This is a genomic window from Lentzea sp. NBRC 105346 (assembly GCF_030269605.1).
GTDB lineage: Bacteria > Actinomycetota > Actinomycetes > Mycobacteriales > Pseudonocardiaceae > Lentzea.
Genome location: NZ_BSTQ01000003.1, coordinates 459,102 through 516,772 on the forward strand (window position 1 = coordinate 459,102; position 57,671 = coordinate 516,772).

At 69.6% G+C, this 57,671-nt stretch carries 51 protein-coding genes (2 of these 51 cut by a window edge); 13 read left to right on the forward strand and 38 right to left on the reverse strand.

Annotated elements, in window-relative coordinates:
* Together rsmH and mraZ are read right to left on the reverse strand one after the other, a co-directional pair.
* Positions 1-930: the 5' portion of a 16S rRNA (cytosine(1402)-N(4))-methyltransferase RsmH gene (gene rsmH / locus QSK35_RS09600; RefSeq protein ID WP_285744346.1), read on the reverse strand. Its footprint begins 24 nt before the window's first position; only the first 930 of its 954 coding nucleotides appear in the window; its start codon is at positions 928-930; its stop codon lies beyond the left edge, outside the window.
* A gap of 152 nt (positions 931-1,082) precedes the next feature.
* The gene (gene mraZ / locus QSK35_RS09605; protein WP_285744348.1) at positions 1,083-1,514 is read right to left on the reverse strand and encodes a division/cell wall cluster transcriptional repressor MraZ; all 432 of its coding nucleotides are present in this window, start codon (positions 1,512-1,514) and stop codon (positions 1,083-1,085) included.
* Positions 1,515-1,916: 402 nt separating this feature from the next.
* Here mraZ and QSK35_RS09610 point away from each other — a divergent pair, with 402 nt between their 5' ends.
* From QSK35_RS09610 to QSK35_RS09620, 3 genes are all read left to right on the forward strand, one after another.
* Complete coding sequence (locus QSK35_RS09610; RefSeq protein ID WP_502881631.1) at positions 1,917-2,960, forward strand: AAA family ATPase; 1,044 nt, start codon at positions 1,917-1,919, stop codon at positions 2,958-2,960.
* Positions 2,961-4,226 (forward strand): DUF58 domain-containing protein, encoded by a 1,266-nt coding sequence (locus QSK35_RS09615; RefSeq protein WP_285744350.1) that lies wholly within the window; start codon positions 2,961-2,963, stop codon positions 4,224-4,226. It begins immediately after the preceding gene.
* A 368-nt stretch (positions 4,227-4,594) separates the two neighbouring features.
* Positions 4,595-7,030: a transglutaminase TgpA family protein gene (locus tag QSK35_RS09620; RefSeq protein ID WP_285744352.1), complete on the forward strand. Its 2,436-nt coding sequence runs from the start codon at positions 4,595-4,597 to the stop codon at positions 7,028-7,030.
* 51 nt (positions 7,031-7,081) lie between these two features.
* Here the strand turns inward: QSK35_RS09620 and QSK35_RS09625 are convergent, their stop codons facing one another.
* From QSK35_RS09625 to QSK35_RS09650, 6 genes are all read right to left on the reverse strand, one after another.
* On the reverse strand, positions 7,082-7,474 hold the full coding sequence (locus tag QSK35_RS09625; protein ID WP_285744354.1) for an SCO2097 family morphological protein: 393 nt from the start codon (positions 7,472-7,474) through the stop codon (positions 7,082-7,084).
* 1,148 nt (positions 7,475-8,622) lie between these two features.
* On the reverse strand, positions 8,623-9,216 hold the full coding sequence (locus QSK35_RS09630; protein ID WP_285744356.1) for a hypothetical protein: 594 nt from the start codon (positions 9,214-9,216) through the stop codon (positions 8,623-8,625).
* A gap of 172 nt (positions 9,217-9,388) precedes the next feature.
* The gene (locus QSK35_RS09635) at positions 9,389-9,682 is read right to left on the reverse strand and encodes a hypothetical protein (protein ID WP_285744357.1); all 294 of its coding nucleotides are present in this window, start codon (positions 9,680-9,682) and stop codon (positions 9,389-9,391) included.
* A gap of 72 nt (positions 9,683-9,754) precedes the next feature.
* On the reverse strand, positions 9,755-10,402 hold the full coding sequence (locus QSK35_RS09640; RefSeq protein ID WP_285744359.1) for a Crp/Fnr family transcriptional regulator: 648 nt from the start codon (positions 10,400-10,402) through the stop codon (positions 9,755-9,757).
* 54 nt (positions 10,403-10,456) lie between these two features.
* On the reverse strand, positions 10,457-11,731 hold the full coding sequence (locus QSK35_RS09645; RefSeq protein WP_285744493.1) for a DNA polymerase IV: 1,275 nt from the start codon (positions 11,729-11,731) through the stop codon (positions 10,457-10,459).
* Between the two features lie 37 nt (positions 11,732-11,768).
* Positions 11,769-12,869 (reverse strand): amidohydrolase family protein, encoded by a 1,101-nt coding sequence (locus tag QSK35_RS09650; RefSeq protein ID WP_285744361.1) that lies wholly within the window; start codon positions 12,867-12,869, stop codon positions 11,769-11,771.
* A 12-nt stretch (positions 12,870-12,881) separates the two neighbouring features.
* Here QSK35_RS09650 and QSK35_RS09655 point away from each other — a divergent pair, with 12 nt between their 5' ends.
* A complete protein-coding gene (locus QSK35_RS09655; protein WP_285744363.1) occupies positions 12,882-14,201 on the forward strand; it encodes a type I glutamate--ammonia ligase in 1,320 nt (439 codons plus the stop codon).
* Here QSK35_RS09655 and QSK35_RS09660 read toward each other — a convergent pair.
* The 5 genes from QSK35_RS09660 to QSK35_RS09680 form a co-directional block, all read right to left on the reverse strand.
* Entirely contained in the window at positions 14,198-14,890 is a 693-nt protein-coding gene (locus QSK35_RS09660; protein WP_502881637.1) for a sigma-70 family RNA polymerase sigma factor, read from the reverse strand. The genes QSK35_RS09655 and QSK35_RS09660 overlap by 4 nt on opposite strands.
* Positions 14,891-15,341: 451 nt before the next feature.
* Positions 15,342-15,917 carry a sigma-70 family RNA polymerase sigma factor gene (locus QSK35_RS09665; RefSeq protein ID WP_285744364.1) on the reverse strand — a complete coding sequence of 192 codons (576 nt, stop codon included), beginning with the start codon at positions 15,915-15,917 and terminating at the stop codon, positions 15,342-15,344.
* A 97-nt stretch (positions 15,918-16,014) separates the two neighbouring features.
* Positions 16,015-16,731 (reverse strand): class I SAM-dependent methyltransferase, encoded by a 717-nt coding sequence (locus QSK35_RS09670; protein WP_285744366.1) that lies wholly within the window; start codon positions 16,729-16,731, stop codon positions 16,015-16,017.
* A complete protein-coding gene (locus QSK35_RS09675) occupies positions 16,728-17,360 on the reverse strand; it encodes a hypothetical protein (protein WP_285744368.1) in 633 nt (210 codons plus the stop codon). The genes QSK35_RS09670 and QSK35_RS09675 overlap by 4 nt, the downstream gene beginning before the upstream one ends.
* 223 nt (positions 17,361-17,583) lie before the next feature.
* Positions 17,584-18,303 (reverse strand): class I SAM-dependent methyltransferase, encoded by a 720-nt coding sequence (locus QSK35_RS09680; RefSeq protein ID WP_285744370.1) that lies wholly within the window; start codon positions 18,301-18,303, stop codon positions 17,584-17,586.
* A gap of 34 nt (positions 18,304-18,337) precedes the next feature.
* On the opposite strand from QSK35_RS09680, the gene QSK35_RS09685 reads away from it, so the two are divergent.
* The 4 genes from QSK35_RS09685 to QSK35_RS09700 are packed head-to-tail and all read left to right on the forward strand — an operon-like array spanning position 18,338 to position 22,277.
* Positions 18,338-19,186: a ParA family protein gene (locus tag QSK35_RS09685; protein WP_285744372.1), complete on the forward strand. Its 849-nt coding sequence runs from the start codon at positions 18,338-18,340 to the stop codon at positions 19,184-19,186.
* The gene (locus QSK35_RS09690; protein ID WP_285744374.1) at positions 19,173-19,946 is read left to right on the forward strand and encodes an Fpg/Nei family DNA glycosylase; all 774 of its coding nucleotides are present in this window, start codon (positions 19,173-19,175) and stop codon (positions 19,944-19,946) included. The genes QSK35_RS09685 and QSK35_RS09690 overlap by 14 nt, the downstream gene beginning before the upstream one ends.
* Positions 19,943-21,253, forward strand: a complete 1,311-nt coding sequence (locus QSK35_RS09695; protein WP_285744375.1) for a cytochrome P450 family protein — start codon at positions 19,943-19,945, stop codon at positions 21,251-21,253. The genes QSK35_RS09690 and QSK35_RS09695 overlap by 4 nt, the downstream gene beginning before the upstream one ends.
* Before the next feature lie 10 nt (positions 21,254-21,263).
* Positions 21,264-22,277, forward strand: a complete 1,014-nt coding sequence (locus QSK35_RS09700) for a quinone-dependent dihydroorotate dehydrogenase (protein WP_285744377.1) — start codon at positions 21,264-21,266, stop codon at positions 22,275-22,277.
* Here QSK35_RS09700 and QSK35_RS09705 read toward each other — a convergent pair.
* The 10 genes from QSK35_RS09705 to QSK35_RS09750 form a co-directional block, all read right to left on the reverse strand.
* Entirely contained in the window at positions 22,261-23,487 is a 1,227-nt protein-coding gene (locus tag QSK35_RS09705; RefSeq protein ID WP_285744379.1) for a glycosyltransferase family 2 protein, read from the reverse strand. The genes QSK35_RS09700 and QSK35_RS09705 overlap by 17 nt on opposite strands.
* A gap of 184 nt (positions 23,488-23,671) precedes the next feature.
* Positions 23,672-24,913 (reverse strand): uracil-xanthine permease family protein, encoded by a 1,242-nt coding sequence (locus tag QSK35_RS09710; RefSeq protein WP_352243555.1) that lies wholly within the window; start codon positions 24,911-24,913, stop codon positions 23,672-23,674.
* 182 nt (positions 24,914-25,095) lie between these two features.
* Positions 25,096-25,899 carry a phage shock envelope stress response protein PspM gene (pspM, locus tag QSK35_RS09715; RefSeq protein ID WP_285744497.1) on the reverse strand — a complete coding sequence of 268 codons (804 nt, stop codon included), beginning with the start codon at positions 25,897-25,899 and terminating at the stop codon, positions 25,096-25,098.
* 17 nt (positions 25,900-25,916) lie between these two features.
* Entirely contained in the window at positions 25,917-26,756 is an 840-nt protein-coding gene (locus tag QSK35_RS09720) for a PspA/IM30 family protein (RefSeq protein ID WP_285744382.1), read from the reverse strand.
* Between the two features lie 870 nt (positions 26,757-27,626).
* The gene (locus QSK35_RS09725; RefSeq protein ID WP_285744384.1) at positions 27,627-28,037 is read right to left on the reverse strand and encodes a helix-turn-helix domain-containing protein; all 411 of its coding nucleotides are present in this window, start codon (positions 28,035-28,037) and stop codon (positions 27,627-27,629) included.
* A gap of 105 nt (positions 28,038-28,142) precedes the next feature.
* Complete coding sequence (locus QSK35_RS09730; protein ID WP_285744386.1) at positions 28,143-28,616, reverse strand: CinA family protein; 474 nt, start codon at positions 28,614-28,616, stop codon at positions 28,143-28,145.
* Positions 28,613-29,176, reverse strand: a complete 564-nt coding sequence (pgsA, locus tag QSK35_RS09735) for a CDP-diacylglycerol--glycerol-3-phosphate 3-phosphatidyltransferase (RefSeq protein ID WP_285744388.1) — start codon at positions 29,174-29,176, stop codon at positions 28,613-28,615. The genes QSK35_RS09730 and pgsA overlap by 4 nt, the downstream gene beginning before the upstream one ends.
* Positions 29,173-30,573: a 30S ribosomal protein S12 methylthiotransferase RimO gene (gene rimO / locus QSK35_RS09740; protein WP_285744390.1), complete on the reverse strand. Its 1,401-nt coding sequence runs from the start codon at positions 30,571-30,573 to the stop codon at positions 29,173-29,175. The genes pgsA and rimO overlap by 4 nt, the downstream gene beginning before the upstream one ends.
* A gap of 39 nt (positions 30,574-30,612) precedes the next feature.
* Positions 30,613-31,218, reverse strand: coding sequence for an RloB family protein (locus tag QSK35_RS09745; RefSeq protein WP_352243558.1), 606 nt, complete (start codon positions 31,216-31,218; stop codon positions 30,613-30,615).
* Complete coding sequence (locus QSK35_RS09750) at positions 31,148-32,494, reverse strand: AAA family ATPase (protein WP_285744394.1); 1,347 nt, start codon at positions 32,492-32,494, stop codon at positions 31,148-31,150. Before QSK35_RS09750 ends, QSK35_RS09745 begins: the two co-directional genes overlap by 71 nt.
* 145 nt (positions 32,495-32,639) lie before the next feature.
* On the opposite strand from QSK35_RS09750, the gene QSK35_RS09755 reads away from it, so the two are divergent.
* The 3 genes from QSK35_RS09755 to QSK35_RS09765 all read left to right on the forward strand — a co-directional run bounded on the left by QSK35_RS09755 (position 32,640) and on the right by QSK35_RS09765 (position 34,637).
* Entirely contained in the window at positions 32,640-33,137 is a 498-nt protein-coding gene (locus QSK35_RS09755) for an amino-acid N-acetyltransferase (protein WP_285744396.1), read from the forward strand.
* A gap of 55 nt (positions 33,138-33,192) precedes the next feature.
* Positions 33,193-34,023, forward strand: coding sequence for a MerR family transcriptional regulator (locus tag QSK35_RS09760; protein WP_285744398.1), 831 nt, complete (start codon positions 33,193-33,195; stop codon positions 34,021-34,023).
* Between the two features lie 149 nt (positions 34,024-34,172).
* On the forward strand, positions 34,173-34,637 hold the full coding sequence (locus QSK35_RS09765; protein WP_285744400.1) for a phospholipase: 465 nt from the start codon (positions 34,173-34,175) through the stop codon (positions 34,635-34,637).
* A gap of 59 nt (positions 34,638-34,696) precedes the next feature.
* On the opposite strand, the gene QSK35_RS09770 is transcribed toward QSK35_RS09765, so the two are convergent.
* From QSK35_RS09770 to QSK35_RS09810, 9 genes are all read right to left on the reverse strand, one after another.
* Positions 34,697-35,728, reverse strand: a complete 1,032-nt coding sequence (locus QSK35_RS09770; protein ID WP_285744401.1) for a ketoacyl-ACP synthase III family protein — start codon at positions 35,726-35,728, stop codon at positions 34,697-34,699.
* Positions 35,725-36,345, reverse strand: coding sequence for a nucleoside/nucleotide kinase family protein (locus QSK35_RS09775; RefSeq protein WP_285744403.1), 621 nt, complete (start codon positions 36,343-36,345; stop codon positions 35,725-35,727). The genes QSK35_RS09770 and QSK35_RS09775 overlap by 4 nt, the downstream gene beginning before the upstream one ends.
* On the reverse strand, positions 36,342-37,484 hold the full coding sequence (locus tag QSK35_RS09780; protein WP_285744405.1) for a nucleotidyltransferase domain-containing protein: 1,143 nt from the start codon (positions 37,482-37,484) through the stop codon (positions 36,342-36,344). Before QSK35_RS09780 ends, QSK35_RS09775 begins: the two co-directional genes overlap by 4 nt.
* On the reverse strand, positions 37,478-38,590 hold the full coding sequence (locus tag QSK35_RS09785; RefSeq protein ID WP_285744407.1) for a cytochrome P450: 1,113 nt from the start codon (positions 38,588-38,590) through the stop codon (positions 37,478-37,480). The genes QSK35_RS09780 and QSK35_RS09785 overlap by 7 nt, the downstream gene beginning before the upstream one ends.
* The gene (locus tag QSK35_RS09790) at positions 38,583-41,111 is read right to left on the reverse strand and encodes a PEP/pyruvate-binding domain-containing protein (protein ID WP_285744409.1); all 2,529 of its coding nucleotides are present in this window, start codon (positions 41,109-41,111) and stop codon (positions 38,583-38,585) included. The genes QSK35_RS09785 and QSK35_RS09790 overlap by 8 nt, the downstream gene beginning before the upstream one ends.
* A 3-nt stretch (positions 41,112-41,114) precedes the next feature.
* On the reverse strand, positions 41,115-41,732 hold the full coding sequence (locus tag QSK35_RS09795) for a methyltransferase family protein (RefSeq protein ID WP_285744411.1): 618 nt from the start codon (positions 41,730-41,732) through the stop codon (positions 41,115-41,117).
* Positions 41,729-42,499, reverse strand: coding sequence for an AfsA-related hotdog domain-containing protein (locus QSK35_RS09800; protein ID WP_502881632.1), 771 nt, complete (start codon positions 42,497-42,499; stop codon positions 41,729-41,731). Before QSK35_RS09800 ends, QSK35_RS09795 begins: the two co-directional genes overlap by 4 nt.
* 216 nt (positions 42,500-42,715) lie before the next feature.
* A complete protein-coding gene (locus QSK35_RS09805) occupies positions 42,716-43,303 on the reverse strand; it encodes a nitroreductase family protein (protein ID WP_285744415.1) in 588 nt (195 codons plus the stop codon).
* Positions 43,293-45,671, reverse strand: a complete 2,379-nt coding sequence (locus QSK35_RS09810; RefSeq protein WP_285744416.1) for a DNA translocase FtsK — start codon at positions 45,669-45,671, stop codon at positions 43,293-43,295. The genes QSK35_RS09805 and QSK35_RS09810 overlap by 11 nt, the downstream gene beginning before the upstream one ends.
* 64 nt (positions 45,672-45,735) lie before the next feature.
* On the opposite strand from QSK35_RS09810, the gene QSK35_RS09815 reads away from it, so the two are divergent.
* Entirely contained in the window at positions 45,736-46,563 is an 828-nt protein-coding gene (locus QSK35_RS09815) for a lysophospholipid acyltransferase family protein (RefSeq protein ID WP_502881633.1), read from the forward strand.
* On the opposite strand, the gene QSK35_RS09820 is transcribed toward QSK35_RS09815, so the two are convergent.
* The 4 genes from QSK35_RS09820 to QSK35_RS09835 are packed head-to-tail and all read right to left on the reverse strand — an operon-like array spanning position 46,460 to position 51,821.
* Entirely contained in the window at positions 46,460-47,140 is a 681-nt protein-coding gene (locus tag QSK35_RS09820) for a hypothetical protein (RefSeq protein ID WP_285744418.1), read from the reverse strand. The two genes, QSK35_RS09815 and QSK35_RS09820, sit on opposite strands and share 104 nt — an antisense overlap.
* A gap of 58 nt (positions 47,141-47,198) precedes the next feature.
* Positions 47,199-48,233, reverse strand: coding sequence for an amidohydrolase family protein (locus QSK35_RS09825; protein ID WP_285744420.1), 1,035 nt, complete (start codon positions 48,231-48,233; stop codon positions 47,199-47,201).
* A gap of 4 nt (positions 48,234-48,237) precedes the next feature.
* Positions 48,238-49,059 carry a class I SAM-dependent methyltransferase gene (locus tag QSK35_RS09830; protein WP_285744422.1) on the reverse strand — a complete coding sequence of 274 codons (822 nt, stop codon included), beginning with the start codon at positions 49,057-49,059 and terminating at the stop codon, positions 48,238-48,240.
* The gene (locus tag QSK35_RS09835) at positions 49,056-51,821 is read right to left on the reverse strand and encodes an AfsR/SARP family transcriptional regulator (protein WP_285744424.1); all 2,766 of its coding nucleotides are present in this window, start codon (positions 51,819-51,821) and stop codon (positions 49,056-49,058) included. Before QSK35_RS09835 ends, QSK35_RS09830 begins: the two co-directional genes overlap by 4 nt.
* A gap of 192 nt (positions 51,822-52,013) precedes the next feature.
* On the opposite strand from QSK35_RS09835, the gene QSK35_RS09840 reads away from it, so the two are divergent.
* Positions 52,014-52,631, forward strand: a complete 618-nt coding sequence (locus QSK35_RS09840; RefSeq protein ID WP_285744426.1) for a class I SAM-dependent methyltransferase — start codon at positions 52,014-52,016, stop codon at positions 52,629-52,631.
* A 64-nt stretch (positions 52,632-52,695) separates the two neighbouring features.
* Here QSK35_RS09840 and QSK35_RS09845 read toward each other — a convergent pair whose 3' ends face one another.
* The gene (locus tag QSK35_RS09845) at positions 52,696-56,973 is read right to left on the reverse strand and encodes an OmpL47-type beta-barrel domain-containing protein (RefSeq protein ID WP_285744428.1); all 4,278 of its coding nucleotides are present in this window, start codon (positions 56,971-56,973) and stop codon (positions 52,696-52,698) included.
* 176 nt (positions 56,974-57,149) lie between these two features.
* Positions 57,150-57,671: the 3' portion of a F0F1 ATP synthase subunit A gene (atpB, locus tag QSK35_RS09850; protein ID WP_285744430.1), read on the reverse strand. 246 nt of this gene lie beyond the right edge of the window; 522 of the gene's 768 nt are visible here — the last part of the coding sequence; its start codon lies beyond the right edge, outside the window; it ends in the stop codon at positions 57,150-57,152.

Below are 57,671 nucleotides of genomic sequence, written 5' to 3' on the forward strand. Positions count from 1 at the left end.
CGCTGCCCTGAGCCGCACCGGGGCGGCCCGCGGGTTCTCCTCGATCTCCTGCTCGGTCGCGAGTTCCGCGCCCCTGGTGAGCAGCTTCAGTTCGGGTCCGTGGCCCGGCAGTTCGACCGGCAGACCGGCCGGCGTGCGCGACGTCGCGAGCTTCGCGATCGCCTGCTTCACCATCCGGTCCTCAAGGGACTGATAGGACTCGACGACGATCCGCCCGCCCATGCCCAGCACTCCGAGCGCGGCGGGCAGCGCCTGCCGCAGCGACTCCAGTTCGCCGTTGACCTCGATGCGCAGCGCCTGGAACGTCCGCTTGGCCGGGTGGCCACCGGTGCGCCGGGTCGCCGCGGGAACGTTGTCGTACAACAACTGCACGAGCCGGCCGCTGTTGGTGAACGGCTCGCGCGCGCGTTCGCGGACGATGGCGCCCACGATCTTCTTCGCGAACCGCTCCTCGCCATAGTCGCGCAGGATCCGGATCAGGTCGCCGGGTGCGTAGGTGTTGAGCACATCCGCGGCCGTCATGCCGGTGCCAGCGCTCATCCGCATGTCCAGCGGCGCGTCCTTTGAGTACGCGAAGCCGCGCTCCTCCGCGTCCAGCTGGAGCGAGGACACGCCGAGGTCCATCAGCACGCCGTCCACCTTGGACAATCCGAGATCGTTGACGGCGTCGGCGATCCGGTCGTAGGTGACGTTGACGAGGTGGACCCGTTCACCGTGGACACTCAGCCGCTCGCGGGCCAGCTCGATGGCCTGCGGGTCACGGTCGAGCCCGATGAGGGTGAGCTGGGGGTGCGCGCGCAGCAGGGCGTCGGAATGGCCACCGAGGCCGAGCGTGGCGTCGACGAGGACGGCGGGCTTGCCGGTCAGCGCCGGGGCGAACAACTCCAGGACGCGGTCCAGCAGCACGGGCACGTGCTGCGGTCGCTCCATTGCAGGTTCCTCTCCCCGAAACGCTCATCGGGTGGCGTCAGGTCCCCGCCCGCCCGTCGAACCTGGCGCCGGGGAAGGTGCGCCAGGGCCGATAGTCGAGCGGACCGAGGCCTCACGGCACCCGAATCGCGTTCTCCCACTCACCCCGTGTGTCAGAAGACGCCCGGTATGACCTCCTCCCGAGCCTCCGCGTAGGAGTCCTCGTGCTCGTCGAGGTAGGTCTGCCAGGCCTGCGCGTCCCAGATCTCCAGCCTGGTGAACGCACCGACGACCACGCACTCCTTGGTCAACCCGGCATACCGGCGCAACTCCGGTGCGATCAGGACGCGACCCTGACCGTCCGGACGCTGCTCGTCCGTGCCCGCGAACAGGTAGCGCTGGTAGGCGCGAACCGCGTCGTTCGTGAACGGCGCCTCCGCGACCTTCCTCGCCATCTGCTCGAACTCCGCTCGCGGGAACACGTACAGGCAGTGGTCCTGGCCCTTGGTGACCATCAGACCTCCCGCCAGTTCGTCCCGGAACTTCGCAGGCAGTGTCAGCCGGCCTTTGTCGTCCAAGCGTGGGTGATGAGTGCCGAGGAACATCGGCCTTCACCTCCCAGCCGGGCGACGGACCGGCAGTGGAACCCCCGTAGCCCCACCGGCCGCCACAGTACCCCACTTTTCACCACAGTCAACGCTGAAACGGGTGTACACGCAGGGAGTCGTGACCCGTTTGTGCTGGTAGCCGTGGTGGTGTGTCGTGGGGGGATGGTGGGGGAGCACGTGCGGCATCACCTTCGCAGGTGAGTCGCAGCACGGCGTTTGCCACTCGGATGGCCTAGCAAATCGCCCCAAAACCAGTCTTTGAGACGGAAAGGTGGGGGAACCTGGAGTGGAGGGTTTGAACCTCTGGTTGACCGGAGGTGTAGGGCTCTTAGCCTCGGTTTGACACACTGCGTGAAACGCTCACACGTCCGTGTTCCGGACGCGGCTGCTGGAGGTCGAGTGACAAGCGCGAACAGCCACGCGCCGGTCGATCAGGTGCTGGGTGAACTGCACGGCTGCGTACAGCGAATCGCGGCCAACGTCGAGCGCGTGCTCGTCGGCAAACCCGACGTGGTGCGCCTAGCGCTGGTCACCCTGCTCGCTGAAGGCCATCTGCTCGTCGAGGACGTGCCGGGTGTCGGCAAGACGTCCCTCGCGAAGGCGCTCGCGCGGTCGATCGACTGCACGGTGAGCCGGGTTCAGTTCACCCCGGACCTCTTGCCGAGCGACATCACGGGTTCTTCGATCTACAACCGGCAGGAGAACGACTTCGAGTTCCGGCCGGGCCCGGTGTTCGCGAACATCGTGGTCGGCGACGAGATCAACCGTGCCTCTCCGAAGACGCAGTCCGCGTTGCTGGAGTGCATGGAGGAGCACCAGGTCACGGTCGACGCCAACACCTACCCGCTGGGTTCGCCGTTCATGGTGATCGCGACGCAGAACCCGGTGGAGATGGAGGGCACCTACGCGCTGCCGGAGGCGCAGCGCGACCGCTTCACCGCGCGCGTGTCGATCGGTTACCCGGACCCGCAGGCCGAGCTGGCGATGGTCGACGAGCACGCGGGCCACAACCCGCTGGACGACCTGCGCCCGGTGTCCGACGCCGCGCAGGTGCTGAAGCTGATCGAGACCGTGCGCCGCGTGCACCTCTCCCCCGACGTGCGCCGCTACGCCGTGGAGCTGGTCTCCGCGACGCGCCGCCTGCCGGAGCTGCGCCTGGGCGCCTCGCCGCGCGCGACGCTGCACCTGGTGCGCGCCGCCCGTGCCCAGGCCGCGCTGGCGGGCCGCGACTTCGTGGTGCCGGACGACATCCACGCCGTCGCGATCCCGGTGCTGGCGCACCGCCTGGTGCTGACCGCGGAGGCGCAGGCCGCCCGCCGGTCCGCCGCCGAGCTCATCCGCGCGCTGCTGCAACGGGTCCCGGTGCCGCAGGCCGCGATGGACCCGAGCGCGCAGTTCGTCCGCAACCTGGGCATCAACAACAACGCAGGGACGCCTCGCTAAATGCGCACCGCACTGTCCGGCCTGACGACCCGCGGCCGCTGCCTGCTCGCCGCGGGGTTCGCCGCCGGTCTGTGCGCGGTGGCGTTGAACGAACGCGATCTCCTGCGCGTAGCCGCCTTTGTGATCGCCCTGCCGCTACTGGCGGCCTGGCTCGCGACGCGAGCGCGGGTCGGCCTGCACGCCGCGCGCTTCCTGTCGCCGTCCCGCGTCCCCGTAGGCGCGGCGACCGAGGTGCGCCTGGACCTGCGCTCGACGGGCCGCCTGCCGACCGGCGGCCTTCTGTTGGAGGACAACGTCCCCTACGCCCTGGGCTCGCGCCCGCGGTTCCTGGTGGAGCGCCTGCCGCGCTACCACCCGACGGCGCTGCGCTACCCGCTGAAGCCGGTGATGCGCGGCATCCAGCAGGTGGGTCCGCTGATGGCCCGGATCACCGACCCCTTCGGCCTGGCAGAGTTCGACCGCGAACTGGCCGGCCGTTCCAAGTTGGTCGTGGTGCCGCGGGTGGTTCCGTTGCTGGGCCTTCCAGGTGGTTCCGGCATGGGTGCCGGCGACGACGGCTCGGTGCGCCTGCGTTCGGGCCAGGGCGAGGACGACGCCGTCGTGCGGCAGTACCGCCAGGGCGACGACCTGCGCAAGGTCCACTGGCGCTCCACCGCGCGCCGCGACGAACTGATGGTCCGGGTCGAGGAACGCCCGTGGCGCGGCGGCACCACCGTCCTGCTGGACCACCGCCTGGTGGCGCACCGCGGCAACGGCCCTTCGGCGTCCCTGGAGTGGGCGATCTCGTTCGCCGCGTCGGTGTGTCTGCACCTGCACCGGTTCGGGCACCAGGTGCGTCTGGTGGCGGAGGACGGCCGGGTGCTGGCCGGTGGTCAGGCCGATGGCGGGCACTCCGACCACGTGGTGCTGGACTCCTTGGCGGCCCTGCAGCCTTCGCATCGCCGTGAGCTGGCCGGTGGCCTGGATCCCGGTGCCGGTCAGGAGGTCATCGCCGTACTCGGCGGCATCACTCCGGCCGCTGTCGAGGACCTCATCCGGTTCCGGCCGCGCGGTATGCGCAGCCTCGCCGTCTTGTTGGATGTCAACGCCTGGGCTTCCGCTTCGGAGGACAAGGCACCCGATCCCGCCGATGCGCACCGGCTGCTGTCTTCGGCCGGGTGGGGCGTTGCTTTGGCGCGGCCTCAGTCGCCGATGCCTCAGGTGTGGCGGGAGCTCTGTGCCTCTTCGGTCAACCGGGGGCCGGTCGTGCGGGCGGACGTGACCTGATCATGAGCGCGCCGGAATTGTCAGACCTCTCTGGGAGAATTGAATTCGGGGGTCCCCCGGCGCGGGGGACGCTCGCTTCAGCGTTGTCAGGGCCAGCTTCGGCCGGTGAACGGCCCGCTGGCGTCTGCGCTCGCCCGAAATTGTCGGTACCGACTGGCAGACTTAAAGAAGGGGGTCCCCCTCGGCGGGGGACGCCCGCGCAAGCGTTGGCACACCCTTCCCGAACTCCGTGCCGTGAACGGCCCGTTGACACCTCGCGGCCCACGGAAATGTCGGTGCCGAATGGCAAAATGAAAATCGGGGGTCCCCCGGCGCGGGGGATGCCTGCGCGAGCGCGCTGGTCCGTGGGCGCGCTGGGGGTGAGCTGAATGTCTGCGCGGCCCGGTATCGAGTGGTCGGCGTCGGCGACGCCGTGGATCGCGGCGCTGGCGGTGCTGTGCTCGTCGACTGCCCTCTCCGGCGTGATCGAAGGCGGCCTGTGGCTGGTGCACATCGCCGTCGCGATCGCGGTGGTGACGGGCACCGGCGCGCTGCTGCGGTCGACCCGGCTGCCCGCGCCCGTCGTGTCGCTGATGCAGGTCATGGCGTTGCTGTGCCTGCTCGTCACGATCTTCACCCGCACCGGCATCCTCGCCGTGCTGCCCGGTCCCGAGTCACTCTCCGACCTCGGCACGGTGCTCAGCGACTCGGTCGGCCAGGTGCAGACCGGCGTCCCGCCCGTCCAGGCGACGCCCGCGATCCGCTGCCTGGTGATGCTGGCGATCGGCCTGGTGACAGTTCTCGTCGACACGCTGGCGGTCGCCGCCGCCGCGCCCGCGGCGTCCGGCCTGGTGCTGCTGTGCGTGTTCGCGGTGCCGGCCTCGCTGGCCGAGGAGATGCTGCCGTTCTGGACGTTCGTGTTCGGCGCGGCCGCGTTCGCGTTGCTGCTCGCCGTCGACGGGCAGCATCGGCACGAGGCGTGGCGCGGCCGGCTGGGCAGTGGGGCTTCGAGCGGATCCGGGTCGTCGGCGACGGCCGTCGCGAGCATCGCGATGGTGATCGCGTTGATCGTCGGTGCGGGGTTCACGCTCGTCGGCACCGTCGGGCGGCTGCCGGGGTCCGGCAACGGGGTCGGCGGCAGCGGCAACAGCGGGCTGGGCATCAACGCGATGACGAGCCTGCGCGGCATGTTGAACCAGGGCAAGACGCGCGACCTGTTCCGCGTGCGCGGGTTGCCCGAGGCGACGTACATGCGTGCGACGACGCTCGACAAGTACGTGGCCAACAAGGGCTGGGAGCGCGGCGGCGACCCGTCCGGCACACCCGCGCAGGGTGAGCTGGCGCGCCCGCCCGGTGATCGCGGTGAGGGCAAGACGTCCCGCGTCGAGGTGGATCCCGTCGGCTGGCGCGACTTCTGGCTGCCGATCTACGGCTCGCCGCGACGCCTCGACACTCCGGACGATCAGTACCTCTACGACCCCGGCCGCGGCATCGTGTTCGCCCAGAACCAGCGCAAGCCCGAGCCGTACCAGCTCGAGACCGTGCTCGACACCCCGACGGCCGACCAGCTGCGGCGTGCGTCCGGTGACGTGCCGGTCGACCAGTCGTACTTCGTCGTCGACGGGGTCGAGGACCGGGTCGCGCAGCTCGCCCGCGCGCTGACCAAGGACGCCACGAACCAGTTCGACCGCGCGGTGAAGTTGTACGAGTACTTCACCGGCCCGACCAGCGACTTCAAGTACAAGCTGGAGACCAAGGGCGACCTGACGTCCGACGCGCTGTCGGACTTCCTGTTCAACGGCAAGGTCGGCTACTGCGAGCAGTACGCGTCAGCGATGGCCGTGCTGGCCCGCCAGGTCGGCATGCCCGCGCGCGTCGCGCTCGGGTTCACCGCGGGCTACGTCGACGGCGACCAGCGCGTGATCACCAGCGAGGACGCCCACGCGTGGGTCGAGATCTTCTTCGCGGGCTACGGCTGGGTCACCTTCGACCCCACGCCGATCGACGACGGCCGCGGCGTCACCCCGCCGTACCTGCGCGAATCCGGCGCGCCCGACGAGAAGGACCCGACGGCCAACTCGTCGTCGACCACCACGACCACGACGACGGCCCCGACGTCGACCAGCGGCTCGGCCGTCCTCGGTCAGGGTCAGCAGGACCAGACGGACCCGGTCCACAAGACCCCGCCCTGGCACTACGTCGCGCTGTCGGTCGCACTGGGTCTCGCCGTGCTGCTGACCGCGCTGATGATGCTGGCCCTGTTCGGAGTGCTCGGTGCCGGACTGGCGGGCATCCCTTGGGCCCGCAAGTTGATCCTGCCGATCGTCATCGGCCTGTGGGCGTTGGCCGCGGCATTGACCGCCGCGCTGGTCTCGTGGTGGCTCGCGATCCTGCTCGTGCTGGTCGGCGCGCTGCTGGCACCGATGACCGTCCGCGGCGTGCGGCGCCACAACCACCTGCACACGATCGCGGCCCTGGGCGCCGGCGCCGCCACCGCCGCGTGGCAGGAGCTGCTGGCCGAGTCGATCGACCGCGGGGTGCGGATCCCGTCGTCCGAAACGATCCGCACGGCGTCCCGCCGCCTGGCGCGCGAGCACAACCTCGACGAGGACGGCCGCAACGGCCTGCGCACCGTGATCGGCGCCATCGAACGCTCCTGGTACAGCGCGCACCCAGGGACCGACCCGAACCTGCCCGGCGCGGTCGCGGCGGTCCGGGCGAGCATGGCCCGCAACGCGAAGCTGTCGCTGCGCGCCCACCTGTTCCCGCGCTCGGTGCTGCACCCGGCGCCGCGCCCGGTGATCGACGAACCGGTTCCGGTCTAAACGCCGCTGGGCCCGTCCCCTGATCGGGACGGGCCCAGCTGTTTCGCGGCTTTACTCCTCGTCGAAACGACGGCGGAAGCGCTCCTCCATACGTTCGGAGAACGAGCTGCGGCTGCGGGACGGCCGGCCGTCCTCCGCTGTCTCCTCAGCAACCTGGTCGCCGCGACGAAGCGTCGTCAGGGTGACCAGCACGCCGAAGAACATCAGCAGGAATCCAACGACGCTCACCACGGGAATGCCCACGATGGCGAGCTTCGGCAACATCACACCAGTGACGAGCAGCGCCACACCAAGCACGAACAACGCGATGCCCTGGATGCGGCGACGCCGGGACGGCCTCCGCAACTTGGCGCCACGCACGGTGGATGCGAACTTCGGGTCTTCGGCGTAGAGCGCGCGCTCGATCTGGTCGAGCAGTCGCTGCTCGTGCTCGGAGAGTGGCATGGCTCCTCCTCCGGCACAGCGGTCGCGGGCGCCGGGTGTTCACGGTTGCCGCCGATCCCGGCGGACGGCCCACCCTGGGGACGTCACCATCCAGGATACGATCCACGCGGCCTGGCGACTACCCAGTCAGCCTTCTCATACGGTCGGTTCTGTCACCATCATCCTCCTGGGGCAGTGGTGAGGCCTCCGTGAGGCTGTCTTGCGCCGGTGCTCACGGCGTGTTTCCGCCGCTGTCTCACGTGGGCGCGGGCTGATCTTTCGGTCGGTCACGGACCGTAGAGGACGATTCCACTCCACGCGGCCAGACCGCGCCAGGTGGGGCGTGGGTGATGGGGCCGGTGGCGGGTTCGGCGCGCGCGGATGTCAGGTGGGGTACGCCAAGGCGGGCAGATCGGAGAAGCCCGGCGGGGTGCGGGAGCCGGACCGGGAGCCAAGGGCCGCGCGCGGAAGTCAGGCAGAGGGAACGCGAGCGGAGCGCGGAAGCCGGACGGGGCGGGGCGCGAGCGCAGGCACCGCGCGGAAGCCACACCGAGTTCACGAACGCAGGCTGAGCGTGGAAGTCCGACGGGTGCGGGCAAGCCAGGCGGGCCGCGGACGCCGCCTTCGCGCGCGCGAAGGCGGAAGGGCGAAACCGGGTGTGCCACGAAGCTGGGCGCGCGCGGGCGGAGCCGGGAGAAGCGGGGCGGGAGGGTGCGCCAAGCCTGCAGGACGGAGAAGCCGGCGGGGCATGGGAAGGCCGGCGGGGCAAAGCGAAACGCAGGCGGAACCGGGAAGCAGCGTGGGCCGCGGAAGCCGGTGCGCGCGAGGCGAAGGCGGAAGTGGCGGGAGAAGGCGAGCGGGGCAGGAGAGGGCGAGCGGGGCAGGAGAGGGCGAGGGGCGGGCGGGGGCGCGTAAAGCGCACAGGGCGAAGAAGCCCGGCCGGACGGAAGCAGGGCGGGACGCGCGACCACTGAACGGCGAAGGCAAAGCGGTGCGCCAGGTGTTGAGCGGTGGGCCGAGTGCGCAACACGCCGGGGCTGAATGGGGAACACGCGAGACGTCGAGGGGTCGAGCGAAGGCCGGGCCGCGTGCGGCGGCGGGCGGGGTGCTAACACCGAATGGCTGGGAGCTCATTGGCGGGCGGCGGGTGCGCGGGGCGGTGGGTGGGGTCATTGGGACATCGCTGGCTGGTGCAGTCCGGACAGGACTTGGCGGGGCACGGTTGTGCCGCGCTTCGGCGCCGCGTCCAGCTCCGCGTGCAGGGTGAGTGGGTCCACGAAGGAGGAGACCTCGCTCAGCACCGCGCGGATGTCTGCCATGGATCGCATGTGGCGCACGGTGTCGACGGCCGCGCGCGCCAGCGGAGCGGTGATGGCTCCGTCGCGCATCACGGGAGCCGGTAGGCGGCTCGTTCGCTCGACGTGCACGGCGGCGCAGCCGGCGGTACTCCGCAATGGCGCGAGGATGTGGACCGGGCCGGTGGCCGGTGAGGCGCGCATGCCGTGCAGCTGCAGGGCGTCGACGCCGGTGACAATCGCGCCACGGCCCGCGTAGCGCAGGGCCGCGTGAATCCGCTGGCGTCTGGTGGGCGGAGCCTTGCCCAGCAACACGATTCCGGGCATCAGGTGCTGCCACCCGCCCCCGGGATCACAGCGGCGAGCGATCAGGGAGCTCGTCAGTCCGATGTGGATGAGATCGGAGATCAGGGCGATGCGGTAGGCGAACAGGTCTGCGAGGGCTTCCAGGTCGATGGGGTGGCGCATGGGTTCAGCTTGCCGCGAGGGGAAGGGCCACAAGCCGGAGAACCGCGAAGCTGTGGATAACCGGGGGGCTGTGGATAAGTCGCCCCCAAAACCACCACGAGAGCGCGGGAATGTCGGTGGGGTGTGGTATGCGGCGTGGTCACGACCCCTCGACCCGACCACGCCGCATACCTCACAGGCGGACCAGGGCGGACGTGTAGCCGACGGAGTCGGGCTCGTCCTCGGTCAGAGCGAGCGCACGCAGTTCCCGGCCGCGGGCGCGGACGTTCTGCCAGGACTCGTAGACGTACATCAGGCCGGCGGACAGCCCGATGGCGGCGGCGACGGCGAGCACGCCGGAGGCGTTGATCAGGACGACGGTGGCGACCACCGCCCACAGCACGACGACGGTGAACAGGACCGTGGCCACGACCTGCTCGGTGTACTTGCGGCGGGCACGGAGGATCTCTTCGCGCGACAGCGACATGGCGACTCCTCTGGGACGAGAACCTAAACAGGAGTCAAGCCAAGAAGCGGAAATACATCTGCGTCAGATGACTCAGAGCAGGCGCAGTTCGTCCTCGCGCAGGATCGTGATGTGGTTGCGCCGCGTCTCGATGATTCCGCGCTCGCGCAGCACCTTCAAGACCCGGACCAGGGTCTCCCGCGAAATTCCCGCGATGCCGGCCAGCTCGCGCTGCGTCAACGGCACGGAGGCGATCAGGTCGTGGGACGCACCGAGAACGTCGCGGTGCGCCACGTCCAGCAACACAGCGGCGACACGGTGCAGCGCCGGACCGGAGCGGAGTTCCTGCTGGTTGCCCGCGGCACGGCTGCGCGACACCACGATCTGCAGCATCGCCCACGCGATCCGGGGGCGGGTCTGGCCCAGCGCCGCCAGCCGCGCACCGGAGATCAGCAAACCGGAAACGTTGTCGAGCGCGGTCAGCGTGGCGCTGCGCGGACGGCCGTCCACGGCGGCCATCTCACCGAGGATCTCCCCTGCCCCGCGCACGGCCCACACGGTCTCCTCGCCGGCCGCGGACACCGTGCTGACCCGCACCAGACCGCTGAACACCACCATGATGCTCTGCGTCGGGTCGCCCTGGTGACAGATCACCGCACCCGGCGCGAACTCGACCATCACGCCCGCGCGGAGCATGGCGGCCCGGTCCGCGGCCCCGATGAGCCCCCAGAACGTGTCCATGGCCCCAGCGTGCCCGCAGCGAGTACGACACCGCACTGCGCCAAAAAGGCGAGATCACTCGGGCTTGGGCTCGAACTCCCCGGACCGGTCGGGGGCCGCGGCCAGCAGCGACGCGGGCCGCACCGCCAGCGAACCGAAACGCGAGCGCGCCTGGTCCGCGGCCTGCTCGGCCTCCCGCCAGCCGCGCTCCGGCGCGTCCAGCAGCAGTTGTTCCGAGCCCTCCGCGCCGACCAACTGCTCGACCCGCACCCCGATCAACCGCACGGCACCCGGCGGCACCTGCGTGTCCAGCAGCTCCGCCGCGGTCCGGTACACCTCCTGCGTCACGTCGGTCGGCACGCGCAACGTCCGCGATCGCGTGATCGTCGTGAAGTCCGAGAACCGCACCTTGATCGACACGGTTCGGCCGCGCAAACCCTTGGCGCGCAACGAGGACGCCGACCGCTCGGCCAGCCGGAGCAGCTCACGCCGCAACAACGAACGGTCGTAGTGGTCGACCTCGAACGTCTCCTCGGCGCCGATCGACTTCTCCCGGTGCTCGGGCACCACCTTGCGGTCGTCGTGCCCCTGCGCCAACGAGAAAAGGTGCTCGGCCAGCGCCACACCGATCATCCGCCGCAGCCTCGGCAACGGGGTGGCCGCCACGTCCGCGACGGTCTCCAGACCCGCATGCGCAAGCCGTTCCGCCGTCTTCGCCCCGACGCCCCACAACGCCGACACCGGCAACGGGTGCAGGAAGTCGAGCACCGCGTCGCGCGGCACCACCATCATCCCGTCCGGCTTGCACATCCCGGACGCCAGCTTCGCCAGGAACTTCGTCGGCCCCACGCCCACCGAGCACGTGACGCCCTGCAACTCGAACACCCGCTGCCGGATCAGCTGACCCACCCCGCCGGACGTGAGCCCCAGCCGCCGCAACGCTCCCCCGACGTCCAGGAACGCCTCGTCCAGCGACAGCGGCTCGACCAGCGGCGTGACGTCACGAAAGATCGCCATGACCGCACGCGACACCTCGGTGTACAGCGGGAACTGCGGCGGCAGGTACACCGCGTGCGGCGCCAGCCTGCGCGCGTGCGCCGTCGGCATCGCGGACCGCACGCCGTACTCGCGGGCGAGGTAGTTCGCCGAGCAGACCACCCCGCGGCCGCCGACCCCGCCCACGACGACCGGAACGGACTCAAGCTCGGGGCGTTCGCGGATCTCGACCGACGCGTAGAAGGCGTCCATGTCGACGTGCAGCATCGGGCAACCGGTGTCGTCGGGCCACGACCCGTCGCGCGCCAGGAAACGGTCGCGCAGCCCGCGCGGCAGGTTCGCGCTGCGCCCCACGACCACCCCCGAAAGCTAGAACACCCGTTCGAACATCCTACAGGCCGTAGACGCGCCGGGCGTTCTCCGACGCGATCAGCCGCGCGATGCGCACGGCGTCGCGCTCGGTGAACGCGTCGTGCTTGAGCCCGAACGAGAGGAAGTCCGACAGCGCGTGCCGGAACAACAACGCGCCCAGGTAGTACAGCTCCGCCAGCCCGAACGCGTCGGACGAGAAGAGGAACTTCCCGAACGGCACGATCTCCAGCGCCTCCTTGAACACGCGCGTCGCCTGGTGGCCCAGCGCGTGCGTCGCCAGCCCGAGATCGCAGTACACGTGCGGGAACACCTGCGCGAGATACCCCGCGTTGCGGTGGAACGGGTAGTTGTGCAGCAACATGATCGGCACGCCGCGCGACTCGGTGGCACGCAGGAAGTCGGTCAGCAGCAACGGATCGCAGCGGTGCAGGTCCGCGTCCGAGTCGCCGTACCCGACGTGGAACTGCACCGGCAGCCCGCGTTCGATCGCCTCCCACACCAGGAACCGCGTCAACACCTCCGAGGCGCACCGCGAGCCGGACCACTCGTGCACCGCGCGCGCAACGTCCTCATCGGACGGACGCTCACCGCGCAGGGCGAGCCCGATCCGGTACGCCGCAACGGACTTCGCCCCCACGGCCGAAGAGGCGTGCAACCGGGAACGCACTTCGTCCGCGAACTCCCGCGGCCCCGTACCGGCCGCCTTCACCGCCTCGGCCAGCGTCTCCAGCCGCACGATCTCGAACGCGTCCGCGCCGTCGGCCAGCGCGCGCAGCTCGTCGTGCGCGAGCAGCCGGTCCGGCTGGAAGCCGCCGTCGACGAGGTAGGTCTGGATCCCGGTCGCGGTCAGGAACGTCCGGGACACCTCGGTGATGTGCAGCGAGTTCCGCCGTTCGAGGTACGCCTCCGGCGTGGCGTGCCGGGGCAGGTCCAGCAGCGGCGCGCACCACTTGCGCACCGCGAGCCCGATGGACGAGTCGAACAGCGTCGTCCCGGGAGCGGCCGAGGAGGCCTCGGTGAGCAGCGACTCGAACTCGGCGCGGTCGCTGTCCGTCCGCAACACGCCATGGCAGTGGTGGTCGACCAGACCGAGTTCGGCGACGAACGGCAGGATGCCCATACCGTAAGCATCATGGACTCTGCGGAACGGGACCAGCTCTTCGATCGGGCGACGGAGCTGTTCGACGGTTTGAACGCCCGCGACGTCGCCGCGATCGCGCTCACGTGGGTGGACAACAGCGGGATCACCAGGGTGAAGTCGGTGCCGCTGCGCCGGTTCGCGCACGCGGCCGCCTGGGGTGTCGGCGCGTCACCGGTGTTCGACGTCTTCCTCTTCGACGACTGGATCATCACCGGGCGCCACGCGGGTGGACCGGTCGGCGACCTGCGCCTGCACCCCGACCTCGACCGGCTCACCGTGCTCGCCGGCCAGCCCGGCTGGGCGTGGGCGCCGGCGGACCGGCACGAGCAGGACGGCACGCCGTACGCGATGGACCAGCGCGGCGCCGCGAAACGGGCGGTCGCGCGGCTCGCGGAGCTCGGGTTCGCCGCCAAGGCGGGGTTCGAGATCGAGTGGGTCGTCGGCCGGCCGGGCACCGACGACTTCGTGCCCGCCTGCCAGGGCCCGGCCTACGGGCACACGCGGCAGGTCGAGCTGTCCGACTACTGCGCGGACCTGCTGCGCGCGCTGGACCAGCAGGACATCGCCGTGCTGCAGCTGCACCCCGAATACGCCGCGGGCCAGTTCGAACTGTCGACCGAGCCGGAGGACGCGGTCGGCGCCGCGGACACGGCCGTGCTCGTGAAGGAGACGATCCGGGCCGTCAGCGCGCGGCACGGGATGCGCGCGTCCTTCTCCCCCAAGGTCGTCGTCGGCGGCGTCGGCAACGGCGGGCACCTGCACGTCAGCTTGTGGCGCGGCGAGACCAACCTGTTCGTGGACATGGCGCCGGAGGCGTCGGCGTTCAGCGCCGGCGTGCTCGCGCACCTGCCGGGGTTGTGCGCGATCGGGTGCCCGTCGCTGGCGAGCTACCTGCGGCTCGTGCCGTCGCACTGGGCGGGCGCGTACTCGGCGTGGGGCACGGAGAACCGTGAGACCGGGCTGCGGATGATCGAGGGACCGGGCGCGAACCTCGAGGTGAAGTGCTTCGACCTCACGGCGAACCCCTATCTGGTGATCGCGGGCGTGCTCGGCGCCGGGATGGCCGGGCTCGCGGAGTCCCTGACACTGCCGGACCCTGTCACGGTCGATCCGGTGACGCTTGAAGGTGTGCCGCGGCTGCCGACCACGCTCGTGGACGCGGTCGAGGAGTTCGAGAAGGACGCCGTGCTGGTCGAGACGTTCGGGGCGGAGCTGGCGGCGACGATCGCGGACGTGCGGCGCGGCGAGATCGAGCGGTACAAGGACGCCAGCCCGCAGGGCATCGCCAACGTCACCCGCTGGCGCCACTAACCGGCCAGCTTGCGGCGCAACGTCGTGAGGGCGCGGTGCTGGGCCACCCGCACCGCGCCCGCCGTCGACCCGACCGCCTCGGCCGTCTCCTCCGCGGACAGCCCCACGACGACCCGCAGCACGAGAATCTCGCGTTGCTTGTCCGGCAACAGCTTCAGCAGCTTGCTCATCTCGGCGGACAACTCCCCCTGCAACGCCCGCTGCTCCGGCCCCGCCTCCGTGACCGGACTCTCCGGCAGCTCCCACATCGACTCGGTCCGGTTGCGTGCGGCTGCTCGGTGCGCATCGGCCACCTTGTGCGCCGCGATCCCGTACACGAACGCCAGGAACGGGCGGCCCTGCTCGCGATAGGACGGCAGCGCCGACAGCACGGCGAGGCACACCTCCTGGGCCACATCGTCGGCCGTCTGCACCGAGCGGCCGATGCGGGCGCGGCAGTAGCGGACGATCAACGGCCGGATGCTCGCCAGCAGCCGTTCCACGGCCCTGCGGTCGCCCTCCACCGCAGCCCGGACCTGCTCGGCCACCTGTTCCGGGCGAACCGGCCTGAGCGGCACGGGATCGCCGGGCGACGCGGCGCGTTGCACCAGGGCGTCGAGGTCGGGTCCCCGCGCCTCCCGCGCCAGCGCCGCGACGGTGTCGTCGCCCAGCGACGACTCGCCGAGCAGCGCTTCCGAATCGGCGTCCATGGACGACATCCAAGTGCTCCGGCGGTCAATTCGCGCGCTGTCGGGCGCGCGGAGGAATTTCGTGATCTCCGCGGGCCGCTCTTCTTCCGGCAACGCCCACACGCAGCACTCGGCGAAGTACTCCGCCGCGGTCGGCTCACCCTTCCAGGCGCCGAACCGCTCGTATGCGGCCCACACGACCTCGGCAGGAACCACAGACGTCTCACGGTCCTCCAGCGTCCGCGTGACGAGGGCAAGGCCGTAGCCGAGCAGCCGGGCGAGGTATCCCCGCTCACCGGCACGCAGACGCTGGACGACGACGGCGTCCGCGCGAAGCCGGTCGGCTGAGTCGTCCATGACCAATGGGTCCCCGTGTAGTAGCGGCCGTTACACCTACCGCCTACTTACCTATGTCGTTTGGGGCCAGTATCAAAACGTCGGAGACCGATCTAGTTTCGATAGCAAACATCTTTCACCCGATCGTGGCGTGCTGGGGGGCGAGTTCCTTGCGCAAACGGCCTAGTGCGCGGTGCTGAGCGACCCGGACTGCACCGGGCGTCGAGCCGATCATCTCGGCGGTCTCCTCGGCGGAGAGTCCCAGCACCACCCGGAGCACCAGGATTTCGCGCTGCTTCGCCGGCAACACACCCAGCAGCCGGCTCATCTCCTCGGCGCTCTCCAGGCGCAGGGCGCTCTGCTCCGGCCCCGGCTCGAGCTCCGGACCGTCCGGCACCTCGTCGACCGGCTCGGCCCGGTTGCGCGCGGCGGCGCGGTGCGAGTCGGCGACCTTGTGCGCCGCGATGCCGTAGACGAACGCGAGGAACGGCCGGCCCTGCTCGCGGTAGTTCGGCAACGAGGTCAGCACCGCCATGCAGACCTCCTGGGCGACGTCGTCCGCGGAGCTGTACGACCGCTCGAACCGACCTACCCGCGCGCGGCAGTACCGCACGATCAACGGCCTGATCAGCATCAAAAGCCGCTCGATCGACCGGCGATCACCCTGCACCGCCTGCGCGACCAGTGCGTCGGATAAATCGGTGTGCTCCATGCGCCGCTTCCCCTACGTCGGTGTGCTCGCTTGTGTGACGTGCGGCACCGGCGTTCTTATGCGGAAAGTAGGAAGTAGTTCCGAAAGCAAACGGGATTCACCCGTTAGTGGCAACGATCACCGGTTGGTAATAGGCGGTATCCGGCCACAGGCAGTAATCGAAACCCGCTCGTTCCACCAAAGAGGTGAGTTCTGCGCGTGTGATCGCCCAGTACGTCGCGCGGTGCACTTCGACCCGCCAGGAGTCCGATTCGTGCAGCTGGAAGAGCTCCAGGTCGTAGCGGTCACCGTGCCAGTGCCAGAGCTGGAAGGTCACCACGCGGCCGGGACCCACCTGAGGAGGCGTCGAGATCGGGCGGTCCCGCAGCAACGCGTCGTAATCACGCACGCTCAGAACGAGCCGCCCGCCGCGGCGCAGAACCCGGCGCATCTCCCCCAGCGCCTTCAGCACGTCTTCAGGATTCAGCAGGTGTGGCAACGCATTGTCGGCCGCCAGCACCACGTCGAACTCGCCGTCGCGGAACGGCAACGCGCGCATGTCCGCGGCGAACGCAGGTACCCGCACACCGCGGGCCGAGGCCTCACGGGTCGCCCGCGCGGCCGCCGCCGGGCTGAGGTCGCTGCCGACGACGTCGTATCCACGCGACGCGAGGCCGATCGACTGCGTGCCGATGCCGCACGCGCAGTCCAGCACCCGCCCCGCCGGGCCGATCAGCTCCGACAGGACGCCGGCCTGGTAGGCGATGCCGGCGTCCCAGTCGCCGAACATCAGGTGGTAACTGGCCGACAGATCGTCGTAGAACCGTCCGGTCACGCCCCCAGTGTCACCGCGACATCGCCTCCGGGCAGCCGCATCAGGTGCCGGTGGTCCCGCGTGAACGGCGGCTGGTCCTGGCACAACTGCATCGCGGCGCGCGCGCTGCGGGCCAACGTGAACGCGAGCGCGTCCCAGCCCTGGCAGTCGCCGCGACATCGCCCGGCGACGGCGAACGTCAGCGCCTGCGTCAGCGCGCAGTACAACCGATCCCCCGCCGGTCCGCGGTAGACCGGATGACCGGGATCCCAGCGCAGGGCCGTCGTGCGCCCCAGCGCGAAGTCGAACAGGGCGCTGGCGGCCATCAGGAGCTCCGAGGACGGTCGCATGTGGTCCATCACGTCCAGATAGGCGACCAGGACACCGCTGAGGAACACGGCCGCGTCGTCGTCACCGCGGACGCGCACGATGCCGAGCCGCTCGTCCGTCTCGTCCGTCTCGTCCATGAAGCCCATCACGGGACAGCGGCCGACGAGGCCGTCACCGGCGAGCGCGGCCCGCACCCACACGCGGTCCTGCGAGTGCAGCACCCGGTCGTCCAGACCGAGTCTCGTGAGCCGCCGGGCCGCACCGGTGATGTCCACGGGCAGCAGTTCCGGAGGCAGTAGCTTGAGCCGCGCGACCGACAAACGCCACGCTCCTTCGACGGAATGAGAACCGCCGCTCGGATCGCCCGTGTCACTCGGTTGGCGGTTTACGCGCCCTCAGTCCAGCAAGATCGACATGCCGGGGTCAACGACCCCGATGAGGCCGACAGTCAACGGACAGGCTGACCGACATGCACGCAACAGGATCGGCGGATGCCGTGGCAACAGGGGGTGAACGGAACGTGGTCCGCCGTTCCAATTGGCCCTAGCGGCGGGCGAGAACGTGCAGCCGAGCGGCCACATCCCGCAGCGGCGGCCGGGTCGCGGCGGCGAGCTCCAGTTCGACCAACGCCTCCGCGGCACCGGGGCTCGCGTCGAGCACCGCACCGGGCACGAGGTCCGCGACGACACCGTGGCCCTGCAGCAGCTCCACGGTCAGGCCGGCCTTCTCGACCAGCGCCTCCAGCCCGGCCACGTCGAAGCGGCGCAGCAGCGGGTCACGGGTGCCCGCGAGCTGGCCCGCGTCGTCGTCCAGCAACCGCCGGGCGTCGACGATCCGGCCCGCGATCGCGCGGTGCAGGATCGCGGCGAACCGGTTCGCGACCAACACGGACACCGCGCCACCTGCGGCAACGCTCGCGGCGAGCGCCCGCAGCGAGGTCTCGGCGTCGTCGACGACCTCGAGCAGGCCGTGCGCGAGCACTAGGTCGGCGGCCCCGGCGGGCACGAGGTCACTGAGCGCGTCGGTGTCGCCCTGGACGGCGTTGATGGTCACCCCGGCGTCGCGAGCGCGGCTGGCCAGCGTGGCCAGCGCGTTCGGGCTCGGGTCGATGACCGTGACGTCGCAGCCGGCCACGGCCAGGGGCACGGCCCACACGCCGCTGCCGCCGCCGACGTCCAGCACACGGGGTGCGTCACCACCCCGGCGGGCGCGTGCGGCGGCCAGCTCGGTGTCGAGCACCCTCTGTACGGCGTCCGGTCGCATGGCACTAAAGGGTAGGGGTCGTAGGCTGCACCCCGTGCATACGGTCTCCGTGCTCAGCCTCAAGGGTGGCGTAGGCAAGACGACGGTGGTGCTCGGCCTCGCGTCGGCCGCCCTCCGCCGGGGCGTCCGCACGCTCGTCATCGACCTCGATCCGCAGTGCAACGCCACGTCCACGCTAGAACCCGACGACACCGAGACGAGCATCTACGAAGTCCTCCAGGACCCGTCGCCGGAGAACCTGGAGAAGGCGATCCGGCCCAGCCAGTGGGGCGAGGGCGTCGACGTGCTCGCCGGCTCCGAGAGCGCCGAGCTGCTCAACCACCCCGATCCGGGTGAGTCCCGCCTCGGGAAGCTCCGCGAGGCGCTGCGCACGTTGCGCGAGATGTACGACGAGTTCCCGTACCAGCTCGTCCTGCTCGACTGCCCGCCGTCGCTGGGGCAGCTGACCAGGTCGGCGCTGGTCGCCGCGGACCGCGCGCTGCTGGTGACCGAGCCCACGATGTTCGCGGTCGCCGGCGTGCAGCGGGCGTTCGAGGCGGTGCAGAACGAGCGGGAGAACAACGCGGACCTGCAGCCGCTCGGCGTCGTGGTGAACCGCGTGCGGCCGCGGTCGCACGAGCACCAGTTCCGCATCGAGGAGCTGCGCGACATCTTCGGGCCGCTGGTGATGCCGGTGGCGCTGCCGGACCGGCTCGCGGTGCAGCAGGCGCAGGGCGCGTGCATGCCGATCCACGAGTGGGGCACGCCCGGCGCCCGCGAGGTCGCGCTCGCGTTCAACCTGCTGCTCGCGCGGATCCTGCGGGTCTCGCGCAGCCGCCGCCGCGCGGTCCACGCCGACTTCGACGACGAGGAGATCCAAGAGGCGGTGGATGCCCGAGGGTGACACGGTCTTCCTCGCGGCCAGGCACCTGAACGACGCCCTGGCCGGGAAGACTTTGCTGCGCGCCGACCTGCGCCACCCTCGGCTGTCCACTGTGGACCTCACTGGTCAGACCGTGCTCGGCGTGCGCTCGTTCGGCAAACGCATGTTCACCCGGCTGTCGTCCGAACTGAGCCTGCACAGCCACTTCCGCATGGACGGCGAGTGGCACCTCTACCGGCCGGGCGAGAAGTGGCGCCGGCCGGGACATCAGGCGCGCGTGGTGTTCGAGGTGGACGATCGCCAGGCCATCGGGTTCGCACTGCACGACCTGGAACTCCTGCCCACCGCCGAAGAAGACCGGCTGATCAGCCATCTCGGCCCCGACCTGCTGGCCGAGGAGTTCGACGAGGAGCTGGCACTTTCCCGGTTGACCGCGGATCCGTCGCGCGAGATCGGCCTGGCGTTGCTGGACCAACGTGTGATGGCCGGAGTCGGAAACCTTTACAAGACCGAGGTCTGCTTCCTGCTCGGCGCCTCGCCGTGGGCGCCGGTGTCCGCCGTGGACGCGCGCAAGGCCGTCGCGTTGTCGCGAAAACTGTTGATGGCCAACCGATGGCACCCCGCGCAGATCACCACGGGCGATCGCCGCCGGCCGCACTGGGTGTACGGGCGCGCCGGACGGCCGTGCCTGAAATGCGGCACACGGGTGAAGTCGGGCACCCAGGGACCGGACGAGCAGGCGCGGGTGGCGTATTTCTGCCCGAATTGCCAAAACGGGTGAACCGAGTCGCACTGGCGTTCGTGTCCTCGGACATGGCCCTGAATCTGGATGCGCTCCGCCCAGGCTTCACCGAGGACCCATACTCGACGCTCGCCGGACTGCGCGAGCGGGGACCCGTCCACCAGGTCGAGATCTTCGGCATGCCGATGTGGCTCGTGACCAGGTACCGGGACGTGAAGGCGGCGCTGGGCGACCCGCTGCTGTCGTCGCACGGGTCGAGCGCGTCCGAGGCGACCAAGGCGCTCCCGATGATCCAGGGCGGCTGGTTCAGCGAGGTGTCGCGGCACATGCTGATGAGCGACCCGCCCGACCACGGCAGGCTGCGCCGCGCGGTGAGCCGTGAGTTCACGCCGCGCCGCATCGCCGCGCTGCGACCACGCATCCAGGAGCTCGCCGACACGCTGCTCGACCTCGTGATCCCGGCGGGCAAGGCGGACCTGATCTCGTCGTTCGCCGCGCCGCTGCCGATCACCGTGATCATGGAGCTGCTCGGTGTGCCGGACGTGGACCAGGAGAACTTCCGGTACTGGGCCGACGTCGTGACCGGCGTGCACGAGGGTGATCACGAGCTGATCCCGCAGGTGCACGCCGAGGCGGCCGGCTACCTCCGCGACCTGGTCGCGCACAAGCGAACGTCCGAAGAGGACGACCTGATCGGAGCGCTCGCGCGCGTGGCCGGCCCGGACGCGCTGACCGACGACGAGCTCGTGTCGCTGGCGTTCCTGCTGCTCGTGGCCGGGTACACCACGACGATCGACCTGATCGGCAACGGCACGCTGGCGTTGCTGCGCAACCCCGAACAGCTGGAGCTGCTGCGCGAGGCGCCGTCCATGCTGCCGGGCGCGATCGAGGAGTTCCTGCGGTTCGACGGCCCCACCTCGCACGCCACCCTGCGGTTCGCCAAACCGGGCCTGAACATCGGCGGCGTGGAGATCCCGGCGGGCGACCTCGTGCTGCTCTCGCTCGCGTCCGCCGACCACGACCCGGAGCGCTTCCCGCGCGCCGAGGCGTTGAACATCGAGCGCGCGGACCGCCAGCACCTGGCGTTCGGGCACGGCATCCACTTCTGCATCGGGGCGCCGCTGGCCCGGCTGGAGGGCGAGATCGCGTTCCGGTCGCTGCTGGCGCGGCTGCCCGGTCTGGCGCTGGACACCTCCGAGCCGCTCGACTGGCGCGTGTCGATCAACATCCGGGGGCTGAAGAAGCTGCCCGTGACGTTCCGCCAGCCCGTGGTGCCCTCCGTGCCGCTGGACGAGCAGAAGACCGTTCAGGTGCCCAAGCCCAAGATCGGCGGCAGCAGGACATAAGCTGCTGCGTGTGGTCTACAAGCAGGTGGTTCGCAAGGCGTTGTTCCGCCTGCACGGTGGTGATGCCGAACGGGTGCACGAGACGACCCTGAAGGCGTTGCGCTCGCTCAGCCCGCTGATGCGGTTCAGCACGGCCGGGGGCAACGAGCGCACGGTGTTCGGCATCCGCTTCCCCAACCCCGTCGGACTCGCCGCCGGCCTGGACAAGGACGGCCGCGCGCTGCCCGCGTGGGCCGCGCTGGGGTTCGGGTTCGTCGAGGTCGGCACGGTGACGTGGCACCCGCAGCCGGGCAACCCGAAGCCGCGCCTGTTCCGGTTGCGCGACAGCGAAGCGATCATCAACCGGATGGGCTTCAACAACGCCGGTTCCCAGGCGCTCGCCGACCGGCTGGACGGTCTCAAGCTCAAGGCGCCGCTGGGCATCTCGCTCGGAAAGTCCAAGGTCACCCCGGTCGAGGAGGCCGTCGAGGACTACCGGCAGTCGCTCAAGGCGCTCTACCGGTTCGGTGACTACTTCGCGATCAACGTCAGCTCCCCCAACACGCCCGGTCTGCGCAGCCTGCAGGACAAGGGCGCGCTGGACGAGCTGCTCGGCGAGCTCGTCGCCACGGCGTCCGATCTCGCCGCCGGGCAGGCGCGCAAGCCGATCCTGGTCAAGATCGCGCCCGACCTCACCGAGCCCGCGATCGGCGAGGTCCTGGACGTGTGCGCCGCGCACGGCATCGACGGCCTGATCGCCACCAACACCACGCTGAGCCGCGACGGCCTGCGTCCGGCGGACCAGGCGCTCGCCGGCGAGGCGGGCGGGCTGAGCGGGCGGCCGCTGACCGAACGCGCGCGCGAGGTCGTGCGGTTCGTCAGCAAGGAGACCGGCGGCAAGCTGCCGATCATCGGGGTCGGCGGGATCTTCTCCCCGGACGACGCCAAGGCCATGCTCGACGCGGGCGCCAGCCTGCTGCAGATCTACACCGGGTTCATCTACGAGGGTCCCGGCCTGGTGAAACGGATCAACCGGGAACTGTGACGCCGGTGCGTTCGACGTGCTCCCAGCGGCTCGCCGGGCGGTGCTGGCGCAGGAACGTCGCCACCGAGCGCAGCACGGCCGAGAAGTCGACCACGACGATCACCATGAGCAGCGGGTAGGCGAACGGCGCGAGCGCCAGCAGGATCGCCTTGTCCCCCAACGCCTCCGTGCGATCGCCGAGCACGGTGAACAGCGCGACGCCGGTGTAGACCGCGCACAGCAGCCCGACGCCGACGAACCAGCCCGTGCGCGCGGTCGCGCTGATCACCACGTACAGGAAGAGCGGCTCCAGCAGCACCAGCACCTCGCCGGCCGCGGTGTAGGGCAGGTGCAGCCACGACAGCAGGCGTGAGTGCTGCGGCCGCCGGCTGAAGAACAGCGAGCGGTGCTTCGCGAACGCCTGCAGCCGCCCGAACTTCCACCGGAACCGTTGCCGCATCAGGCCGCGGAACGACGGCACGCCCTCGGTCCACGCGACGACGTCGGCAGCGAACACGATGCGCCACTGGATGTTCCCGACGCGTTCGAGGATCTTCATCGAGAAGTCGATGTCCTCGGTCATCGTGTCGGTGTCGAACAGCCCGCACCGCCGGACGATCTCCGTGCGGAACGCCGAGCCGACGCCGCCGATCACGTACTCGCAGTTGAACACCGTGTAGCCCTGCTTGAGCCGGTGCACGACCGCGTACTCGAGCCGTTGCACCCACCCGAGCACGCCGCGCGGCGCCAGGATCTTGACGTTCGCGGCGGCCGCCAGCACGCGGGGATCGGCGAAGTGGGCGACCATCCGCTCGACGGCGTACCGGGTGACCATCGAGTCGGCGTCGAGCACCATCAGCAGGCCGTCGCCGACGTGGGCGACGCCCGTGTTGATCGCCGCGGCCTTGCCCGCGTTCGGCTGGCTGACGACGGTGAGCCGGGGGTCGGTGACCTCGCCGAGCACCGCGAGCGTGCGGTCGCTCGATCCGTCGTCCACGACGATCACGCGGACGTCGTCGTAGGAGCTGTTGAGCACCGACCGGACGGCGCGCACGACGCACAGCTCCTCGTTGTACGCGGGGATGACGACCCACACGCTCGGCCGGTAGCCCGGTGCCGGCTCGGCCTTCGAGAGCGACAGGTCGTAGAGGTCCGCCGCGACGAGGACGACGCAGATGCGGCTGACGCCGATGATGGCCAGCGTCACCATCAGCACGCTCAGGAGGTTCACGAGCGTGTCCTGCGCTGGCGCAGCAGCCGGATCCTAGACGCCGTCAGACTGCTCACAATGATCACGCACGCGGTGATCAGCACCATGTAGTACGCCGCCAACATCCAAACCCTCCTGATTCCACTTGCGTTGCTCAGGGGGGATCGGCCGGGCAGTTCATTTGCAAAACCACACGATGGTGTGCTCAGGACGGGCGTAATGCGGCCCGCAGCCAGCGCAGCACCGGGTGCAGGATCACGATCAGCAACGAGCCCCAGACCAGGCCGCCCATCTCCAGCGTGCCGATCCTGAGGGTCAGGTCGCCGACACCGGCGATGAGCGCCGCGCCGCCGACCATGGCGTTCGTCGGGTTGGTGAGGTCGACGCGGGCGTTCGTCCAGATCCGCATGCCGATCAGCGCGATGAGGCCGTAGAGGACCAGCGTGAGGCCGCCGAGCACGCCCGGCGGAATGGTGCCGAGCAACGCCGTGAACTTCGGTGAGAACGACAGCAGGATCGTGAAGCCGGCGGCGAACGCGTAGGCGGCCGTCGAGTACACCTTCGTGACGGCCATGACGCCGATGTTCTCGGAGTACGTGGTCGTGCCGCTGCCGCCGCCCAGCCCGGCCAGCGTCGTCGACAGGCCGTTGGCGATGATCGAGTCGCCGATGCTGCCGTCGAGGTTGCGACCGGTCAGCGCGGAGACGGCCTTCACGTGGCCGACGTTCTCGGCGACCAGCACGATCACCACGGGCAGCACGAGCAGCACGACGGACGGGCGCAACTCCGGGCGCTGCAACTGCGGCAGCCCGATCCAGGCGGCCTCGCGCAGGGCGTCCAGCCGCGAGTCGTCGATCTGGCCGAACACGAACGCGCCCGCCCACACGGCGGCCACCCCGAGCAGGACCGACAGGCGGAACAGCAGGCCGCGGCCGAGTACCCCGCAGATCAGCACCAGTCCGGTCGTCACCGCGGCGAGCAGCGGCTGCTTGGAGAACTGGTCGGTCGAGGTGTGCGAGAGGTTCAGCCCGATGAGGATCACCACGGCACCGGTGACGACCGGCGGCATCACGGACTCGAGCATCCGCACGCCGAGCGCCTTCACCGCGATCCCGACGACGATCACCAGCAGGCCGGCGGCGAGCACGCCGCCGAGCTGGGCGGCGGTGCCCTGTTCGCGGGCGGCGGCGAGCGGGGCGACGAACGCGAACGACGAGCCGAGGTAGCTGGGCACGCGGTTCTTGGTGATCACCAGGAACAGCAGGGTGCCGATGCCGGAGAAGAAGAGGGTCGTGGCGACGGGAAGGCCGGTGGCGACCGGGACGAGCACGGTGGCGCCGAACATGGCGACCAGGTGCTGCACGCCGAACCCGATGGTGAGCGGCCAGCTCAGCCGCTCTTGCGGTGCGACGGTTTCACTGTCGGTGATCCGACCGTCTCCGTGCACGGTCCACAACGCCAACGCAATGCCTCCCGGCAAACCCAGCCGGACCAGCCCCAGCCCGACTCAGGGATCCTGCCACGCCATGTAGTGACTACGGCTAGATAACGGTCTGATAATCACACGATAGACGTAGCGATATCCAGCGCCGATCGAACCTTTTGCCAAAGTTGGCTACGGTATGTGACTCAGAACGCTGTGTAACCGGAGATGTCGCGCATGGCGGAGGCCAGGCCGGCCAGGTGATCGGTGGCGTCGTCGAGCAGAGCCCGAGGGTTCTGCGCGGTGCTGGCGGCCAGCGCGCTGCCCGCCGCCGCGACCAGGGCGCAGTAGCCGTCGACGCCGTCCGCGAGCCGGGCCCGCAGGTTCCGGACGCCGTCGATCAACGGCCCGCGTTCCAGCGGCGGAGCGGTGTTGCGAGCGCGTTCGACGGCCTGCAGCTGCGCCGAGACCGCGCGGATCGCGTGCGACGCCTGTGCGGCGGTCTCGCGGGCGTGCTGGACGCTCGCGGTGGGCATGGAGGTGAGCGCTGACGAGTCCAGCTGTCGCAATAACTCCGCCAGGGTGTCCTCGGCGTTGTGCAGCTGTTCCATCGGCACGCGCGCCGCGGAGATGTGCGGCGGCAGCGGCGGCCGGGCCGGCGCCATGGTCAGCTCCAGGCGCTGCCGCGCGGCGGTGAGCTGCCGCATCTTCTGCCCGGTGCGGATCGCCAGCACGCCGGTCACGCCGGCGCCGATCGTGCCGAAGACGCCGAACGCCTCCCCCAGCACACCGGTGAACCCGAACACCGCGAGCGTGCCGAAGATCGTGATCCAGATCGACCACAACGTCAGCACGGCACTGAGCCGCTGCCGCTTGCGCTCGATCTTGCGCCGCGGGTCGTTCCAAGCGACGATCCGCTCCCTGACCTGCTCGGCGAGTGGATGCCCCCGGAGCTGGGCGCTGACCAGGTCGACGATCTCGTCGGCGCGTCGTCTCCGGGGCTCCATCATCACGTCGAGGCTCCTGATCAGTTCTGGGCGGGCGGTGCCTGCTGCTGCGTCTTCTGCTCCTGCGCGACGCGCTGCTGGATCTCGGCCTGAATGCTCGCCGCGGCGCTGTTCGAACCGGCGGTCACCTGCGGAGTGGCACCACCCATGGACGCGCGGATCTGCTCCAGCCGTGACGCACCCGCCATAGCGGTCGTCGACTGCTGCACCTCGAGCATGCGGCCCTGCACCGAGTTACCCGCGAGCTCAGCGGCGCCCACCGCGGTCGCGTACCGCTTCTCGATCTTGTCGCGAACCTCTTCCAGCGACGGGACGTTGCCCGGCGCGGCGAGCTCGGTCATCGACCGCAGCGACGCGGAGACCTGCTCCTGCATCTTCGCCTGCTCCAGCTGGCTGAGCAGCTTCGTGCGCTCGGCGAGCTTCTGCTGCAGCACCATGGCGTTGCGCTCGACCGCCTGCTTGGCCTGCGCGGCCGCCTGCAGCGACTGGTCGTGCAGCGTCTTCAGGTCCTCGATGCCCTGCTCGGCCGTGACCAGCTGCGTAGCGAAGCTCTGCGCCGCGTTCTCGAACTGCTGCGCCTTCTGCTCGTCGCCCTTGGAGCGGGCCTCGTCGGCCAGCACGAGCGCCTGCCGTGCGGACGCCTGCAGCTTCTCGACCTCGCCGAGCTGGCGGTTCAGCTTCATCTCCAGCTGACGCTGGTTGCCGATGACGGCGGCGGCCTGCTGGGACAACGCCTGGTGCTGGCGCTGGGCCTCTTCGATGGCCTGCTGGATCTGCACCTTCGGGTCGGCGTGCTCATCGATTTTGGACGAGAACGCCGCCATGAGGTACTTCCAGGCCTTCACGAACGGGTTGGCCATCTCCTACGCCTGCCTTCTAGGTGCCGGGTGTTGGAACCATCGTCTCAATTGTGCGGCCGTGCTTCCACCAAGCCGGGGAGATATCCGGGATGCCCCTGAGTCCGCCCCGACTTTCGAATGCACGACCCTTCGACGCCAATCCTGCCCTCGTCGTTGCGCCCGCGTGCCGCAACGCGGCGTGACGTGGCCAACCCGTTGCCTGAGGACTCGCGCGCACCAGGGCGGGATTGTCGGACTCTGGCGCTACGGTCGGCTGGGGGTGTGTCGGCGCGCAGGCGAGTTGAGCTGCCCCCGTATCCAGGCTAGCGAGGGGGACCGACAACCGGCTGGGTTGAGGATTCGCGGGTCTGGGTTGAGGACTCGCATGCACGATGCGCGAAGCGCGAGCCACGGGAACGTGGGACTCGGGGCGCGGGAACGTGGGACTCGCGGGCCGCGAACTTACGACTCGCGATGCGGAGCGAGCGAGCCCCCACCCGCGCGCCAGCGCAGGAAACCAGCTGGTGGTGGGCCCCTCCCGTCGCATCGCAGGCGAAGCCCTGCCGCATCCGAGACCCCAGGTCAAGCACGCTTTTCGCTTGACCTGGGGTCTCGGATGTGGCTGCCTCAGGTGCGATGCGACGGGAGGGGCACACCACCCCAACGCAACCCACTACGAAAAGAAGGCACGGCTGGGCCCCTCTTTGAGCTGAGCCGGGGTCCGGGGCGGAGCCCCGAGCAGTAAAGGCGACCACGCACGAAACCGGCAGCCAAGGAAAGTCAGCGCGTCACCCAACGCAACCCACCACGGAAGCCGCCGCGTCAACACAAACGCAAGCCGACATGCGAAACAGCCCGCAGGTCACCCCACGGGCTGCTCAACCCAGCACATCAGGCGACAAGGACCGCCTTGGACGACTGCCCGATAGACGTCGAGAGCCGGTGACTGAGCACAGGCTGCAGACGCAGGTCGGACAGATCGTCGGAGATCATCGCGGGCAGCACCCGGCCACCCTCCAGCTTCCCTGTGGCCGTGGCGGTCTCAGGCAGCGTGTCCGGCGTCTGCGACACGGCGCCGATGTCGGACGCGACCTTGTGCAGTAACTCGGACAGTGGCAGGTCCAGCGCTTCGCAGATGGCGGCCAGCAGTTCGCTGGACGCCTCCTTGCGGCCACGTTCCACTTCAGACAGGTACCCCAGGCTGACACGGGCGGTCCGAGAGACCTCGCGCAGCGTGCGGCGTTGGGTTGTGCGAGCGTGGCGGAGCCGATCACCGATCGCCTCGCGTAGCAGCACGGTCATCGCGCGCCTCCTTCCGGCCGGCCGTGCCCCTACGTTACCGATCGACTCCGACAACGGGCAGTGACTTCAGAACACGTCCGCCAAGGGCGAACGTGCGGGGCGGGCTCAATGTTCCCCGCCGCCGGTCACCGGCAGGTTGTCCGCCAGCAGGAGCAGTGCGTTTTCGACCGCTTTCGAACGTACCTCGTGCCGGTCGCCACGCACAGTGATGGTCCGCACACACGATACGCCGGGTCCCACTAGGGCGATGTGCACGGTTCCAGGTGAGACGCCGTCCTGCGGATCCGGGCCCGCCACGCCCGTCAGGCCGAGGCCCCATGTGGCACCGCAGCGGTCGCGCGCCCCCGCAGCCAGCTGCCGCGCGACCTCGGGGTGCACCGCGCCATGCGAATCCAACAAGTCGAGATCGACACCAGCCAGGGTGTGCTTCAACGACGTCGCGTACACGATCAGGCCGCCGCGCACCACGGCCGACGAGCCCGGGATCTTGGTCAGCTCCGCGCACACCAGGCCCGCGGTGAGCGACTCAGCGGTCGCGACCGTCTCGCCGCGCGAGCGAAGCAGCTCGACTACGTTCACGCCGCGGCCCGCAGGCGCACCGCGCGGACCACGTAGTCGATGCCGGTGACGACGGTCAGGACGACCGCGGCCGCCATGGTCACCCAGGCCAGCAGCTCGACGGGGCCGGTGAGCGGCAGCAGGAACAGGCCGATCGCGACGATCTGCAGCAGGGTCTTGGCCTTGCCGCCGGGGCTGGCGGCGATCACGCCGTACCTGATCACCCAGAACCGCAGGAACGTCACGCCCCACTCGCGCACCAGGATCACGATGGTGATCCACCACGGCACCACGCCGAGCACGCTCAGCCCGACCAGCGCGGAGCCCGTGAGGGCCTTGTCCGCGATCGGGTCGGCGATCTTGCCGAAGTCGGTGATGAGCTTGTACTTGCGGGCCAGGTTGCCGTCGACGTGGTCGGTGACGCTCGCGACGGCGAAGATTCCGAACGCCACCAGGCGCCAGAACGTGTCGTGCCCGCCGTTGGTGAACAACGCGACCAGGAAGACCGGCACGAGCACCAGCCGCGACACCGTGAGGATGTTCGCGACGTTGAGCAGCGGAACCTTCCTGGCCTCGGTCACCTCGGCACTACCTCGAGAGCTGTGACGACCAGGTCCACGCCCTCGGAGGCGTCCACGCGGCAACGGACCAGGTCGCCGATCTGCAGGTGCGAACCTTCGAGCACCACGCACTCGCCGTCGACCTCGGGCGCCTGGTGCGCGGCGCGGCCGACGCAGTCGTTCTCGTCGTCCTCTTCCTGCTCGATGAGGACCACGACCTCAGTCCCGACGCGGTCCTCGGCGCGCTGCGCGGTCAGCTCCTCGACCAGGTTGCCGATCCGGGTGACGCGCTCGGCGACGGTGTCCGCGTCGAGCTTGCCCTCGTACCCCTCGGCCTCGGTGCCGTCCTCGTCCGAGTAACCGAACACGCCGACCGCGTCGAGCCGCGCCTCCGTGAGGAACCGCTCCAGCTCGGCGAGGTCGTCCTCGGTCTCGCCGGGGAAACCGACAATCACGTTGGATCGGATACCCGCTTCGGGCGCGTGTTCCCGGATCTGCTCGACCAGCTTGAGGAAGCTGTCGGTGTTGCCGAACCGCCGCATCCTGCGCAGCACCGGCTCGCTGGAGTGCTGGAACGACATGTCGAAGTAGTCCGCGACGCCCTCGGTGCGGGCGATGGCCGCGACCAGACCGGGCTTCGTCTCCGCGGGCTGCAGGTAGCTGACCCGCACGCGGTCGATGCCGGGGATGGCGGCGAGGCGCGGCAGGAGCTGCTCCAGCCCGCCCAGCTCGCGCGGCAGGTCCTTGCCGTAGGACGTCGAGTTCTCGCTGACGAGGAACAGCTCGCGCACGCCGTTGTCCGCCAGCCACATCGCCTCGGCGACGACCTCGTCGGGATGCCGGCTGACGAACGCGCCGCGGAAGCTCGGGATCGCGCAGAACGAGCACCGCCGGTCACAACCCGACGCGATCTTCAACGGCGCCACGGGCGCGTCGTCGAGGCGCGTGCGCATGACCCGCGGGCCCCAGCCGTGGCCCGGCACCGGTGTCTCGGACTTCTGCCGCTCGACCGGTGTGATCGGCAGCAGCGTCCGGCGGTCGACCGGCACGTGCGACTCAATGGTCTTGCCGTGCAGCACGTCCTCGAGGCGTTCGGCCAGGTCCGGGTAGTGGTCGAACCCGAGCACGGCGCTCGCCTCGGGCAGGCTCTCGGCCAGTTCCTTGCCGTACCGCTCGGCCATGCAGCCGACCGCGACGACCTTCGCGTCGGTGTCGCTGGCGGCGAGCAGCGTGTCGACCGAGTCCTTCTTGGCGGACTCGACGAAGCCGCAGGTGTTGACCACCACGACGTCGGCGCCTTCGTCCACCAGCTCCCAGCCGCCCGCGGAGAGCCGCCCGGCCAGTTCCTCGGAGTCGACCTCGTTGCGGGCACAGCCCAGGGTCAGCAGCGACACGCGTCGCGGGGTGGGAGAAGACACGGTGCTCAGCGTAACCGGGAGGCCGCCGAGCCCTGGAATTCACCGGCTCAGGAGGTTCTCGACCAGCCTCCAGACGCCCGTGGACGGGTTGCCCGGCTCGTCCAGCGCCTTGGCCCGTTCGACCGCCGCCTCCACGCCTGCTTCGAACACCGCGAAATCGAGCTTCTTGTCGTAGCCAGGCACATGCTTGCCAAGCAGGGCGCAAGCTGCCTTCCCGTCCTTGACGAAGGCTTTGTGGTCGACGTGGTGCAGCAGAAGCCAGACCTCGAAGCAGGGGTTCGAGACCGCCAGCTCGATGCCGGACTGCGCCGCGAGCCGCGTCGCCGCGTCGATGTCGAAATGGTCCACGTCCACCACGCACCATGCCGCGTCGTACTCGTCCTTGCTGAACACACTCTTCGCGTACTTGACCAGGTTTTCGGGCGAGTCCGCCTTCACCCTCACCTTGAGGCGGGCTTGCCGAGATATGCGCAGGCCGGCGAAGTAGTCCGGCTCGGTCCGCTGTCCGCCGCACACCACAAGCACATGACCTGGGCGTTGTGGACGCGGTTGCCCTTTGCGGTTCTGCGCGTTCTCACGCCTCGGCATCAATCCCCCGGACAGCTGCAGCGAACCGGTCCTCGAACAAATTGGGGACCGCTCCATAGCGACCGGCGAGATACCGTCGCTGCACGTTGTCCTCGCTGCGAGGTTTGAAGTCGGTCAACGGGTAGAGCGAGCTCGCACCCTTTTCATCCTTCTCTACGAACCACACCTCGTCCCTCGCTAGGACTTCCTCTCCGAACGGAGCGTGCAGCAAGGTCGCATCATGCGTCGTGAAGATCAGCTGACCGCCTGCGGTATTCGTGGCTTCGTCGTTGAAGAGGGCGATCAGACGCAGCGCCAGGAGCGGGTGCAAGCTGGCGTCGATCTCATCGATGACGAGGACGCCACCTTCGTGCAGCACCGGCAGCACGGTCGGCAACAAGCCCAACCAAGATCGTGTACCCGCCGATTCCTCATCGAACTCGAACGTTTCGTTCTCGCCGTGCAAGAGTCGCACACGACGACGCTTCCGCTCGAATTCGAGAATGGCGATCTCCAATTGGAGCGCCGCTTCGCTCAATCGAAGGTCGACATTAAATGGGCGACGATCGACTACGCCCGTGCCACTGCGCGGAGCCGCCTCCGCAATCAACTCCGAATGAACCCGTTCGGCACGCTTGATTTCTGGAGCTGATTCAACGCCGCCTACAATAATGCCAGATATCCCGAAGTCCGCCGCGCGGAGTAGCTCAACCAGTTGCTCATGATAGTCAGTACGAGCCGCAATGAAGTGGCCAATTTGATGTTCGGCCATGTGCAGGTCGCCGTCAACGCGAAAGTGCAGCCCGTTGACAAACCATCGATAGACCGGCATCACCTGTGCGACATTGGATTGCGCCGCCAAGCTGACCAACAGGGAGTTGGGCCGCAGCAGTCCGGCAAGGACTTCCAGCTTCGCTTTGAGTTCCGAATCGGTGCTGCCGAACTTGATCTCGTCGGCCGACCGCTCGAACAGGATTCGCTTCCGCTTCTCCGGGTAGCTGTACAGCCACTCCTCACGGACACGCGTGTCGTCGACCTCGAAGCCGTAGGTGTACCGAACGCCGGCCTCGATGAACTCCGCCACGAACACGGACGGCTCAGCGAGCGCAGCCGCGTCCAGCTTGAACGGGCGGCGCGGCACCCCACCATCCGGTCGCCACGACGCGAACGAGTCACGGACGGCCGACGCCATGAACCGCAGCCCGTCGAGCAGGTTGGACTTGCCCGAGGCGTTGGCGCCGTAGACAGCCGCCACCGGCAGCGCCAGACGATCCTTCGCGTACGCGGGCATGAGCAACAACTCGTGCTCGTCACGGAACGAGCGGTGGTTGCCGAGCCGGAAGCTCCGCAGCACGTCTAAACACCTCCAACCGGATACCTTTGCACCGTTCTGTGCAAGTAAACCGCACGGACCGACCCCAAGCTGCCGTTGCGGTTCAGTTTCCACGATCTAGAACACCCTGGAATCGTGCCAGTCAGGCGGGAGCTACTTTGATCCGGTGAGTGGCGTAGTCGTGCGACGGGCCCGCACCAGCGACGTGCGGGCGATGAAGGCCCTGATCGACCAGTACGCGGGCAAGGTCCTCCTGGCCAAGCCCCTGGTCACGCTGTACGAGGACGTGCAGGAGTTCTGGGTCGCGGAGGAACACGGCGAGCTGCTGGGGTGTGGCGCACTGCACGTGCTGTGGGAGGACCTGGCCGAGATCAGGTCGGTCGCCGTCTCCCCCGTCTCGCTGGGCCGGGGCGTCGGGCACAAGGTGGTGTCCAAGCTCGTCGACATCGCCCGCGAGCTGGAGCTGAAGCGGATCTTCGTGCTGACGTTCGAGACCAAGTTCTTCGGCAAGCACGGGTTCGTGGAGATCGAGGGCACGCCGGTGTCGCACGAGGTCTACGAGGAGATCATGCGCTCACGCGACGAAGGTGTCGCCGAGTTCCTCGACCTCTCGTACGTCAAGCCGAACACGTTCGGCAACTCACGCATGTTGCTCGAACTCTAAGAGTAAATACTCGAATAGTCTTGACTCTAAGAAACCCGGCCAGCATGATCACCGGGTGACCATTGACGAGCTGGCGACACGGACCGGGCTGCCGAGCAGCACGATCCGCATGTACCAGACCAAGGGCGTGCTGCACCCGCCGCGCAGGCAGGGGCGCGTGGCGATCTACGACGCCACCCACGTCGAACGGCTCACGCTCGTGCAACGGCTGCAGAACCGCGGGTTCTCGCTGCCTGCCATCGCCGAACTGGTCGAGGCACGGGAGAAGGGCGCGAGCGTCGCCGAGGTGCTCGGCGTCGGCGACACCGAGGGGCCCGACGACTGGGTACGGGTGAAGGTCAAGGACGTCACCGGCCTTATCCCGATCGGCGACATGCGGCCGGCGATCCTGCTCAGGGCGATGCGCCTGGGCCTCGTGCGGTGGCGGTACGGCTGGCCGCACGCGCGGCGGTGGGCGCTGGAGTCCGGCAAACGGCTGGCGCACCTCGCCGTGCCGAGCGACGACGTGATGGACAACTTCGCGCGGCTGAAGAAGGCCACCGACGGCATCGCCGACGACTTCGTGCGGCTGTTCGAGGAACGGTTCTGGCCGCAGCTCGCCAAGCAGGCCGGCGACGAGGACCAGCTGGAGCACGTCCGGGCGTTGCTCGTCGAACTGACCTACACCGCCGAGACGGCCGTGCTCGGCACACTAAGAGAGTCCATTCGCGACGCCGCGGAACGGTTCGCGCGCAAGCACGAACTGTTGCCCAGCGACGACTTCCAGCCCGTGTGGGCCGACCAGCCGGTGCCCGCGATCGCGGAGACGCTGCTGGAGAACAAGCCCGACGAGTTCCCGACCGAGCCGGAGATCGAACGGTTCCTGGCGCGCGGGGACGACGACTGATCTCGCGCCCGCCCGAGCCGGTCTGAGGGGTACGGCTCGCGCGGGCGCGGCTGTCTGATGTGGTCAGAGATTCACCCGAAGTTGTCTACCGGAGCTCCGACAGGAGGCGATACAAAGATCGTGACCCTGCACACATGGGAGGTTTTCCTGTGTCATCACCCCTGCGCAGCACGATCGCCGCGAGCGCGGCCTCGGTAGCACTGATCTTCGGAACCGGCACGGCCCAGGCCGTGAACATCCCGGCCGTCACGGACCAGTACCTGTTCTCGACGTCCCTGTCCGGCTTCGAGACCGCCCGCGCCCAGCAGCCGTACAACGGCCAGCTCGACTGGTCGAGCGACGGCTGCTCGTACTCGCCCGACAGCCCGTTCGGGTTCAAGTTCTTACCGTCGTGTCACCGGCACGACTTCGGTTACCGCAACTACAAGCGCCAGAGCCGGTTCACCGAGTCGAACCGGCTGCGGATCGACAACAACTTCAAGTCCGACATGTACAACGCGTGCGGCGGCAACTGGGCGTGCAAGCGCACCGCGGACGTCTACTACGCCGCGGTCCGCAAGTTCGGCGGCACCAGCACGTCCACGGCGGACGCCGTCACCACCTACACCCGCTAGAAGTACCGTTAAGGCCACCTTCACTGCGTCTGACGCAGTGAAGGTGGCCTTAACGGTGGTCACACGATTTCGAGGACGGCGCAGGCCAGGGTTACACCTACGCCGTTGCCGAGCATGAGGATGCGGTCACCCGAGCTCAGCTGACGGGTTTCCAGCAGGTGGTGGAGCGCCGCGAAGTGGTCGCTGGCACCGAGGTGGCCGACGCCCCGGCCGAACTCCAGGACACCGAGCGACGGATCGATGCCCAGCGGGTCGAGGACACTGCGAATGTAGGGCTCGCCGCCGCTGAACACGTGCGTGACGCGGGTGACGTCGGCCGCGCTGATGCCGGCCTCCTCCAGCGTCCGCTTGGCCAGCTGCGTCCGTGCCTCGGTGATCTCGGCCCTGGCCCGCCGGACGACGGCGGGGGCACGCCGGGTGAACTCGGCGATGCGGGCGCCGATGCGGACCGGTTCGCCGATCGTGCACTGCGGCGGGTACAGCGGCACGTCGCCGCGGTACATCTCCTCGAACTCCGGCAGCGACGCCGAGCCGACGGCCAGCACCCTTGCGAACCCCGTGCGCCGCGACAGCACGACCGCGGTGCCCGCGTCACCGAAGATCGAGAGCCGGTTGGTGCCCGCGCCCGCCGCGTAGCGCCAGCGGTCCATCTGCGGACCGCTGAAGTTGTCCGCACAGGAGATCAACGCGGCCGAACGGTCCGAAGTGGACAGATAGCAGTACGCGATCTCCATGGCGCTCAACGCCGCCGTGCACGTTCCCCGCACCTCGATCGCGGGGGCGGTGCCGCCGATCGTGTGCCGCTGCACGTAGGTCGGGGCGATCCAGCCCTCCAGCCCTTGGTGGTACGTGCACGCGTGCACGACGATGGCGAAGTCGTCACCCGACAGCCCCGATCGCTCGACGGCCTGCCGCGCGGCCAGCACCGCCAGGTCCGGCGCGGACAACGAGCCGGCGACCGCGGCCCCGGTCCACCCGCTGGCCTCGCATTCCTCCGCCGAGTACCAGCCCTCGCGCACCGCTGATGAAACCGGCGTCACCGCGGGCAGGTGCAGCCCCAGTCCCGCGAGGAAAAGCCCGTCGGTCCTCATCCGGGCACCACCTCGAAACACGCCGAGACGTCGTCCAGCACGAGATCCAGCGGCCGCCGTGCGTCGATCTCGACCCAGCCGTGCCGGGCCGACCAGCGGTCGAGTACCCGGTGGATCTCGCGCTGGTGCGCCAGGAAGCTCTCCCGCGACCGGCTCATGTCCATGCCGCACTCGTACGGCAGCACGTCACCGCCCTTGCGCAGCCACGCGGTCTCCGGATCGGACCGCAGGTAGATCACCAGGTCCGACGGCGGCAGCCCCGCCGTCACCGCCTCCACCCACGCGGGGTCCGCCCCGTACGCGATCTCGCTCGCCGCGTGCTTGACCCAGTAACCGTCGAGCAGCAGCACCGAGTCCGGGTCCCAGCCCGAGGAGTTGTCGGTGATCGCCATGACCGACGCCCACACCAGGAACAACAGCCGGGGCGTACTGGACATCCGCGCCGCGCACGACCGCACGACGCGCGTGTCGTCCACCAGGCACGAGGCGGTGGGATAGTCCTGGTTTCCTACGATGTCCCAGCGGTCGACCAGCCGCGCGGGCACCCGTTCCCGCAAAGCCGCGGTCACCGTGGACTTTCCGACGCCATCGGCGCCGACGATGCTCACCATCCTCACGCGGCACCACCGACAGCCGCCTTGGGGTGCACGCTGAACTGCGGGGCCCTGCGGATGAACAGCTTGCCCTGCGCGGCGGGCTGGGCGGGGCGGACCGCGCCGAACCGGACGAGCTGCGCGACGGCGTCCGCGGCCTCCTCGAGACCGATGTCCGGCACGGAGTTCACGACCTCGGCCAGCGGCCTGCCGTCGAGCCCGCCCCACAGCCGGACCACGCACTCCGAGACCTCGAACCCGTCCTCCGGCCCGATCAACGCCCAGCCGTCGGCGAAGCGCAACGGCGTGAAGTAGACGTTGCGCAACGGGCCGGGCGCGTACGGCGGCCACTCCCCCGGCGGCGCGGGCAGTGTGCCGGGCAGCCCCTCCCAGCCGTCGGTCGCGCACCACGCGAGCAGGACCGCGGCCGCGTTGAGGCGTTGCGCGGTGAGCCAGCCCACCTTGTTACGCGGCACGTTCTGGTTGTTGAGCCAGAACACGAGGTCACACCACGCCCCCAGCTCCCGCGTGCGGGCAAGCCTGCGGAACAGGAACTTCGGCCCGACGTAGAGATCACCGGACGCGGCCAGCGCGGCCTCGCACGCCGACTCCAGCGCGAGCGCCGACGCGCTGACCGCGGTCAGCAGGTCGCCCGTGGCCAACGCACCGGAGACGTCCTCGGCGTAGGCCGAGGCGACGTTTCCGTTGCGCACCATGAGAATCTGCCGCACCACGTTCGCGTCGAGGCGAGCGAGCTCCTCGGCCCAGGCGGGCGACACGAGCAGCCGCTGCCCACCAGCCAGGCGGACCAGCGAGTTCAGGGTCTTCACGTGGATCGCGGCCTGCGACCGGTCCGCTCCCGTCGTCCGGTACACGTCCGCGATGGCCACCAGCTCGCGCACCTTGGCCGCGCTCAACGGGTTCACGTGCACCGGAATGCCCCGGTGCTCGTGCACCACCTCCGCGGCCGGCAGGTCGGGCCCCACTACGTACAGGTCGATGTCGGACGTGCCGTGCCCGAGACCGACCGCGAGACTGCCCGCGAGGAAGGCCAGCTCGACGTCCGCGAGCTGTTCGGTGACCACGACCCGCGCCGCCTCGATCTGCGCGTCGGTGAACCCGACGTCGTCGGGCGCCCATGAGCGCACGGATTCCGTCAGCACGGCTTACCCCATTCGACCGGCAACTCCCACAACCCGCGCACGAACATTCCCCTTCTCCACGTCAACCGATGCTCCGGCACGGCGAAACGCATGTCGCCGAGCACGTCGAGCAGGCGGCCGATGCCGACCTGCAGTTCCACTCGCGCCAGGTGCGCGCCGAGACAGTGGTGCCGTCCGTGTCCGAACGCGACGTGCGGGTTCGGCGCCCGGTCCGGCACGATCCGGTCCGGCTCGGGGAACACCGCGCCGTCCCGGTTCGCGGCGTCGATGACCGGCACGACCGCCTGGCCCGCACGCACCACGACGTCGCCCAGCGGCACGTCCGCCAGCGCCACGTGCGGCGGACCACCGGTGGACATGAACGACGTCCACCGCAGCATCTCCTCGACCAGTGCGGGCAGATCCGCTCGTGCCGCCGTCATCAGCGACGGATCGCGCAGCAGCAGATACAGGCAGATCGCGAGCTGGTTGCCGGTCGTCTCATAACCGGCGATGAACATGCCCGCCCCGAGCGCGACGAGCTCCTCGCGGTCCAGATCCGATCCGTCGATCAACAGCTCACCCGCGTCGACCAGCCGCGCGAAGTACTCGTGCATGCGCCGATGTGCGCCGGCGACCTGCTCGGCGGGAAACCGCGACGTCGACATCATCGCGTCGCCCCACTCCCGCAAGGCGGCCATGTCCCGCTCGGGCACGCCGAGCATCCGGCACATCACGATCATCGGGAACGGCATCGCGAACTCGTTCACCAGATCCGCCGGCGAGCTCAGTTTCGCCAGCAGTTCGTCGGCGATCGCCGTGAGCTCGGGCCGCATGCGTTCCGCGTGCCGCGCGGTGAAGGCGGCCGTGACCGCCCGCCTTCTCCGCGTGTGGTCCGGCGGATCACTCGCCACGAGCGCGAGGGACCGGCGTTCACGGGCGAACAACGCGGGCCCGGCGAAGGCCTCGCGGCTGAACCTCGGGTCGGCCAGCACGGTGCGCACGTCCTCGTACTTCGTCACGAGCAGCGCCTCCCGGTCGCCGCGCAAGGTGACCGTCCTGGGTGGACGGTCGTACTCGACGGGCGGTAACAGGCAAGGACGTTCGGGGAACGGGAAGTCAGGCATCGAGCCACACCGTCCCCGCGCCGCCGTCGACCTCGACCTGATCACCAGTCTTGATCAACCGGGTGGCGCCCTCGACGCCCACGACGGTCGGGATGCCGAGCATCCGCCCGGTGATCGCCGTGTGCGACACGGGACTGCCGCGCTCCACCACCATCGCGGTCGCCGTCAGCATCAGGAACAGCCACCCCGGATCGGTCTCCCGCGCGACCAGGACCTTGCCGTCGCACGACACACCGGGCGCGGCCGGGTCGAGCACGACCCGCGCCTCACCGCGCACGCGTCCGCTGCTCGACGCGATGCCCCGCAAGGACTTCACGCCGTCGAGCGGTCCGGAGCTCACACCGCGGTGCGCGGGCAGGGCATTCGCCACACAGGCACCCGCCTCGGTGGTGAAGTGCGGGGGCAACGGCAGGTGTTCGCCCTCCAGCGCCATCTCCCACGCGCGGTGCGCCGCGAGGCCGCGGAGATCCTCACCGATCAGGGTGCCGTCGAAGGCCCCGAGCACCTCGTCCACCGTCAGGTGAACGACCTCCGATGCGTCGTCGAGCCGTTGCCCGGCCGCGAGCATCCCGCCCAGCCGCCACAGGATCTGCCGGGACCGGCCGTACAGCTCGCTGCGGCAGAACCTGGCGTCCTCCCTGGCCTTCACCAGACCGCGCAGCACTCGGGTCACCACCCGCACGGCGGCACGACGAAGCGGTCCGCGCACGGTCTCCCGCAAACGTTCGCGCGCCTGGCGGTACGCCGCCTTCTCGTCGGCGACGCTGCCCGCGACCGTCATCCTCGCGGTGATCAGCGGGCGCAGCGTGGTCAGCAACAGCCAGGGCTGTTGCCTCGGCGTGAGGGTCTCCAGCTTGAGGTCGTGCACCGTGCGGTCGCCGTACCGGCGCAGGTGCTCGCTGAACGCCGCCCGCTCGGCTTCGCCGTATCCGCCGTCCATGAGCATCGCCCACACCCGACGCTCGTCGAGCGCCAGCACATCGCAGCAGAGCCGCGGGTTGGCGCGCACCAGCTCGGACAGCGCGATGGCGGACCGCAGCGCGCGCAACGAGCGGTTCTCCGGGCCGCCGCTCAGCAGGCCGATCATCAGTTCCGGCGCGACGAGGCGCTCCGCGATCGCCAGCAGCACCAACGCGAAGTAGCTGTTGACGATCGTGACGCCCCACCGTCGCCCGGCCTCGGCCCACATCGTCCGGTAGGTCCGGACCAGTGTCTCGGCATCACCGTCGCACTGCTGTTCCGCGGCGAAGCCGTCCCACCAGCGAAGGAAGGCGCGATGCGCCAACGGGTGGCGGATCGCGAGCAGTGCCAGGCGCGGCAACGAACGCAGCAGGTCCCGCGGCCGCACGCGGTGCGCCCCACCGGGATCGCTGATGCCGAGCGACCGTTCCCACGTCGGGCGCAGGAAACCGAAGCCGGGTAACCGATCGTGCAACGCGTGCCACGAGTCGAGGCGGTAGTACACGCGGTGGTCGAGCAACGCGATCATGCGCCGCAGGTGGTGTTCGTTGGCGCGCAACACCGGGGCCGGCACGCCCATCCTGCGGTAGAAGTCGGCGAACGTCTCCCGGTAGAACACCTGCGCCTGCGAGAACGTCAGCGCACACGTCAGTCCGGGGAAGCTCTCGGTCACGTTGTGGTTCGTCCACTCCGCCCGCTCGGCGGGCAGCACCACGGGACGCGCCTGCAGCAGGTGGATCATCCCGTCGGCGGTGATCGTGCCCTCGATGTCCTGCGGTGCGCCGAAATACGCCGCCACGTCGCGGGCGAGCTCACTGATCCGCACCGCCGTCGCGTCGGTCAGCACCGGCGGATCCCGCAGTTCCGCGGGCACCTCGGCCGGCAGCGAACCGTGCCCGACCATCCGGGTCTTGCGCACGATCTCGGCGCGAACACCGTTCTCGTCGACGTAGAAGTGGTCGATGTCGGCCCGCTCCGCGACCACGCCCTCACCGATGCCGTGCGCCGCGGCGATGACGCACCGGTCGCCGCCGTCGCGCGGATCCCGGCTGAAGGCGACGAACGAACGCAGCCCAAGCACCATGCGTTGCACGCCCACGGCGACGCGCGCGGACCGCGGATCGATGCCCCGGTGGGTCCGGTAGAGCACCGCCTCCGGGTTGAACGCCGACGCCCAGCAGTCCGCGATGCGCCCCGGTACATCCTCCCGCCGCACGTACAGGAAACTGTCGGAAAGCCCGGCGAACGGATCGCGAGCGCTGTCCTCGCCCCCGCCATCGGAGTCGGCGACCACGCACGCGCGCACCGCGACCAGGCCGTCGGGACCGGCCAGCTCGTCGAACCGTTCGAGCACCGCTCGCACCAGCTCGGCCGGCACACCGGCCGCCCGAATGCCGTCCGCGTCGGGTGTCCTCGCGACCGCTTCGTCGAAAGCCTCGACCGGCACGCAGAAGAACTCCGGCACCGGGAATCCCGCGCGCCGCAACACTTCCTGCCGGGCGAACTTGTGGCCGACGCGGGTCGGGTCGACCAGCGCGTCGCCATCCAGAACGAGGTCCACGGTTCACCACACTCCGGGGATCAGGCGAGCGCGGCCCTCGGCGTAGGCCGGGTAGCCGGGCACGGCGAGCAGCACGTGTTCCTCGACGCGGATGCGCCACACCAGCACGGCCGCGAGCGCCACGACGAGCACGACGCTCACGGGATTGGCGAAGAGGGCGACGAAACCGAGGTGCGCCAGCAACATCCCGGTGTAGGCGGGATGGCAGACGAAGCGATACGGACCGGTCGTGACGATCTCGTGGTCCTGGTGGCGCACGACGTGGTGCGAGTAGAACCGGCCCAGCACCGCGATCGCCCGCAGCCGCAGCAAAACCCCCAGCGCGAAGACGAGAGCGGGCACGAGCTGCCACGCGTGCCACTGCGGCACGGGTCCCAGGACCGCGGCGGCACACGTCGCGACCCGGACGGCCGCGTACGGCGCGAGGGTGCGTTCCTCGGCGGCCGACTCGGTGGGCGTCCGCACGGTGATCCGCGCCTCGGCGAAGAGCCACAGCAGGTAGGCCCCGATCACGAGCACCGCCAACGGGTTCGCCTGCCGGAGCAGGCCGATCGCACACGCGCCGACGGCGACCACGAACAGCGCGAGCGGAACCCGGCGGACCAGCGCGACGGTGCTCACGCCCCGGCTCCCTTCGGGCGCAGCGCGGCGTAGGTGCCCGCCGTCATCACCGCGCACTCCGACACCAGCCGGCCGAGCACGGCGTCACCCGTGACGAGCTCGAAGAGGAACCGGTAGCGCGAGCCGCGGCCGTGGTCGTGGCCGAATCGCAATGCCGTGGGAACGCGCGACGGAACCCCATGCGGCAGGTCCGCCGCCACCGAGAGCCACAGGAACTTGCTGTCCGCCGGATGCCCGCCGAACTCGATGGGAATCATCGTCGTGGCCTGCCGCGCCGCCTCGATCAGTTTTTCGGCACTGTGCGTTCCGTTGTCACAACGCTCGAGGAAATGACCTCGCTTCGGCGGGAGAACGGGAACAGACCTGTTCCCGTCACGCTCTTCGATCGTCCCGATGGCGATGTTGTCCGGATTGACCCGGTGTACCAGTTCCGCCCGGATGGGAGCGTTCTCCGATTCGGCTCCGGGCACGCCGGCCGGCTCCGGGCGTCCCAGATGCCCGATCCACCCTTCGCACACGGACCGGCCGCGCTGGACCGCCGACACCTCCCACCGGCCTCTGACCGCCTCGGACGACGGCGTCGCGACGAGCTCGACCGGATCGTCGTGCTCGCAGAACGCGGGGAAGCCGAGCGACAACCTCAGCCGGGGACCAGGGGACCCACTCGCGTGCCCGACGAGGTCGAGCAGTCCACAAACCAGCAGAATTCCGGGGACGTGATCGAGCGGATGGTCGTAGAAGAACGGATCGGATCGATCAACGTTCAAATTCGCTAACCAGCCGCCACCGCATTCACGCCTGACTCCGGAAACAAGCGGCTTGCCTATGGCAGCCTTCATGTCCAGAACTCCATCAGTGGCCGATATTCCACCCCTACACGACAAAACGTCACGCAGCGGTTCAACGCGCGATCTCAATTGGGCGCGATTCAGCCGGAATTCTTCGACGGGTCGTCCGAATTAATCGACAGAGTGTCGAAAACGTCACCAGCGGTCGAGGTGCAGCACGTCCTCGAGCGCCTCGCGACGAGCGGGCTTGAAGTCCGTGCCCAGCGTGTACGCGGTCGGGATCAGCGCCGCCTGACGCACGGTCTCGGGCAGGCCGAGGATCTCGGCCGCCTCACGCTCGTAGTTCAGGTGCAACGTCGTCCACGCGGTGCCGAGACCACGGGTGCGCGCCGCCAGCATGTAGCTCCACGTCGCGGGCAGGATCGACGCCCAGATGCCGGCCTGGTTGCCCGCGGGCAGCTCCGGCAGCTCCAGGCACGGAATGACGAACACCGGCACCCGGTGCAGGTTCTCCGCGAGGTACTCCGCCGACTCCCGCACTTTGGTCTCCGCGTTGGACGTCGCGAAGTAGGTCCGCGCCGCCTTCAGGTACAGGGCGGCGAGTGCGGCCCGCTGTTCCGCGTCGGCGACGACGATCCACCGCCAGCGCTGACGGTTGCCACCGTTCGGCGCCTGCAGGGCGATCCGCAGGCAGTCCTGGACCACCTCGAGGTCGACCGGACGGTCGAGATCCAGGCGCTTGCGGACGGTCCTCGTCGTGGTGAGCAGTTCGTCAGGCGTCATCGTCGATCGGGCCCCCGCCCCTCATCAGGTGGATCACGGACTCCAGCTCGTCCGGCTTGATCAGCACCTCGCGCGCCTTCGAACCCTCGGACGGGCCGACGACACCGCGCGTCTCCAGCAGGTCCATCAGGCGACCGGCCTTCGCGAAGCCCACGCGGAGCTTGCGCTGCAGCATCGACGTCGAGCCGAACTGGGACGTGACGATCAGCTCGGTCGCCTGCACCAGCAGCTCCAGGTCGTCGCCGATGTCGGCGTCGATCTCCTTCTTCTCACCGGCCTTGGCGGCGGTGACGCCGTCGGTGTAGTCCGGCTGCGCCTGGTTCTTGGCGAAGTCGACGATCTCGGAGATCTCCTCGTCGCCGACGAACGCGCCCTGGATGCGCACGGGTTTCGACGCGCCCATCGGGAGATAGAGTCCGTCGCCCATGCCGATCAGCTTCTCGGCGCCGGGCTGGTCCAGGATGACGCGGGAGTCGGTCAACGACGACGTGGCGAAGGCCAAGCGCGACGGCACGTTCGTCTTGATCAGACCCGTCACGACGTCGACCGACGGACGCTGCGTCGCGAGCACGAGGTGGATGCCCGCCGCACGCGCCTTCTGCGTGATGCGGACGATCGCGTCCTCGACGTCGCGCGGCGCGGTCATCATCAGGTCGGCGAGCTCGTCGACGATCGCCATGATGTACGGGTACGGCCGGTAGACGCGCTCGGACCCAGGCGGCGCCGAGATCTCGCCGGACTTCACCTTGCGGTTGAAGTCGTCGATGTGGCGCACCCGGTTGACCTGCATGTCCTGGTAACGCTGCTCCATCTCCTCGACCAGCCACGCCAGCGCCGCCGCGGCCTTCTTCGGCTGCGTGATGATCGGCGTGATCAGGTGCGGGATGCCCTCGTACGGGGTCAGCTCGACCATCTTCGGGTCGATCAGGATCATCCGGACCTCGTCCGGCGTCGCGCGCGCCAGCAACGACACCAGCATCGAGTTCACGAACGACGACTTGCCGGAACCCGTGGAGCCCGCGACCAGCAGGTGCGGCATCTTCGTCAGGTTCGCGGTGACCATGTGGCCCTCGATGTCCTTGCCGAGGCCGATCACCATCGGGTGCGTGTCCTTGACCGTGGACGGCGAACGCAGCACATCGCCCAGGCGCACCATCTCGCGGTCGCTGTTGGGCACCTCGATACCCACGGCGGACTTGCCGGGGATCGGCGCGAGCAGCCGCACGTTGTCCGTGGCCACCGCGTAGGCGATGTTCTTGGTCAACGCGGTGATCTTCTCGACCTTCACGCCCGGCCCGAGCTCCACCTCGTACCGGGTGACCGTCGGGCCACGGGTGAAGCCGGTGACCTGCGCGTCGATCGAGAACTGGTCGAGCACGCCGGTGATCGCCTCGATCATCAGGTCGTTGGCCTTGCTGCGGGCCTTCGGCGCGTCGCCGTCCTTGAGGATCGTGGGCGGCGGCAGCTGGTAGTCGCCGTCGACCGCGCGCGTGGGCAGCGGAGGCTTCTTCGCGGCCGGAGCCGGGGTCTCCTTGACGGGTTTCGGCGCGGGTTCCGCGTCCAGCGGCAGCTCGGGCTGCACCTCGTCCTCGATGGGCGTCGCGGCCTGACGACGACGCGACGGACGGCGCAACCGGACGGGCTTCGGCTCTTCCTCTTCCGCCGGCTGCTCTTCGGCAGGGGCTTCGGAACCGGGGTGCATCAGCGCCGAAAGTCGTTGCGGCACCTCGCGAATCGGCCAGTGCAGCACCAGCAGCAGGCCGTAGGCGAAGATCAGCACGAGCAACGGCCCCGCGACCCACGGCGTCACGCCCTGCGCGAGGAACCCGCCCGCGAGATACCCCAGGGCCCCACCGGCACTGCGGCGCGCGACGGCGTCCATCGGCAGACCACCGACGAGGTGGAACATGCCGAGCAGGCCGATCATCATCAACAGGCCGCCGACCACCAGCCGGGGCCGCGCCTCGGGCTTGGGATCGGTGCGCATCAACGTGATGCCGACGCCGAGCAGCACCAGCGGCACGATCACGGCGGGGAACCCGACCGAGCTGCGCACCGCGACGTCCACCCACTGGCCGACCGGTCCCGCGGCACGGAACCACACGCCCGCGCCGGTGACCACGGCCAGCGCGATCAGCAGCAGGCCGAGCCCGTCGCGGCGGTGTTCGGGATCGAGGTCCTTGCCCCGGCCGACCGCACGGACGATGCTGCCCACACCACGCCCCAGAGCGCCCCACACAGCGCCGACCGCGGAGCCGGACTTCTTCCGGGCGGGTGGCTTTCGGGCAGCAGTGGACCGCGCCCGTGGCTTGGCAGCTGTTCTGCCCCGCGACGTGCTCTTGCGCGATGTCCCTGTTCGGCCGGCCATAGGTCTACGGTAGTCCCTCGCGTCTCACCTGCCCCAACAGTCACGAGACGCAGTGCTGTATCCCATGGTTGCCCGGATCGTGCTCTATGGACTTCCGACACGCCGTAGTCTCCCCGCCGTGTCCACACCTCTTCTGTGGCGCGTGCTCATGGCGATCGACCGCGGGTTCGTCCGGCTGACCGGGCGGCTCGAGGTCACCGGCGACATCCCGGCCGACCTGCTGGGCAAGCCGCTGCTGCTCGCGTCCAACCACATCGGCAACCTCGACCCGTTCGTGCTCATCGCGGCGTGCCGCCAGAAGGACCTCAACCCGAGGTTCATGCTGGCCGGCGGCCTGCTGGACGCGCCGATCATGGGTCCGGCGCTGAAGGCGTGCGGGCACCTGCGGGTCGACCGGGCGTCGGCGAACGTCGGCGAGGCGATGCACCGGGCCGTCGAGGCGCTGGAGAAGAGCACGGACCCGATCGCCGTCTACCCCGAGGGCAAGATCAGCCTCGACCCCGGCCTGTGGCCCGAGCGCGGCAAGACGGGCGTGGCGCGGATGGCGCTGGGCGGCAACATCCCGGTCGTCCCGGTCAGCCAGTGGGGTGCGCACGAGGCCGTCTACTGGGGCAACCTGAGCGTCGGCGGCTGGCGGGACTTCCTGCCCTACCTCACGTCGTGGCTGCGCGCGTTGCGCAGGCGGCCGGTCTTCAAGGTGCACTTCGGCAAGCCGGTCGAACTGTCGGACCTCAAGCCGGAGACCGCGGGCGACGCCCGGCGCGCGCACGAACGGATCATGCGCGCGATCACCGAGGGCCTGGTGCCGTTGCGGCTCGACGAGCCGGACCTGCCGGCGTTCCACGACCCGACCCGGCCGACGACCGGGACCTCGCCGTGGCGGCCCGCCTGACCGAGTAACCGATCACCACCAGCAACGACAACGCGGGCATCGGATTGCCCAGCCAGGTGCCGATCGCGCAGTCCGCGATCGGCACCGCCACGGCGACCAGGAACATCGTGGGCGATCCGGTCGGCAGCTTCTTCGCGGTCGACCACGGCGTCCTCTTCCAGGGTTTCGCCACCGAGAGCCACAGCTGGAACGCGATCGCCGACGCCATCAAGGCCGTGCCGACCGGCATCGCCGGGCTGGTCCCGCCGGTTGACGCCGCCGCGTTCAGGTTGCCGCTCAACAGGAAGATGCCCAGGTACAGCTGCACGACGGTGATCACGAACTTGGCGAGCACCCACCAGTGCCGGAAATAGCCCCACGGCGTCAGCGCGGACAGCATCATGCCGGTGAACGCCGAGGCGTTCGCCAGCATCGCCAGCAGGCGGTGGTCGAGCACCTGCGCCATCCGGAACCCGGCCGCATCACCGGTCTTCAGGCCGTAGACGACCAGCACGAACAGCGCCAGCGCCTGGCTCATCCAGCCGACGGACGTCAGGCCGTGCAGCCACACCAGCAGGTTCTTCGCGCGCTTCGCCATGACATGTAGCTTGCCTACACATCACGACAAGCACATCGGGGATGACCCCCAGGGGTGTTCAGCGCACTCGCACGCCTCGAAGGACCACGGCCTCCGGGTGTTCCAGGGCGTCGAGGTTCTGGCGCGGATCCTCGGCGTACACCACGGCATCCGCGGGCGCGCCCGGCTCCAGCCCGGGCAACCCCAGATACTTCCGTGCCTCCCACGACCCGGCGCCCAGCGCGTCGTGCGGTCGCATCCCGGCGTTCGCCAGTGCCCTGATCTCGTCGCCGACGCGACCGTGCGGCACCGAGTCTGTCCCCGCCAGCACCCGGACCCCCGCTTCGGCCGCGGCGGCCACCACCGCACCGTGCCGGTCGGTACCGCCGACGATCCACTTCTTCCGGTCGTCGTCCGGCCGCTCGCGCACGTGGTCCACGATCGTGAGGAAACCGGACAGGGTCGGCGTCAAAGCGATACCGTGCCGCGCCATCCCGTCCAGCAGGTCGTGGTCGAGCCACATGCCGTGCTCGATCGAGTCGACGCCGGCGCGAACCGCGGCCTCGCTGCCCGCCGCGTGCTGCGTGTGCACGGCCACCCGGCCGCCCACCGCGTGCACCGCGTCGGCGACGGCGGTCATGACGTCGACCGGCACCGCCTCGTCACCTGGGCCCCAATCCGCGATGATCTTCGCCCACCCGGACACGCGAGCCTGGGCGGCGGCGACTTCCGGCAGCTCGGCGTGCGTGGGCCTGCGGCCCCAGCCGTCGAAGAACTGACCGGCCTGCGCGAGCCACGGCCCGGCGTGCGACGCGCGCGGCACGTCCGGGTCCTCGCCGAACCACGGTGGCGGATCACCCGCGAGGCCGGGTGACCGGATCAGCGTGACGCCCGCGTCGACGTGCTGATGCAGGTGATCGCGAAGCATCCGCTCGTCGAAGGGCGCGCCCGGTTGCTCGGCACCCGGATGGGTGTGCGCGTCCACCAGACCCGGCAGCAGCCAGCCCTCGATGATCTCCGCACCGGCCGCGGGATCCGTGGTCCACCGGTCGCCGTCGGCGCAGAGGTCGACGTACTCGCCGTCCGGCAGGGCGTGACCACGAATCCTCACCATCGCGTCAGTCTTTCACCGCGCGCAGGGCGTAGAAGAGCGGCACGCGCGGCTCGTCCGCCGGCAGCTCCCACCAGCCCCGCTCGTTGCGCACCATGCGCGACCACCGCGGCCACGGCAGTTCGGACGACTCCCGCACGGTCGTCACCCGCAACCCCGCGGAAGCCACGGCGGTGATCACCTCACCGAGCCCGTGTGCCCACTCGTAGCTCACCGTCGCACCGGACAACGCCGGACCGTCGGTGTACGTGTGGCCGGAGTCCTTGCGCTGCGCCCCGCGCCCCTCGAGATAGTCGTGGCGCACCAACAGTTCCTCGGACTGGTCCGGCTTGGGCGCGGGGCCGAACGCGTTGAGCAACGGGTGGAACTCCGCCACGTACAGGACACCGCCGGGCTTGAGCCACGACTGGATCAACGAGGCCCAGCGCGGCAGATCCGGCAGATAGCAGAGCGAACCCTTGGCGGTGTAGACGATGTCGAACGACGACGAAGGCAGCTCGACGTCGTACACGTTGGCGTGCACATAAGAAATGTCGACGCCGTGGCCCGAGGCGATCCGCCGCGCCTGCTCCAGGGACGAAGCCGAGATGTCCACCCCGGTCACGTGAGCGCCCCGCCGGGCGAACTCGACGGTGTCCGCGCCGATGTGGCACTGCAGATGCAGCAACGAACGCCCGTCCACGTCACCGAGGTCGTCCCACTCGTACGGGCTGAACCAGTACGACGGGTCCTGGGCGTAGAACGCGCTCGCCACGTGCACCGGCGTGCGGGTGTCCCAGTTCTGCTCGTTGGCCCGCATCATCTGGCCGACGTCCATGTGATCCCTCAAGACATCTCGTGGAGCAACGCCCGCACCTCGGGCGTGGCGGGGTGGTCGTAGTCCTCGTAGATCGACAGCGCGTCCAGCAGGTAGGTGCGCGCTACGGCCGGTTGCCCGGACGCGTAGCTCGCCTCACCCAGCCCGTGCAGCGCCTCGGCCTGGCTCTTGCGGTCGCCCAGCATCTTCATCAACGCGAGCGCCTGGCGGAAGTGCTCCATCGCCTCGACCAGCTGGCCGAGCCTGCGGAACGCGCGGCCGACGCCGTTGAGCGCCATGCCCTTGCCGTGCACGGCGCCGTTGTCGGTGAACAACGTGAGCGCGGCCCGCGCCGACCGCAGCGAGCTCTCGTACTGGCCGCCCTCACGCAGCGCGTCGCTGAGGAACAACCGCGTAGCCGCCTCGCCGAACCACGACCGCTCCTCGAGATGGCCGGTGACCGCCGCCTCGAACCGGGCCACCGCCAGGTCGAACCGGCGCAGCCCGCCGTAGGCCATGCCGAGCCCGGTGAGGCTCCACGCCTCACCCTCGCGGTCACCGATCTCCCGGCGAATCGCCAGCGCGCGGTCGAACAGTTCCAGCGACTCGGCGAACCGCTGCTGGCGGAACGTCGCCAGCCCCTGCCCGTGGATCGCGTAGCTCTGCGCGAGCCGGTTTCCCGACCGTTCGGCGGCCTGTTCGGCGATCCGGTACGTCTCGTTCCACTCGCTGAGCGCGCTGGACATGATGAGGAAGTTCCACAGTGCCAACGGGATCTGCCACGCGGGACCGTCCTCGCCCTGCTCCAGCGCCATCCGGCTGACCGCGACGAGGTTGGGCAGTTCCGTTGTGCACCAGCCGAAAGCCTCTTCATGCGTGGTGAGGTCCGAAGTGGACTCATCGATCTCGGCGAGCCGCGGGTGGTCGGGCGGCGAGATGATCGACCCGGCGCGGTCGGCGTTGCCGAGGTACCAGCCGAGCAGCCGGGTGAGCGCGTCGTGCCGGCCCTGCGCGGACTCCTCGGTGTCCGCGAGTTCCGTGGCGTACAGGCGAAGCAGGTCGTGCATGCGGAACCGGCCCCGCGCGACCTCCTCCAGCATGTGCCCGCCGGTCAGCACGTCGAGCAACACCCGTGCGCGTGCCACGGGCGTGCCGGCGAGCGCGGCGGCCGCGCCCACGCCGAGCTCCGCGCCGGGGTGCAGGCCGATCAGCCGGAACATCCGCGCGGCGTCGGGTTTCAACGCCAGGTACGACCAGGAGAACGCGGCGCGGACCGCGGTGTCCTCGTCGTCGCCGGTGGCGAGGACGTTGAGCCGGCCGTGCTCGTCGGCGAGGTCGTCCGCCATGTCCGTGAGCGTGAGGTGCGGCCGGGTGACCGCGCGTTCGGCCGCGATGCGCAACGCCAGCGGCAGATGCCCGCACAGCTCGACCAGGCGTTCCGCCGCCTTGGGCTCGTCGGCCACCTTCTGCGCGCCGACGACGCTGCCGAGCAACGCCAGGCCCTCGTCGTCGGTCAGCGTGCCCAGCGTGATCGAGTGCGCGCCGTCGCGGGCGACCAGCCCGCCGAGCTGGTTGCGGCTGGTCACCAGCACCATCGACGCCGAGCGGCCGGGCAGCAGCGGCCGGACCTGTTCGGCGAGCCGGGCGTTGTCGAGCAGCACGAGCACGCGTTTGCCCGCCAGCACACTGCGGTACAGCGCGGCCTTCGCGGACACGTCGTCCGGAATGCGTTCGGACGGCACACCGAGGCTCTGCAGCAGCTGGTGCAACGCCCCCGCGGGCTGCAGCGGCGGCGACGAGGCGTCGAACCCGCGCAGGTCGACGTGCAGCTGGCCGTCCGGGAACCGGGCGGCGACGCCGTGCGCGAACCGCACCGCGAGCGCGGTCTTGCCGACGCCACCGGACCCGGTGATCGTGACCAGCACCGGCGCGTGGTCGCGTGACTCGGCGAAGATCTCCCGCAACCGGTCCAGCTCGGCGTCGCGGCCGGTGAAGTCGCGGACGTCGTGCGGCAGCTGCGCGGGGACGAACGCGCTCGCGGCCGGTTCCGGCTGCGGATCGTGGCGGCCGACGAGCAGCTGTTCGTGCAGCTGGCGCAGTTCGGGACCGGGCTCGATGCCGAGCTCGTCGATCAGCAGCTTGCGCAGGTTCGTGTAGACCGTGAGCGCCTCGGCCTGCCGTCCCCCGCGGTAGAGCGCGGACATCAGCAGCCCGTGCAGCCGTTCCCGCAACGGGTGCTGGCTGACCATGCTCGTCAGCTCGGCGGCGACCTCGGCCTCCCGGCCGACGGACAACATCAGCGCGGCGCGTTGCTCGATCGCGGTGAGCCGCAGCTCGGCGAGGCGGGCGCGTTCCACCGCCGCGGTCGGTCCGGGCACGCCGTCCAGCGCGACGCCGCGCCACAGTCCGAGCGCGGTGTCGAACGCCTCGATCGCCAGGGCGGGATCGGTCGGCCGCAGGCGGTTCGCCTCCTCCAACCGGGCGCGGAACATCGCCAGGTCGGACTGGTCGTCGGCGAGTCTCAGCAGGTATCCAGCGTCCGTGGAGAGCAGGACCTGGCTCGGCGCGCGGGCCTCGCGGTCCGGCTCGAACAGTCTGCGCAGGCCGGCGATGTAGGTGTGGATGCCGTTGTCCGCGCTGGCCGGTGGGTCGTCACCCCAGACCCCGTCGATCAGCTCGGCGCGGGACACGACGTGGTTGGCGCGCAAGGCGAGGACGGCCAGCACCGCACGCTGCCGCGGTGGCCCGAGGCTGAGCGGCCGGCCGCTCAGCGAGGCCGCGGGCGCGCCGAGCAATCCGACTCGCAGTCCGGAGTCCAGTTCCTGCTCCCTTGACCGTTTTGGTTGCTGTCCGCGTTCACATAGCAACCTACCGTCAGATTTCGTCCAGAGACCATCCAGAACCCGTGCAGAGCGAGGCTCCACACTTCACAGCGAGAGCTGATCCACCGGGAGTCGATCAGGTCGGGCGGCAGAGCAGGGGAAGTCATGGAAGCGGCCGAGGTCTTCGACACGCTCGGACTCGAGTACCAGCGGGCATGGTCACACCAGCCGGCTCTGCACGGAACACTCGCCTGGCTGGCCGCGACACTCCCCTCCGGCGCGCAGGTCCTCGACGTCGGTTGCGGCACCGGCGTTCCCGTGGCCCGCACGCTGGCGAAGGCGGGCATGAAGGTGACCGGCATCGACGTGTCGCCGGTGATGGTGGACCTCGCGACTTCCCAGGTGCCGGACGCGGTGTTCCACAAGATCGACGTGCGGGACCACGTCGCCGCCGACGGCTCCTACGACCTGGTGTGCGCGGTGTTCTCCCTGCTGCAGATGCCGCAGGCCGAGATCGTGGACACGTTGCACCGCTTCCGGTCGTGGCTGCGTCCGGGCGGCCACCTGTTCCTCGCGACGGTCGCCGTCGACGCGGAACAGGTGACCCTGCCGTGGATGGGCCAGCAGATCGTGGTGTCGAGCTTCTCCGAGACGCGGTTCGTCGAGCACCTGACCGATGCCGGGCTGCGGGTGGTCCGCCGCAGCCGGCCCGTCTTCACGCCGAGCTTTCCCGGCGCCACCCCGGAGGAAAGCCTTTACCTGGTCTGCCACCGCTCAGGCTGAAGGACCGTTATGGCCACCATCACGGACCTGAGGTCCGCGATGGTGGCCATAACGGCACCGGTTACTACTTCAGGCCCACGGTGACGTAGGCGGTCTGGCCGTCGTCGAGCTTCAAGCCGATCCGGTAGTTGTAACCGGCGCTCAGGCCCTTGGTCTGCCAGTTGTAGATGTACTGCTGTGCGGTGGCGTCCCAGCGGAAGACGCCGTCGGTGGTACTCGCGTCGGTCACGGCCGTCTCGTTGACCGGGGCGGTCATCAGGCCACCGCGGACCGGGACGAGCCACTGCGGGGCGGTCCGCGACTGGACGAGCGCGCCCGCCGCGTTGCGCAGCTGGAACTTCACCGGGACCGTGCTGCCCGCCTTGAACACGCTCGGCGTGCCCGTGGCGTTGATCGGCTGCAGCAACCCGCCGAAGTCGTACAGCTGGACCTGGTACCTACCGGACCGCGTGCTGGTGTTGCCGGCCTTGTCCTTCGCCGTCGCGGTGAAGGCGTACGCACCGGGGTCCGCCAGCGCGGTGACGACCACGACACAACTGTCCACACCGGACACGGTGTCCTTGGCGGTGCAGCCAGGAGCCGGTGCCGCGAACTTGTAGACGGCGCCGTCGGCGACGCTGACCGACTCGAACACCGGGGCCTCGGTATCGACGTTGAGACCGGTGACGGTCGCGGTCGCGGTGTTGCCCGCCCGGTCGGTGACCGAGCCCGTGACCGACTGGTTCGCGCCGTTCGCGCTCACCACCACGTCGTCGGGGCACGCGGTCGCCGGGATGCCGGAACCCGAGTCCGCACAGGTGAAGTGCACCTTCACCGGGGCGGTGTACCAGGGCTTGGCGCCACCGACGATCTCGGCGGTGATGGTCGGCATGGTCTTGTCGAGCTTGATCGTCACCGAGTCGGTGCCGACGTTGCCCGCCACGTCCTTCGCCGAGCCGGTCACGACCTGGCCGTTGGTGTCCGTGTTCACCACGACGTCCGGCGTGACGGATCCGGCTTCGAGACCGGAGCCCGCGTCGTCGTCCTTGGCGGTGAAGTGCACGGTCACGTCGCTGTTGTTCCAGTCGTCGGCGTTGGGCGCCGGCGACGTGGTGTGGGTGACCGCCGGGGCGATGTTGTCCCACTTGAGCGACACGGAGTTCGCGGCCTCGGCGTTGCCCGCCTTGTCCACGGCCCAGTAGGTCACGGTGCCCGCGCCGCTGCCGTCGAGCGGCACCGAGACGATCTTGCTCGCACCGGCGGTGACCTGCTCCGCGCCACCGTCGACCTTGTAGTGGATCTCCTGGACGCCGGAGAGGCCGTCGGACGCGGTCAGCACGACGTTCGCCGTGGAGCCGGTGCACCAGCCGTTGGTCTTGGTGCACTGGTTGTTGGCGCTGGTGCTCGGCGGGGTGCCGTCGATGTTGATGCCGCTGACGGTCTTGCCGGGCGTCAGGTTGCCCGCGACGTCGGTCGCCGGGCCGCTCGTCGCGGACTGGCCGGCGCCGTCGGCCTTGAGCACCGTGGTGCCGGGGCAGGTCCCGATGCCGGAACCGTCGGTGCCGTCGGCCAGCTTCGGCTCGGCACAGGAGAAGTCGATGACGACCTCGTCGCGGTACCAGCCCGCCGCGTTCGGCGACGTGATCGGCCCACCGGTGATGACCGGGCCGTGCCGGTCGATCATCACGCCGGTCGCGGACGTCAGCGCGCTCTCGTTGCCCGCCTTGTCCTTGACGGTCACGGAGTTCGAGGACAGGTTCCGGCCCTCACCCGTGACGACGCTGTCGGACGGCACGGTGGCTTCGTCCACACCGGACAGTCCGTCGAGCGCGGTCCAGTGCACGGTGACGTCGGAGTTGTGCCAGCCGGGCGTGGCCGAACCCACGAGCTCGGGCGCGGTCTTGTCGATGTTGATGTGCTCGACCGTCGTGGACGTGCTCTTGCCGACGCCGTCGACCGCGGTGCCGCTGACGCTGTGATCCGCGCCCTCCTGAGTGACGTTGACGGGCTCGGCACAGCTCGCGATCCCGGACTGGCTGTCGGAGCAGTCGAACCAGACGGTGACGTCGGTGTTGTTCCAGCCGTTGCCGTTGGCCGACGTGCGGCTGCCGTTGATGGACGGCGCGGCGTTGTCGATCCACAGCGCCAGCGCGTTGCCGGTGCCGTCCTCGGTGTTGCCGGCCTTGTCGTCGCTCCAGTAGGTGATCACGTGCTTGCCGCTCGCGGTGAACGCGAAGGTGCCCGTGTACTCCTGGATCGCGCCGTCGTCGACGCGGTAGTGCGTCGCGGCGACACCGGACAGCGCGTCCGCGGCGTTGAGCGTGACGTCGACGGTGTCGGCGTACCAGCCGCTGCCGAACGGTGCGGCGACGGTGGCGCTGGAGTTCGGCGCGGCCCGGTCGATCTTGATGCCGGACACCGTCTTCGTCGCGGTGTTGCCCGCCTTGTCGGTGCAGCTGGCGGAGGCGGACAGGTTGTCGCCCTCACCGGTGACGAGCTCCTGGCCCGTCGCGGTGGCCACACCGGAACCGGAGTCGGTGCAGCTCCACGAGACCGTGACGTCGTCCTTGCTCCAGCCGGTCGTGCTCGGCGTTCCGGTCAGCGTCGGCGGGGTCTTGTCGACGTTGATGCCGTTGACGCTCGCGGTGTCGCTGTTGCCTGCGGCGTCGGTGGCGGTGCCGGTCGCCGTCTGGTTCGCGCCCTCACCGAGGGTCTGCGTGGCCGTGCAACTGTCCACACCGGACAGCGTGTCGGCACACTCGTAGGTCACCGTGACGTCCTGGTTGTACCAGCCGTTGCTCGCGGTGCCACCGACCGTCGCGGTGATCGTCGGCTTCGTGGTGTCGATGCTGACGGTCGCGGGGTCGGAGGTCTCGTTGCCCGCGTTGTCCTTCGCCGTGCCGGTGACGTCCTGGTTCGCGCCCTCGCTGCTGACGGTCTTGTTCGGGCCGCAGCTCGCGACACCGGAGCCGCCGCTGTCACCACAGGTGAAGGTCACGGTGACGGCGCCGTTGTTCCAGCCGTTGGCGTTCGCGGCCGGCGACTGGGTGTGCGTGATCGTCGGCGGCGTCTTGTCGATGTTGACGGTGACGGACTTGGCGGCCTCGGTGTTGCCCGCGTGGTCCGTGCTCCAGTACTCCAGGACGTAGGTGCCCTGCGCGCTGAAGGGGACCTGCGCGCCGTTCTGGATCGGGCCGCCGTTGACCTTGTAGTACGTCGCCTGGACGCCGGACAGCGCGTCGTTCGCGGTCAGGTTGACCGTGACGTCGGTGTTGTTCCACGCCGTCTGCGGTGCGATCGCGCTGGTGACCGGCGCGGTCTTGTCGATGTCGATGTTCGTCACCAGGGCGGTGCCGATGTTGCCCGCGAAGTCCCGGCCGTAGCTGTTCGCCGTCTGGTCCGCGCCCTCACCGTTGAGGAAGGTCGCGGTGATACAGGTGGCCACACCGGACAGCGCGTCATTGCAGTCGAAGGACGCGGTGACCTTCTGGTTGGTCCAGGTGCCCGGAACGTACGGGGTGCCGTTGGGCAGCTTCGTGCTCGCGGTGATGACCGGGGCCGTCTTGTCGATCTTGATGCCACCGACGGTCGTGGTCTGCGCGTTGTCGGCGTTGTCCGTGGCCGTGCCGGTGACGGACTGGTTCACGCCCTCGCCGGTGACCGTGGTGGCGCCGGCGCAGCTCTTGATCTGCGACAACGCGTCGGAACAGGTGAAACCCACGGTGACGTCGGTGTTGTTCCAGCCGCCGGCGTTCGCGTCGGGCGAGCGGGTGCCGCTGATCGCCGGCTTCGCGGTGTCGCGCTTGACGACGACGGACGAGACCGGCCCGGTGTTGCCGAGCGCGTCGGTCGCCTGCCCGGTGACGGTCTGACCGCCGGTGTCGCTGGAGACCGTGGTCGGCGCGGTCGTCGAGCCGCCGCCGACGCCGGTGCCGTCGTTGGCCGTCCACGACACGGTGACGTTGCCGTTGTTCCAGCCGGCCGCGTTCGGCGCGGGGTTCAGCGACGCGGTCGCGCTCGGACCGGTGTTGTCCAGCACGTACGAGGCGGTCGTCGTGGCGACCTTGTCCTTGCAGTTCTGGCTGTTGAACCCCTCGCCGATCGTCACGGTCCTGGACTGCACGCCGTCCGCGCCGTTCGGCGTGGTCAGGTTGAAGGTCCACGTCGTGTTGGCGCCCGTCTGCCTCGGCAGACCGGACACCTCGACGCACCTCGCGCTGCTGTCCGTGTGGACGACGAGGCTGATCTGCTTGCCGGACTTGGCATAGAACACGCCGTTCGACGAAACCCCGTCACCGCTGAAGGTGACCGCGGGGTTCGTGAACGAAGTGGCCAGCGCGCCAGGCGCCCCCAGGAACATCATCGAGCCGACGACTCCTGCTGCGAGTCCCCGACGAGCCGTCTGCCTCATCAGCCACCGATCCGTTTGCGGGTACGAGTACGTCCGCGTGTCGGATGGCGGATACAGCCTGTTACCGGAATGGGATTTCTCGGGACTTAGGTCCCGACACTTGTCGGTCGATCGACCGACAAGTGTCCTCAGTGGTGGGCGGCGAGGGCACGACCGATGTAGTGCGCGCTCAGCGTGGCGAAGATGTACGCCTGCAACACCATGATCAGCGCCTCCAGGAACGTGATCCCGATGGCGAAGGCGAAGCTGACGGCCGACACCGGCTTCAGCAGCGGACCCGCCTCCAGCAACAGGAACTCGCCACTGAGCGTGAACACCAGGACGAGCAGGTGCCCGGCGAACATCGCGGCGAACACCCGGATCGCCAGGTTCACCGGGTCGAAGAAGAACTTGAGGATCACCTCGGTCGGGATCAGCAGCAACCACAGCACCGGTTTCGGCACGTCCGGGATGATGAACTGGTTCCTCAGGTAGCCGACCAGGCCGTGCTTGCGGATGCCGACGAAGTGGTACAGCGGGAACACGATCAGGATCGCGATCGCCAGCGGGAACCCGAAGTGCGCCAGCGTCGGGAACTGGATCAGCGGGATCAGGCCGAAGATGTTGTTGACCAGCACGAACGTGAAGAGCGACAGCACCAGCGGCACATA

Coding starts and splice junctions, on each gene's coding strand:
- mraZ (WP_285744348.1), bottom strand. CDS start 1,514: ATGTTCCTCGGCACTCATCACCCACGCTTGGACGACAAAGGCCGGCTG.
- QSK35_RS09615 (WP_285744350.1), top strand. CDS start 2,961: ATGCGCACCGCACTGTCCGGCCTGACGACCCGCGGCCGCTGCCTGCTC.
- QSK35_RS09620 (WP_285744352.1), top strand. CDS start 4,595: ATGTCTGCGCGGCCCGGTATCGAGTGGTCGGCGTCGGCGACGCCGTGG.
- QSK35_RS09625 (WP_285744354.1), bottom strand. CDS start 7,474: ATGCCACTCTCCGAGCACGAGCAGCGACTGCTCGACCAGATCGAGCGC.
- QSK35_RS09630 (WP_285744356.1), bottom strand. CDS start 9,216: ATGCGCCACCCCATCGACCTGGAAGCCCTCGCAGACCTGTTCGCCTAC.
- QSK35_RS09635 (WP_285744357.1), bottom strand. CDS start 9,682: ATGTCGCTGTCGCGCGAAGAGATCCTCCGTGCCCGCCGCAAGTACACC.
- QSK35_RS09640 (WP_285744359.1), bottom strand. CDS start 10,402: ATGGACACGTTCTGGGGGCTCATCGGGGCCGCGGACCGGGCCGCCATG.
- QSK35_RS09650 (WP_285744361.1), bottom strand. CDS start 12,869: ATGGGCATCCTGCCGTTCGTCGCCGAACTCGGTCTGGTCGACCACCAC.
- QSK35_RS09655 (WP_285744363.1), top strand. CDS start 12,882: ATGGACTCTGCGGAACGGGACCAGCTCTTCGATCGGGCGACGGAGCTG.
- QSK35_RS09660 (WP_502881637.1), bottom strand. CDS start 14,890: ATGGACGCCGATTCGGAAGCGCTGCTCGGCGAGTCGTCGCTGGGCGAC.
- QSK35_RS09665 (WP_285744364.1), bottom strand. CDS start 15,917: ATGGAGCACACCGATTTATCCGACGCACTGGTCGCGCAGGCGGTGCAG.
- QSK35_RS09680 (WP_285744370.1), bottom strand. CDS start 18,303: ATGCGACCGGACGCCGTACAGAGGGTGCTCGACACCGAGCTGGCCGCC.
- QSK35_RS09690 (WP_285744374.1), top strand. CDS start 19,173: ATGCCCGAGGGTGACACGGTCTTCCTCGCGGCCAGGCACCTGAACGAC.
- pspM (WP_285744497.1), bottom strand. CDS start 25,899: ATGATGGAGCCCCGGAGACGACGCGCCGACGAGATCGTCGACCTGGTC.
- QSK35_RS09720 (WP_285744382.1), bottom strand. CDS start 26,756: ATGGCCAACCCGTTCGTGAAGGCCTGGAAGTACCTCATGGCGGCGTTC.
- QSK35_RS09725 (WP_285744384.1), bottom strand. CDS start 28,037: ATGACCGTGCTGCTACGCGAGGCGATCGGTGATCGGCTCCGCCACGCT.
- QSK35_RS09745 (WP_352243558.1), bottom strand. CDS start 31,218: ATGGAGCGGTCCCCAATTTGTTCGAGGACCGGTTCGCTGCAGCTGTCC.
- QSK35_RS09770 (WP_285744401.1), bottom strand. CDS start 35,728: ATGAGGACCGACGGGCTTTTCCTCGCGGGACTGGGGCTGCACCTGCCC.
- QSK35_RS09785 (WP_285744407.1), bottom strand. CDS start 38,590: ATGCCTGACTTCCCGTTCCCCGAACGTCCTTGCCTGTTACCGCCCGTC.
- QSK35_RS09805 (WP_285744415.1), bottom strand. CDS start 43,303: ATGACGCCTGACGAACTGCTCACCACGACGAGGACCGTCCGCAAGCGC.
- QSK35_RS09810 (WP_285744416.1), bottom strand. CDS start 45,671: ATGGCCGGCCGAACAGGGACATCGCGCAAGAGCACGTCGCGGGGCAGA.
- QSK35_RS09815 (WP_502881633.1), top strand. CDS start 45,736: ATGGTTGCCCGGATCGTGCTCTATGGACTTCCGACACGCCGTAGTCTC.
- QSK35_RS09820 (WP_285744418.1), bottom strand. CDS start 47,140: ATGGCGAAGCGCGCGAAGAACCTGCTGGTGTGGCTGCACGGCCTGACG.
- QSK35_RS09825 (WP_285744420.1), bottom strand. CDS start 48,233: ATGGTGAGGATTCGTGGTCACGCCCTGCCGGACGGCGAGTACGTCGAC.
- QSK35_RS09840 (WP_285744426.1), top strand. CDS start 52,014: ATGGAAGCGGCCGAGGTCTTCGACACGCTCGGACTCGAGTACCAGCGG.
- QSK35_RS09845 (WP_285744428.1), bottom strand. CDS start 56,973: ATGATGTTCCTGGGGGCGCCTGGCGCGCTGGCCACTTCGTTCACGAAC.